The following is a 57,285-nucleotide window of genomic DNA, read 5'->3' as shown; positions in this document are numbered from 1 at the left end:
CAGCTCAGGTCGTCCACCCCAACCGACGCCGCGATCTTGGGCGCGGTGAACGGCAGGATCGGCGCGGCCAGACGCGCGAACAGGGCGACCAGATTCAGCCCCGTGCGCACCCCGACCGCCGCGCGGTCGCGATCGGTCTTCAGCGCCGTCCAGGGCGCCGCGACCTGCAGATACTCGTTGCCCAGCACCCAGGCGGCGCGGATGGCGACGGCGGCCTTTCTGAACTCCATCGCCTCCAGCTGTTCGGTCGCCTCGGCGACGGCGGCCTTGATGTCGGCCTCCAGCTGGATTTCGACCGGTCCGGCCTCGCCGCCCTCGGGCACCACGCCGTCGAACTTGGATTCCGCGAACTTGACGATGCGGTTGACGAAATTGCCCAGCACATCCGCCAGGTCTTTGTTAGTCGAGGCTTGGAAATCCTCCCAGGTGAAGGCCGAATCTGCGTGCTCCGGCCCATAGGCCGTCAGGCGCCAGCGCCAGTAGTCGGCCGGCAGCAGTTCCAGCGCCTGATCCATGAAGACGCCGCGCTTCTGGCTGGTGGAGAACTTGCCGCCGTACCAGTTCAGCCAGTTGAACGCCTTCAGCTGGTCCACCGTCTTCCACGGCTCGCCCGAGCCGATGATGGTCGCGGGGAAGCTGACGGTGTGGAAGGCGACGTTGTCCTTGCCCATGAACTGGACATAGCGAACGTCCTCTGCCCCCTCGTCCAGACGCCACCAGTCACGCCACGACCCGCCCGTCGCCTCGGCCCATTCCTCGGTCGCGGCGATGTATTCGATGGGGGCGTCGAACCAGACGTAGAAGACCTTGTCCTCCATGCCCGGGCGCGGAAAGCCGTCCTTGGTCACCGGCACGCCCCAGGCCAGGTCGCGGGTGATGCCCCGGTCGATCAGCCCCTCGTCCAGATGTTTGTACGCGATGGACTTGGCCAGTTGTTGCCAGCCGGTCTTGCCATCGACCCAGGCGCGGATTTCCGGCTCGATCTTGGTCTGGAGCAGATAGAGGTGACGCGTATCGCGCACCTCAAGGTTTTTGGAGCCCGACACCGACGAATAGGGATCGATCAGGTCGGTCGGGTCCAGCAGGCGTCCGCAGTTGTCGCACTGATCGCCGCGCGCGCCGACATGGCCGCAGTGCGGGCAGGTTCCCTCGACATAGCGGTCGGGCAGGAAGCGGGCGTCGTCGATCGAATAGATCATCCGATCCACCCGCTCCTCGATGAGGCCGTTCTTCTCCAGCGTCTCGGCAAAATGCTGGGTCAGCCGATGGTTCTGCGGGTTCGACGACCGGCCAAACCAGTCGTAGCTCAGGCCGAAGGCCTGACCGGCGGCCTTCTGAATCTCGTGTTGCTCGTCGCAATAGGTGCGCACATCCTGACCGGCCGCGGCGGCGGCCAGTTCGGCCGGGGTGCCGTGTTCGTCGGTGGCGCAGATATAGAGCACCTCATGCCCCTGAGCCCGCTTGAACCGGGCCCAGACGTCGGCCGGCAACATCGAGCCCGCCAGATTCCCCAGGTGCTTGATGCCGTTGATGTAGGGCAGCGCCGAGGTGATGAGGATGCGGGCCATGATCGTCCAGGTGTTCGGGGAAGCGCAGGGATATAGAGCGGTGGCGCGGTTTCCTCAAACGCCTTGCGGCAGACGGCGCGCAATACGGATGAAACGCCCGGTCAGCAGGGTCGAGGACGCCAGGCTGGCGATCACTACCGCCCACACCAGGCCGTTGACGCCCATCTGGTGCGCCAGCACCCAGCCCAGCGGCATCATCACCGCCCCATAGGCGGCGAAATGCATGATGGTGGGCCACCAGACGTCGCCTGCCGCGCGGTTGGCCTGGGCCGCCACGACCTGAATGCCGTCCGCCACAAAGAACAGCGTCGCCAGCACCAGGGCCGGCGCCGCGATGGCCAGCAGGGCCGGGTCGCGATTGTAGGCGCCGACGATCAGATGGGCGCTGGGCCAGACCAGCAGGGCGACCACCAAGGTCAGGGCCGTCACGACGCCCAGCCCGACCAGCCCGGCGCGCATCACCCCTCGCCCGTCGCCGGCGCCATAGCTGCGGCCCACCAGCACCGCCGTCGCCGACGACAGCCCCATCGGCAGCATGAAGACGATGGCCGAGACGTTGAGCACAACCGCCCAGGCCGCCGTCTCCGCCGTACCGATCTGACCGGCGAAGAAGGTGAAGCCCGAGAAGGCCCCGACCTCGATGAAGTAGGAGGCCCCGGCGCCCAGGCCGACCTTGACCTGTTCGCGCGCGGCCTTGGGATCGCGCTCGGGCTTGTCGAAGATGCCCAGCGCCCGCGCCTCGGGCAGACGCAGGATGTAGATCACCAGAAAGATCGCCAGCGCCGCCCGCGCCCCGAACGTCGCCCAGGCCGAGGCGAAGGCGCCGTCGAAGCCGAAGCCGAGCAGGTCCGGGACCAGCACGATGTTCAGCACCAGATTGACCCCGTTCGCCACCCACATGGCCACCATGCCGGGCTTGGGCCGGCCCAGAGCCTCCAGGAAGAACTGGCCCGTCACCGAGATCAGATAGAAGGGCATGGACAGGGCGAACACCACCAGGGCAGGCCCCGCGCCCTCCGCCAGACCGTCCTCCAGCCCCAGCTTGGCCAGTCCCCACGGGCCAATGGCGATCAGGGCGATCATCGACACGACGCCGATCTGCAACGAATAGGTCAGGCCGCGACGCAGCACCGAGCCGACCGCGTGCCGACGCCCCTCGCCCAGCATCCGCGCCGTCATCACCTGCACGCCCAGCATCAGGCCCACCGCCGTCGTCACCACGATCGACGTCGGCGCCCAGGCCAGAGAATGGAACGCCAGTTCCTGGCTGGAATAGTTGCCCACCACGATGGCGTCGGTCAGCCCCATGGTCATGATGCCGATGCGCGCCAGGATCACCGGCCATGCCAGGTTCAGCAGGTCGCGGAAGGCGGTACGGGTCTGGGGGCTGAGCGCGATCATCGGACGCGGCACAGGCCACGCCGACTCGCCGGGGTCAACTCCCAAAAACTTTGAGGGCTTGGCCTACCAGGCGCCCAGTTCGCGCAGCTGACGCACCAGTTCTTCCGGAGCCTCGCCAGCGTCGAGGTCGGTCAGATCGACCGGCGCATCTTTTGGCTCGAAATATCGCCAACCCTGGAAGGGACGCCGAGCCATGGGCGCGGTGCGGATGACCTTGGGTTCGAGCGTGATCTCGCATCGGCTCTGCTTGCCCTCGCCCAAGGTTGTGATGTCCAGCACCGGCTGTCGACAGACGATCGTTCCCTTCACCACCCAGTAAAGCGAGCCGCCGTCCTCGATCTCGGTCGCCCGTTTCGGTGTCATTCGCGTATGAACCACCAGCGGCCCGCCCTTGGCGGCGCGGGTTTCCAGCCATTCGACGTCCGGCACCCCGACGCCCAGCTTGATCATGTGAAGCGGCATGGCGACCACGTAGTGCCCCTTAAACGCATTGGCCAGATTCTTAATCTTAGAGGGCTAACCATCGGCTCGCGCCGCTCAGTTCGCCCAGCGCCTTTAGGACCAGTATGTACGGATTGATTACCCGCCTGACGGCCCATCCCGGCCGCCGCGACGAACTGGGCCTCTGCCTGCTGGATCCCAATGTGAAGCGACCGGGCTGCCACAGCTACGTCGTGGCGCACGATGTGAATGACGCCGACGCCCTGTGGGTCACCGAGGTGTGGATGAGCAAGGCGACGCACGACGCCTGGTCGGCCAGCATCCGCGAGACAGGCGTCATGCGACCCGCCCTGGCTCTCATCGCCACCTTTGGCGACACCGTCTTCACCCGCCCCATCGGCGGCGTGGGGCTTTAGTTCGCCTTCACCACCGCCAGCACGGCCGCCTCGACGACCTGCTCGCCAAGAGACGCGACGCTTTCCACCACGCCGTCGAACGGCGCGGTCAGGGCGTGTTCCATCTTCATGGCTTCCAGCACCACGACCGGCTGGCCCTTCGTCACCGCATCGCCGGCCTTGACCGGCGTAGCCACGATCTTGCCCGGCATGGGCGCGCGCAGCGAACCATCCGACACCGCGCCCGCGCCTGAACCCACGGCGGCGCGATAGGGCGTGACGCGACGCGCCTCGCCATCGACGAACAGGACGAACCCGTCATCGACGGCCTGATAGCCGAACAGGCGATCCCCCGCCTGAACCTGGTCGAACCCGACGTGGGCCAGTTCTCCTTGAGAACCGCGCCAGCCCGTTTCGACCGGCGTCACCGCAGCGGACACGCCCTGACCGTCGACATGGGCCCAGACGGTCGTCTGCGCCGGCGCATTCAGACGCACGCCATAGGACAGGCCTGGCTGGCCGCCCCAAGGGCTGAACCGGTCCGAACGCGCCTCGACCGCATCCGCCGCTGCTTCCGCAATCAGGGTCAGAGCCGCCAGCGTCGCTTCGTCGGAAGGCTGCGGCTGCAAAGCCTCCTCCGCCGCGATGAAGCCAGTGTCCACGTCGCCTGCGACGAAGCGCGGATGCTCCAGGCAGCGTTTCAGGAAGCCGGCGTTGGCCTTGACCGGCCAGACCTCGACCTCGCCCGCCGCCTCGGCCAGACGCGCCGCCGCCGCCTCGCGCGTGTCTTCATGCACGATCAGCTTGGCGATCATCGGGTCGTAGAACTGGCTGACCTCGCCGCCCTGCTCCACGCCGGTATCGACGCGGATGCCTTCAGGCATGACGAAATGCTCCAGCTTGCCGATGGAAGGCAGGAAGCCGTTGACGGGATCCTCGGCATACAGCCGCGCCTCCATGGCCCAGCCGTTCAGCTGGATCTCGGCCTGCTTCAGGGGGACCGGCTCGCCCGCTGCGACGCGGAACTGCCATTCGACCAGATCGACGCCCGTCACGCTTTCGGTCACGGGATGCTCGACCTGCAGCCGGGTGTTCATCTCCATGAACCAGACGCCGTCCGCCTTCAGCCCGTCCGAGGCGTCGGCGATGAACTCGATCGTCCCGGCCCCGACGTAGTTCACGGCCTTGGCCGCCTTGATCGCGGCCCCGGTCACGGCGGCGCGCACGGCATCGCTCATGCCCGGCGCCGGCGCCTCCTCGATCACCTTCTGGTGGCGGCGTTGCAGCGAACAGTCGCGCTCATACAAGTGGACGACCTCGCCGTGCCTGTCGCCAAACACCTGCACCTCGATATGGCGCGGACGGGTAATATAGCGTTCGATCAGCACCCGGTCGTCGCCGAACGCCGCAGCCCCCTCGCGCTTGGCGCTGGCCAGACCGGCGGCGAAATCGGCCGGATCATCGACCCGTTTCATACCCTTGCCGCCGCCGCCCGCGACCGCCTTGATCAGCACCGGATAGCCGATCCGCGCCGCCTCGGCCGTCAGGGTCTCTTCCGATTGGTCCGCGCCCTGATAGCCGGGCGTCACCGGCACCCCGGCCTGGATCATCAGCTCCTTGGCCGCGTCCTTCAGACCCATGGCGCGAATCGAGGACGGGTCCGGCCCGATCCAGATCAGGCCCGCCGCCGCGACCGCCTCGGCGAAGTCGGCGTTCTCGCTCAGGAAGCCATATCCGGGGTGGATCGCCTCTGCGCCGGTCGCCTTGGCCGCCGCCAACACCTTGGCGCCGTCCAGATAGGATTCGCGCGCCGCCGCCGGTCCGATCAGCACCGCCTCGTCGGCCTCGCGCACATGCAGGGCGTTGGCGTCCGCCTCGGAATAGACGGCGATGGTGCGAATCCCCATCCGCTTGGCGGTGCGGAAGACACGGCAGGCGATTTCGCCGCGATTGGCGACAAGGACGGACTTGAACATGAAGCGGTCTTAGCCGGATCGTGCGCATCAGGCGAGAGGCAGAGCACGACCCTTCTCACGCGACGCGGCAGGCGTTAAGCCCCTCCGATGTCCCTGCGCCCCCTCTTCGTCACCCAGGTCTATGAAGCCTCCCTCGCCGAAGGGCGTGGCTGGTCCGACTTCAACGCACAGCTGATCGACGTCATCCGGATGATGGCCGAGGAGGATGAGGCCGGCCGCCGGTGGTGCAAGGCCAACGCCTATCGCGGCTATACCTCCTACGGATCGCTGAACGACCTGCCCAAGCGATTCCCCGAGTTCGCCGAGCTGAAGCGCCATCTGGATCGTCATGCCGTCGCCTACGCCAAGGCGCTGAACTTCGACCTGGCCCGCAAACCCCGCCTCGACAATCTGTGGGTCAACATCCTGAAGCCGGGCGGCGGCCATACGGGTCACATCCACCCGCACGCCTTCCTGTCGGGCACCGTCTATATCGACGTGCCAGACGGCGCCTCATCGCTAAAGCTGGAAGATCCCCGCCTGCCCTTCATGATGGCCCGACCGTCGGTGACGGATGAGGCGAGCGAGGCCGAGCGGCCGTTCGTCTATCTGCAGCCTCAGGCAGGCACGGTGCTGATGTGGGAAAGCTGGCTGCGGCACGAGGTGCCGACCAATCTGGCCAAGGCCGACCGGATTTCGATCAGCTTCAACTACGCGTGAAATCGGCCGCCGTTTCCGGCGGCCGATCAGTGCAATCAGACCGTCCAGCTGGCCTTGCGCTTTTCCAAGAAGGCGGCGACGCCCTCGCGGCCTTCGTCCGATACGCGGGCGCGGGCGATGCGTTTGGCGGTTTCATCCATCAGACCGTTATCGATCTTGTGGTGCGCGATGTCGTTGACCAGTCGCTTGGCCTCGCCCATCGCGCCCGGCGCATTGTTGGTCAGGCTGTCGCTCAGCATCGAGATGAACTCGTCCACCGATCCTTCGGGCAGCACGAGGTCGATCAGGCCGGCATGGGCGGCGTAGTCGGCGTCGAAGGCGTTGGCGGTCAGGAACAACTGGCGGGCGCGGCGCGCGCCGACAGCCTCGATCACATAGGGAGCGATGGTCGCCGGGATCAGACCCAGCTTGACCTCGGAGAAGGCAAAGCGTGCCCCCTCGACCGCCACCGCCATGTCGCAGGCGGCGACGATGCCCGCTCCGCCGCCCATGGCGTTGCCTTCGACCACCGCCACCGTCAGGGCGGGAATGTCGTGCAGGGCCTTCAGCATTTTCGCCAGGCCCATGGCGTCGTCGCGGTTGTCGCTCTCGGACCAGCCGGCGGCGTCGCGCATCCAGTTCAGATCGGCCCCGGCGCTGAAGGTGCCGCCCGCCCCCCGAATGAAGACGGCCCGCACCCGGTCCGCGCCGTGCAGCGTTTCGAACGCCTCGTGCAGGGCCGAGATGGTCGCCGCGTCGAAGGCGTTCTTCTTCTGCGGACGGTTGATGGTGACGAAGACGACGCCGTCGGTGGTCGAATCGATCTGCACCAGATCATCGTCGGCGTCCGGCGCCGCATCGGGCACCAGCGGCTGGGCGATGCTGTTGATCTCGGCCGCCTCTGCGTCGGTGACGTCCAGGGCGTTGAGGTCGGCTTCGGTCGGTTGATCGGCCATGGGGGTCTCCAAACTGCGTGTCCGCTCACAACGAGGCGCGGACCAATAGGTTACATCCGGAACAGGCCGAACGTCGTCTCCGGGATGGGGGCGTTCAGGCTGGCGCTGATGGCCAGGCCCAGCACATCACGGGTCTGGGCCGGATCGATGACGCCGTCGTCCCACAGGCGGGCGGTGGCGTAATAGGGATTGCCCTCGTCCTCATACTTCTGGCGGATCGGCGCCTTGAAGGCCTCGGCGTCGTCAGGGGACCAAGTCTCGGCGTCGCGGTGCACGGTGGCCAGCACACTGGCGGCCTGCTCGCCGCCCATGACCCCGATCCGGCTGTTGGGCCAGGTGAACAGGAAGCGCGGCGAATAGGCCCGGCCGCACATGCCGTAGTTTCCGGCTCCGAAGCTCCCGCCGATCAGGACGGTGAACTTGGGCACTTCGGCCGAGGCCACGGCCGTCACCAGTTTGGCGCCGTCCTTGGCGATGCCGCCCGCTTCGTATTTCCCGCCGACCATGAAGCCACTGATGTTTTGCAGGAACAGCAGCGGAATCTTGCGCTTGCAGGCCAGTTCGATGAAGTGCGCGCCCTTCTGGGCGCTTTCGGAAAAGATGACGCCGTTGTTGGCCAGGATGGCGACCGGATAGCCCCAGATGCGCGCGAACCCGCACACCAGGGTCGAGCCGTACAGGCTCTTGAACTCGTCGAACTCCGACCCGTCCACCAGCCGGGCGATGACCTCGCGCACATCATAGGGGGCGCGCACGTCGTCGGGGATAAGGCCGTACAGCTCCTCCGCGTCGAAGGCCGGCGCGCGCGGTTCGCGCACATCCATCTCGACGGCCTTGGTCGTGTTCAGATTGGCGACGATGGAGCGCACGATCTCCAGCGCGTGCTCATCGTTCTCGGCCACATGATCGACCACGCCCGAGCGACGACCGTGGGTCTCCGCCCCGCCCAGTTCCTCCGCCGAGATGACCTCGCCCGTGGCCGCCTTCACCAGCGGCGGGCCGGCCAGGAAGATGGCGCCCTGGTTCCTGACGATGATCGTCTCGTCCGACATGGCCGGCACATAGGCCCCGCCGGCGGTGGACAGGCCCATGACGCAGGCGATCTGGGCGATGCCCTTGGCGCTCATCCGGGCCTGATTGAAGAAGATGCGGCCGAAATGATCGCGGTCGGGAAACACCTCGGCCTGGTGCGGCAGATTGGCCCCGCCGCTATCGACCAGATAGACGCACGGCAGGCGGTTCTGCTCGGCGACTTCTTGGGCGCGCAAGTGCTTTTTGACCGTCATGGGGAAGTAGGCGCCGCCCTTAACCGTCGGGTCGTTGCAGACGATCATGACCTCGCGGCCCGAAACCCGGCCTATGCCCGCGATGACGCCCGCCGCCGGGGCCTCGCCGTCATACATGTCGTGTGCAGCCAGTTGCCCGATCTCCAGGAAGGGCGAGCCGGGATCCAGCAGGCGCTCGACGCGGTCGCGCGGCAACAGCTTGCCGCGAGCGACGTGACGCTCGCGCGATTTGTCCGAGCCGCCGCGCGCGGCCTTGGCCACATGGTTACGCAACTCGGCGACCAGGGCGCTGTTGTGCGCGTGCAGGGACTTGTATTTTTGGCTTTGCGGATCGACCGCGGACGTCAGCTTCGGCATGGGGCTGGTTTAGGCGGGGTCGAGGGGAGCCACAAGCGTCTGCCGCCATCCTTGCTTCCTCGCCCCTTTTCGCCTATAGGCCCCGCCTTTCCAGGGCTTCGGTCCTGTCGCGGAGCACCAAAGGGTTGGACGTTCGGTCCGGCCGCCGCGCCAGGAGCCATCGTGGAGACCGACTTACCCGGTCGTTTCCGCGCCGACGCCCACAAGGGAGACTACCGCATGGCTCTTTACGAGCACACGGTCATGACGCGCCAGGATATCTCGGCGCAACAGGCCGAAGCGCTGAATGACACCATCAAGGATCTGATCGTCGCCGGTGGCGGCTCGGTCGCCAAGATCGAATACTGGGGTCTGCGCAACCTGACCTACCGCGTGAAGAAGAACCGCAAGGCTCACTATTCGCTGCTTGCCGTCGACGCCCCTCCGGCCGCCATGGCCGAAGTCGAGCGTCAGCTGTCGATCAACGAAGACGTGCTGCGCTGGCTGACCGTCCGCGTCGAGGAACTCGACCTGGAACTGTCGCCGCTGCTGGCCCGCCGCGAGCGTGAGCGCGAGCGTGAGCGCGAGCGCACCCCGCGCGACGACGCCGCCGCCGACGCCGAATAAGGAACCCGGAACATGACCGATACCACCGCCCCGACCCCGGGCGCACCGGCGGGCTCCGGCGCCGCCGGCCGCCGCCCCTTCTATCGTCGCCGCAAGGTCTGCCCGTTCTCGGGCGCCAATGCGCCGAAGATCGATTACAAGGACGTCAAGCTGCTGCAGCGTTACGTCTCCGAACGCGGCAAGATCGTGCCTTCGCGCATCACCGCCGTCTCCCAGAAGAAGCAGCGTGAACTGGCCAAGGCCATCAAGCGCGCTCGCTATCTGGCCCTCCTGCCTTACGTGGTGAAGTGAGATGAAGGTCGTTCTGCTTGAACGCGTCGAGAATCTCGGCGCCATCGGCGACGTCGTGTCCGTCAAGGACGGCTTCGCCCGTAACTTCCTTCTGCCGCGCGACAAAGCCCGCCGGGCCACCGCCGCCAACCTGAAGGCGTTCGAACTCGACCGCGCCGCCATCGAGCAGCGCAACGAGAAGAACAAGGCCGACGCACAGAAGGTCGCCGACAAGATCGACGGCCAGACCTACGTCATGATCCGTCAGGCCGGTGAAACCGGTCACCTGTACGGTTCGGTCGCCGGGCGCGACGTCGCCGAGGCCATCCAGGCCGAAGGCGGCAAGGTCGAGCGCTCGCAGGTCGTCCTGAATACGGCGATCAAGAGCCTGGGCGTCCACGAAGTGCCGGTTCGCCTGCACGCCGAGGTCCGCGCCACGGTCAAGATCAACATCGCCCGCTCGATGGACGAGGCCGAGCGCCAAGCCAAGGGCGAGGACGTGATCCGCAGCCAGTTCGACGATGAGCGCCAGGCCGCCGAGCAATCGGCCCAGGAACTGATCGAAGGTGGCGCCGGTCAACAAGAAGGCTTCGGCGACGAAGCCTGATCCGACCGGATCCCAAACGACATCAAGGGCGCGTCTCGCAAGGGACGCGCCCTTTTTGCTGCGCGTGAACGGCATCCACCGCACGGCCGATCGTCACCGTGACCTATGACAAGATTACAACAAAGCCAGATCATTGATCTCTCAAATGGATGTCTAGACATTAAGCTTGCTTGACGTCGTCACATTGCGGTCACAGCCTGCAATTGAGGCCTGCGTTTCGATTATACGCGCAAGATTATTGCGCTTTTCGAGACGCCGACCGAGGGCGACGGCATGACGGCCTGCCGAGCGCCGACACAGAGGGCTGTCGTGCATCGTCGGGGACTATCAATGAAAATCGGATACGGTCGTCAGGCCCTATTGGCCTTTGCCTCCACCAGCGCGCTCTTCATCGCCTCATCGGCGTTCGCCCAGACAACCCCTCCGCCAAGTGAAGCCACCGATGTCGATGAGATCGTCGTCACCGGCACGCGCACCGTTGGGCGCAGCCGGCTCGACAGCGTCGCGCCCGTCGATGTCATCACCGGCGAAACTCTGGCGAAACAGGGCACTGGCACAGAGCTGGCCGCCGCCCTCGCCGCCACCGCCCCGTCCATCAACTTCCCTCGTCCCGCCATTTCCGACGGCTCGGATCACGTTCGTCCGGCAACCCTGCGCGGTCTTGCTCCTGACCAGACCCTTGTCCTGATCAACGGTCAGCGCGGCCATGTCGGCGCCCTGGTCAACGTCAACGGCGCGCTTGGCCGTGGCTCCACAGCCTTCGATCTGAATACGATTCCTTCGATCAGCCTTGGCTCGGTCGAAGTCCTGCGTGACGGCGCTTCGGCGCAGTACGGCGCCGACGCCATCGCCGGCGTCATCAATCTGCGTCTGCGCCAGGCGTCGACCGGCGGCGGCATCACCGCCAACTACGGTATCTACGACACCGACTTCACGACCGCGCGCGGCGAGCACAGCCGCCGCGACGGCGAACAGACCTCGCTCGCCGGCTGGGTCGGCCTGCCCCTGTTTGGCGACGGCTTCCTGACCCTTTCGGGCGAAGTCCAGAAACGCCAGCCCACCAATCGCTCCGACTACGCGGCGACCACTGCGGTCAACGGAGGCAGTGCGACCACCGTCATTGGTCGCTTCGGCGATCCCTATACAGAAGCCTACACCGGCTATTTCAACGCCGGAAAACCGCTTGGCGGCGAATGGGAAGCCTACGCCTTCGGCGGCTATCAAAAGCGCAAGTCCGAGGCTGCGGCGACAGCCCGCGCCTTCAACAACTCCAACAACGTCACCGCCATCTATCCCAATGGCTTCCTGCCGATCATCGCCGCCGACATCGACGACTACAATATATACGGCGGCCTGAAAGGCCCCGCCGCCGGCTTCGACTGGGATATCTCGGTCGGGTACGGCCGAAACGAGTTGGACTATCGCGTCCTGAACTCCCTGAACGCCTCCTATGGCGCCGCGTCTCAGACCCAGTTCGACGCCGGCGGCCTCAGCTACGGTCAACTGACCATCGGCGTGGATGCGGTGAAACAGATCGAAGCGAACCTGTATGAACCGCTCAACGTCGCCTTCGGAGTCGAATACCGACGCGAGGACTTCAGCGTCTCGGAGGGCGAACCGACGTCCTACAACAAGGGGCCGGTCACGGCGGGCGGCGCCGGATCACAGGGCTTCCCCGGCTTTGCGCCATCCAACGCCGTTGATGTCGATCGCAACAACGTCAGCGCCTACATCGATCTGGAAGGCAAGTTCTCGGAGCAGTTCACCGTCGGCGTCGCTGGTCGCTACGAGGACTATTCCGATTTCGGGGATCGGTTCACCGGCAAGATGTCCGCCCGCTACGATTTCACCGACGCCTTCGCCCTGCGCGGCGCGATCTCGACAGGCTTCAAATCGCCGGCCCTGCAGCAACAATACTTCAGCTACGTCGCCACGAACCTGGTGGCGACGGGCGCCGGCGTCGTGCTGCAGCAGAATGGCTCTTATCGGGTCAATGACCCCATCGCCATCGCGCTGGGCGCCAAGCCCCTGGAACCGGAAACCTCGACGAACTATTCGGCGGGCGCGGTCTTCCGCAGCGGCGGTTTCGAACTGACGGTTGATGCCTACCGGATCGAGGTTGATGACCGGATCATCTATTCCGAAACCCTAGGCGTTTCGCGTCCCAGCCAACCTGCCGCATCCACCGCCGCCATCCAGGCGCTGCTCGCGCCGTACGGCGTGACCGGCGCAAGGTTCTTCCTGAACGGCGTCAACACCACGACCAGCGGCGTGGATGTCGTCGGTCGTTATCGTACGACCCAGGATTTCGGCCGGTTCGACTTCACCCTGGCCGGCAACTTCAACAACACCGAGGTCACGCGCACCCCGCCCGTGCCCAGCAATCTGGCCATCGCCCCGGCTGGCGACTTCCTCTTCGACCGCTCTTCCAAACTCTCGTTTGAGCAAGGCACGCCGGAACAGAAGATCGTCGCCAGCGTGGACTGGTCGCTGGGCGACTTCGGTGCGACCTTGAAGGGCACCAGCTACGACAGCGTTCTGGTCGCCAACAACAACGCCACCCTGGACTACGAAACGGGCGACGCGCTGCTGGTGGATCTGGAGGGCCGCTACACCCTACCGTTCGGCGTGTCGCTCGCTGTCGGCGTGAACAACCTGACCGATGAATATCCAACCGCCACGCCGACCAACATCAACGGCGCGACCGGTTCGGTGGGCTACCCAAGCTACTCGCCTTACGGCTTCAACGGCCGCTTCTTCTACGGCCGTCTGAGCTACAACTTCTAAGCCAACTGATATCCCACTCGAATGGGGCGTTCTTCGGAGCGCCCCATTTTGCGTGGCAATAGATTTCCTACTGACTGCCGCAACAAAACATGGCCGCCTGCGTCGATTGACCCGCCGCACCTTCGCCCTGATATGGCCATGACCGCCGGGACCTCCCCGACCTTGCGGTTGGAGAGGCCATGAAGATCACCCCCCGTTTTACGGCTACGCCGCCCGCCATCGCGCGATGTTGCGGCTGAGACCGCACGCCATACCCAATCCCAAGCCGATCATAAAAAGCCCGTCGCGGTTAGCGGCGGCGATGCGCGGTCGCGCCAAAAAACAAACTTTAGGAAATCTCTCAATGCGCTCTCTTTCTCAACGGGCCGCCGCACCGGCCCTGCTCGCCACCGTCTCGACCTTCGCCCTGCTGACCGCCGCCCCGGCCTTTGCTCAAAGCGCCGAACCCGTCGCCGATGAGGCGGCGCAGGTGGACGATATCGTCGTGACCGGCACGCGGGTCCAGAACCGGTCGCGCCTCGACACCCTGGCGCCCGTCGATGTCGTGACGTCCGAGGCGTTGCAGACGCGCGGCACGACCGAGTTCGCCACGGCCCTGGCCCAGGCCGTGCCGTCGCTGACCTTCCAGCGGCCGTCCGCCAACGATGGCTCGGACTCGATCCGCCCGATCACCTTGCGCGGCCTGTCGCCGGACCAGACGCTGGTGCTGGTCAACGGCACGCGTCGCCATGCGTCGGCCCTGGTCAACGTCAACGGCGTGGTGGGGCGCGGGTCGGCCGCCGTCGATCTGAACACCATTCCGACCGGCGCTCTGGACCGGGTTGAGGTGCTGCGCGATGGCGCCTCGGCGCAATACGGCTCGGACGCCATCGCCGGGGTGGTGAACCTGCGCCTGAAGGAGGCCTCCAGCGGCGGCGGCGCCAGCGTGACCTACGGCCAGTATTTCACCACGGTGAAGACCGCGCGCGGAGAACGCGACGAGACCGACGGCGGCACCGTCACGGCCTCGGCCTGGCAAGGGTTCTCACTGGGCGACGACGGCTTTCTGACCCTGTCGGCGGAGTATCTGAACCGCGAGTCGACCAACCGTTCGGACTATGACCCCCGCGCGGCGGCGAACGGCGCGATCACCGCCCGGTTCGGCGACCCGGATGTGGAGCAGTGGACCGTCTTCGCCAACGCCGGCAAGGGCCTGGGCAACGGCTGGGAGGCCTATGGCTGGGCCGGCTATCAGGACCGTGACAGCGAAGGCGCCGCCTTCCCTCGCCTGTCCGACAACGTCAACAATGTCGCCTCGATCTACCCGAACGGCTTCCTGCCGAAGGTCGCCATCAATTCGAAAGACGCCTCGCTGGCCGGCGGCCTGCGCGGCGAACTGGCGGGCTGGAACACAGACATCAGCCTGACCTATGGCCGCAACGCCCTGGACTTCCGCACCGAGGATTCGCTGAACTCCACCTACGGCGCGACTTCGCCGACCAGCTTCGATTCCGGCAGCCTGATCTATGACCAACTGGTGCTGGGCGCCGACTTCAGCCGTGAGTTCGAGGTCGGTCTGTCCGGCGGCCCGCTGAACTTCGCCTGGGGCCTGGAGCAGCGCTGGGAAAACTACAAGATCGAGGCCGGTCAGCCCGAGAGCTACAACCGCGGCCCCCTGGGCGCCAACACGGCCCTGACCGGCGGCGCCCAGGGCTTCGTCGGCTTCCAGCCCTCGAACGCCGTCGATGTTGATCGCGACAACTTCGCCGCCTATGCCGACATTGAAATCCCCCTGACTGACAAGCTGCGTGTCGAGGGCGCCGTTCGGTTCGAGGACTACTCCGATTTCGGCGACACCCAGACGGGCAAGCTGTCGGCCCGCTATGACTTCACACCCAGCTTCGCCCTGCGCGGTTCGGTCTCGACCGCCTTCCGCGCGCCGTCGTTGCAGCAGTCGTATTTCACCTCCACCGCCTCGGTGATCCAGAACGGCGCCGTCGTCGAAACCGGCACATTCCCGGCCACCAGCGCGGTCGCGACGGCTCTTGGCGCGCGTCCGCTGAAGGCTGAGACCTCGACCAACTATTCGGTGGGCGCCGTGGTGCGTCTGGGCCGGTTCGACCTGACGGTCGACGCATACAAGATCGACATCGAAGACCAGATCGTGCTGTCGGAGCTGATCAACCGGACGTTCTCGGGCCAGGTCGCCAGCCTGCTGGATCCGCAAGGCGTCCAGGCCGCGCGCTTCTTCCTGAACGGGGTCTCGACCTCGACCGAAGGCGTGGACATCGTTGGACGCTATCGCCTTCCGACCGATACGCTCGGCGATTTCGACTTCACCGTCGCGGCGAACTTCAACGATGTGTCTGTCAACCGCGTGCCGACGTCCTCCTCGGTTCTGAACCCGGTCCCGACCCTGTTCGCGCGCCAACGCATCCTGACCATCGAAGACGGCACGCCCGACACCAAGGTCTCGGCGTCGGCGGACTGGAGCCGGGACAGGTGGGGCGCCACGGTTCGCGCCACCTACTATGGAGACGTGCTGCAACCCGGCTCGACGGCGGCGAACGACTACAGCACCGGGGCCAAGACGGTCGTGGATCTGGAAGGCCGGTTCCAATTGACCGAGCGCGTGGGCGTGGCGATCGGCGTGGACAATGTGTTCGATGAATATCCGGACTTCGTCCCGGCGTCGCTGAACTCCAACGGCGTTCTGGGCTTCCCCTACTATTCGCCCTTCGGTTTCAACGGCCGCTACGGCTATGCGCGCCTCAGCCTGAAATGGTGAGGTCGGGCTGAACGCCAGCCGGGCAAGGGCGCTCCTCAGAGCGCCCTTTTCCTTGTTCGCATTACGAAATCTTCAGCTTGACCGTTCCGCTTCGCCCCAGTTGCGACACATATCGCCGTTCAACCTGCGCGCTGCCAGAGGGGGCTTTGGAGGGGACCAGATGAAGACCAGATCGATCGCAGCCGGCGTCTTGGCGCTGACGCTTTTCGCCGGCGCGGCCAACGCCATGACGGTTCAGGAATTCCTGACCACCGCCAACGCCATTCCTCAGAACCCCACCGCCCTGCTGCGCTCGGACACCCGGCGCCTGATGGCCGAGTTCCGGGGCGCCGTTCGCACCGTCCGCGCCGAACAGACCCAGGCCAAGGCGGCCGGCCGCCAGCCTGCGACCTGCATGCCCGACAAGGTCAGCGTCTCGCCCAACGCCATCCTGAGCCGTTTCAACGCCATTCCGCAGAGCCGTCGCAACATCAGCGTGACACAGGCCTTCCGCGAATGGATGGCGCACGACTATCCGTGCGCCTGACCACCGATGGTCCGACCCAATGGTATCGGCCGCTCGGTGGCGATATTCGCGTGCGGCAGCCTGCTATTGATCTGCGGGGTCGTCGGGCTTGGCCTATTGGCTCCGGGCGACGGCGTCGTTCCTGCCGCAATGGATCGCCTTTCCCCGCTCGTCCTGGCGGCGATTGGGTTAGCCCTGATGGCTGTTGAAGCGGCCGTCTTCACACTGCTTCCGGCCGAACTTTCTCGGCGGTTCTTCAAGTCAGTCTGGCCCGGTCTGGTGCTCGGAGGCGGCGCCTATATCGTCGGCGTCCATTGGGACAACGGCTGGCTTGGCTTAGCGACGTCGGCCTGGATATGGCTTATCGTGACGGCGGCCTATCTGCTGGATCGGCGGCGATCCCTGCTTCGTGCGGGCATTCAAGCCGTCGGGTTGAAATGGGTCTTCTGGAGCTTTGCGCTGACCAGTCTTGTGTCGGCCTCCTGACGCGCGCCGATTGAGGAATTCCGGTTCGTCCCCAAGGCACCGCGATCTGTCCACGGTCCAGGCGGCGTCCGCGTCTGACGCAGGGGCGTGAGAGGGCTAAAGCGTTAATCGATGAACGCCTTCGCCCCCATGCCCTTCTCGTCGTCTCCGCTGGACTCCGGCGGCGTCAGTTCGATGCCGCACAATCTGGAGGCCGAGCAGGCGCTGCTGGGCTCGCTGATGTTCGACAACGCCGTGTTCGAGCGGTTGAACGACCGGCTGCGCGGCTCGCACTTCTACGAACCCTTCCATCAACGGCTGTTCGACGCGATCGAGGACCATATCCGCCAGGGGCTGCTGGCCGAGCCCACCATCCTGATGGAGCGGTTCAAGCAGGATCCGGCGTTCCAGGAGTTCGGCGGCCTGCGCTATCTCGCCGACCTGGTCGACCGCGCGCCGCCCGCCGCCAACGCCCCCGACTACGCCCGCGTCGTCTATGACCTGGCCCTGCGCCGCGACCTGATCCGCATCGGCGGCGACATGATCAAGGAGGCGCCCAATCCGGAGACGCCCGCTGACGAGCAGATCGAACAGGCCGAACAGACCCTGTATTCGCTGGCCGAGACCGGCAAGCCCTCATCCGGTTTCGTCAGCTTCTCCAACGCCTTGTCCGGCGCCGTTCAGATGGCGGCCGAAGCCTATCAGCGCGAAGGCAAGCTGGCCGGCCTCGCCACCGGCTTGAACGATCTGGACCGCAAACTGGGCGGCCTGCACCCGTCCGACCTGTTGATCCTCGCCGGCCGTCCGTCGATGGGCAAGACGGCGCTCGCGACCAACATGGCCTTCAACGTGGCGCGCGCCTATCAGTGGGAGCCGACACCGGAGGGCCGCAAGACGGTCAACGGCGGCGTGGTCGCCTTCTATTCGCTGGAAATGAGCGCCGAACAGCTGGCGATGCGTATTCTCGCCGATGCGTCCGGCGTGTCGTCGGACAAGCTGCGCAAGGGCGAGATCGACGCTACCGACTTCGGCAAGTTGCGCGACGCCGCGGTCGAGATTGGCGAAAGCCCCCTCTACATCGACGCCACCGGCGGCCTGTCCATCTCCAAGCTGGCGGCCCGCGCGCGCCGCCTGAAGCGCATGGAACATGGGCTGGACCTGATCATCGTCGACTATCTGCAACTGGTCACGACCGGCAACAGCGGCGGCCAGAAGAACCGCGTGCAGGAAGTGTCCGAGATCACCGGCGGCCTGAAGGCCCTGGCCAAGGAACTGTCGGTGCCGATCATCGCCCTGTCGCAGCTGTCGCGTCAGGTGGAACAGCGCGATGACAAACGCCCGCAACTGTCGGACCTTCGTGAATCCGGCTCGATCGAGCAGGACGCCGACTGCGTGATGTTCGTCTATCGCGAAAGCTACTACCTGGGCCGGGCCGAGCCGCGCGAGGGGACCGAGGAACACCTGCAATGGCAGCAGGACATGGACCGCCTGCAAGGCCAGGCCGAGGTCGTCATCGGCAAGCAGCGCCACGGCCCGATCGGCATCGTCAAACTGGCCTTCGACGCCGACACCGTCCGCTTCGGCAACCTGGCGCACGGCTATGAAGAGGTCAGCTACGAGTAGCCTCTTCCATCGGCGCGGTGTTGGCGCATAAGGACGCCATGACCGCATCGACCCCCGCCGTCCTCTCCGTCGATCTGAACGCCCTGGCGCGCAACTATCACACGCTGGAGGCCGTCAGCGGCCAGCCGGTGCATCCGGTGGTCAAGGCGGACGGCTATGGGCTGGGGGCGCAGGCGGTGGCGACACGGCTCATGGCCGAGGGGGCGCGGACCTTCTTCGTGGCGCGGGCGGCGGAGGGCGTGCGGCTGCGGGCGGCCTTGGGCGCCGACGGTCCTGTGATCTATGTGCTCGACGGCTGCCACGGCGACGATGCGGCGATGCTGAAGGCGTCGGACCTGCGGCCCGTGCTGAACCATCCGGCGCAGATCCAGGCCTGGAGGGCGGCGGGCGGTGGGACTTGCGGCCTGCAGATCGACACCGGCATGAACCGGTTGGGTATTCGGCCCGAGGACGCGCCTGACGCTTTCGACGGCCTGGCCCTGGTCCTGACCCACCTCGCCTGCGCCGACGAACCGGCCAATCCGATGAACCGGCGCCAGCGTGACGCCTTTGCGGGCGTGCTGGATCGCTATCCGGGCGTGATCCGGTCGTTCGCCAACTCCAGCGGCTGTTTCCTGGGCCCGGACTTCGCCTTCGACACGGTGCGGCCGGGCATCTGTCTTTACGGCGGCGGCCCAGAGGGGCGCCCCGATCCCCGCATCGCACCCGTGGCCACCTTGACGGCCGAGGTGCTTCAGGTTCGCGACGTGCCGGCGGGCGAGAGCATCGGCTATTCGCGCGGTTACATCGCCGAGCGGCCGATCAAGGTCGCCACCGTAGCGGCCGGCTATGCGGATGGATTGCTGCGCGCCTATTCGCCCAAGGGCGTCGTCTGGATCGCCAACGAGACCCGGCCGCTGCTGGGTCGGGTCTCGATGGATGTCTGCGCGGTGGACATCACCGGCCTGGATGTCGCGGTCGGAGATCCGGTCGAACTGTTTGGCCCGAACCGCCTGTTGGACGACGCCGCGGCCGCGGCGGGGACCATCAGCTACGAGTTGCTGACCTCGATCACCCTCCGCGTGCCGCGCGCCTATTCTCAGTAGCCGGCGCCCATTCCGGCGAGACCGGCCATGCCGACCGACGCGGCGACGAAGCTCATCGAAATGGCTCCAACAATCGCCGAGATGATGAAATACATCACGACGCCGGCGATCACCGTCACGATGAAATAGCCGACCTTCTTGTCTTCCGGCACCTTCATCAAGATCGGCAGGCCGACGAACAGCAGATAGAAGCTGTACAGGCCCAGGATGGCCAGGATGCCCAGCATCGGGATCAGGCCGAACACGCCCGCCAGCCAGGCGGCGGTCCAAGAATAAACGGCCAGCTTCATGGCCTGAACCTTATTGGCCGTCCCGCCGAAGTTCGGCGCCAGCGCATTGATGATCAGTCCCAGCAGGAAGACCCCCAGCAAGGACATGCCGTAGCTGACGAGCGCCACGACGATCGCGCCGACGATCGACAGCTTCATGCCCATGATCGGCATCAACTGACCGCCGAGCAGTGAACAGACCGGGCCGATCGCCGCCAAGATCATCGCATAGCGGGTGAACAGGCTTTTGGTCGTGGCGAACTCGCCGTCGATCTTGAGCCATTCAGACTTGGGCTGCAGCAGTATGCCCTTGACCCGCGCGACCAGGGCCGGATCGACAGCGGGTTGGGAGTGGGTCGTCGGATCGGTCATGACAGGCCTCGGCGAGAGAAGATGGGCGGATGTTGACGTTGCGTCGCTTCGAGAAGCAAGGGTGTGCGACACATTCTCAATCCTTCAGTATGGCAAAGGTTGCGCCTGCGACCGAAACTGTCGTGAGCCGAGGCCATGTCCGGCGCGACCGTTCGATCTGCTAAGGAAGCCCATGGCTCGCGATTCCGCCCTCTACGTCTGTCAGTCCTGCGGCTCGGTCCACAGCAAGTGGTCGGGCCAATGCGGCTCCTGCGGTCAGTGGAACACCTTGAGCGAGGAAAGCCGCTCGGCTCCGCCGGGCGCGATCAAGCCGTCGGCGGCGGCTTCGGCCCGCACGCGCGGCATCCAGTTCGAAACGCTTCAGTCCGACACGCCCGAGCCGCCGCGCATCACGACGGGCGTCGCCGAGTTCGACCGGGTCTGCGGCGGCGGCGTCGTGCCCGGCTCGGCCATCCTGCTCAGCGGCGATCCGGGCGTCGGCAAATCGACCCTGTTGCTGGAGGTCGCGGCCAAAGCGGCGCTGCGCGGATCGCGCGTGGCCTATATCTCGGGCGAAGAAGCCGTCGAGCAGATCCGCGCCCGCGCCAAACGGATGGGCCTGGCTGACGCGCCGGTCAATCTGGCGGCCGCGACGGCGCTGCGTGAGATTCTGGGCACGCTGAAGCGCGAACAGTTCGACATCGTCATCGTCGATTCGATCCAGACCCTGTGGTCCGACGTGCACGAGAGCGGCCCCGGCTCGATCACCCAGGTCCGCGCCTGCGCCGGCGAAATGGTGCGACTGGCCAAGTCGCAGGGCGTTGCGGTGGTCCTGGTCGGCCACGTCACCAAGGACGGCCAGGTCGCCGGCCCTCGCGTGGTCGAACACCTGGTCGACGCCGTCATGACCTTCGAGGGCGAGCGCGGCTATCCGTTCCGCATCCTGCGCGCCGGCAAGAACCGCTTCGGCGCCACCGACGAGATCGGCGTGTTCGAAATGGGCGACGCCGGTCTGCGCGAGGTCGCCAACCCCTCCGCCCTCTTCCTAGGCGAGGGCAAGGAGCGCGCGCCGGGCGCCGCCGTCTTCGCCGGGATCGAAGGTTCGCGCCCCGTCCTGGTCGAAATGCAGGCCTTGGTGTCCAAGTCCGCCTACGGCACCCCGCGCCGCGCCGTAATCGGCTGGGAGACGGGACGTCTGGCCATGGTGCTGGCCGTGCTGGAGGCCCGCTGCGGCTTCGGCTTCGGCGATCAGGACGTCTATCTGAATGTCGCGGGCGGCTTGCGCATCAACGAACCGGCGGCCGATCTCGCAGCGGCGGCGGCGCTGATCAGTTCGGCGACCGGCGTGTCCCTGCCCCAGGGCTGCGTCGTCTTCGGCGAAATCGGCCTGTCGGGCGAGGTCCGGAGCGTCGGCCGCGCCGAGGCCCGGCTGCGCGAAGCGCAAAAACTGGGCTTCGATCAGGTGCTCAGCCCGACTTTGACCGCCAAGACCAAGGGGGTGAAGGTGACATCCGTCACGCGCCTGACGGATGTGGTCGAACGAATCTCGCAGAACCGCTATTAGACCCTGGTAGCAACCGCAGGATCCCGCACGCGTGACCGGATACGACGTCTTCGCCATCGTGGTGATCCTGTTTTCTGTCGCCGCCGGCTGGGTGCGCGGCGGGGTGCGCGAGGTCATTACGCTGCTCAGCGCGACCCTGGCGGCTTTGGTCGCCCTGATCGCCCTGCCCTGGACCGCCGGCGTCACGCGCGCCTTCGTCGATCCCGAGTGGGCCGGGTCGATCCTGGCCGCCGTCCTGACCTTCTTCGTCGTCTATTTCGGCCTGCGCCTGGTCGGCTCGATGATGTCCAAGAGCGCCAAGGACCATCCGCACCTCGGCGTCATCGACCGCATCTTCGGCCTGTTCATCGGCGGCATCCGTGCGCTGGTCCTGATCGGCGCGGTGCATCTGGTCATCGTCGCAGCCCTGCCAGGCGAGCGCACCCCGCTCTGGCTCGGAAAGGCGGCCCTCTATCCGGTCAGCGCCATGGGCGCGCGGATGATCCAGATCGTCCTGCCCAGCATCGGACGCGGCGCCGACGCCATCACTCCCGTCGTGGATTCGTCCGTACGCCGGGGCTTTTCGGACGACGAAGCCTTGCCCCCGACGCAATCAGAGCCTAACTCGCGCCGCGAAGCCGCCCGTTAAGTTCCCCCCGGTCATCGGAGCCCCACGATGCGCCACCATATCGCCGATCCCGTCGTTCACCGCGAGCACTGGCGCGAGCCGGAGGAAGACCAGCTCCGTCTGGAATGCGGCGTCTGCGGCGTCTGGGGCGCGGACGAGGACGAAGGCTCTTCCGTCGTCGCCCTGGGCCTTCACGCCCTTCAGCATCGCGGCCAGGAAGCCTGCGGCATCGCCAGCGTCAAGGACGAGCGCTTCTACACCGAACGCCACCAGGGCCTGGTCGGCGAGGCCTTCGGCGGCGCCGACCTGATGACGCGGATGCCCGGCCGCGCGGCCGTGGGCCACACCCGCTACTCCACCGCCGGCGGCAGCTTCCTGCGCAACATCCAGCCGATGTTCGCCGATCTCGACCAGGGCGGCATCGCCATCGCCCACAACGGCAACCTGACCAACTTTAAATTCCTGCACGCCCAGCTGGTCAGCGAGGGCGCCATCTTCCAGTCGACCTCGGATTCCGAAGTCATCCTCCACCTGATCGCACGCAGCCGCAAAGCCAAGATCGTCGATCGCTTCACTGACGCCCTGGCCCGGATCGAGGGCGGTTACGCCCTGGTGGCCCAGACCCGCACCAAGATGATCGGCGCCCGCGACCCGTTGGGCATCCGCCCGCTGGTGCTGGGCCAGTTGGGCGACGGTTGGGTTTTGGCGTCCGAGACCTGCGCCCTGGACATGATGGGCGCCACGTTCGTGCGTGACGTCGAACACGGCGAGATCGTCGTCATCGACGACAGCGGCCTGCGCTCGCTCAAGCCCTTCCCCGCCCGCGCGGCGCGTCCCTGCCTGTTCGAGTACGTCTATTTCTCACGCCCGGATTCGGTCGTGAACGGCCGCTCCGTCTATGAGGTGCGCAAGGAAATGGGTCGCGGCCTGGCTCGCGAACTGGGCGTCGAGGCCGACATCGTCGTGCCGGTGCCCGATTCCGGCGTACCCGCCGCCCTCGGCTACGCCCAGGAAAGCGGCATTCCCTACGAAATGGGCATCATCCGTAGCCACTATCTGGGCCGCACCTTCATCCAGCCCAGCCAGGGCGCCCGCCAGAAGGGCGTGCGCATGAAGCACAGCCCCAACAAGTCGGCCCTGGCCGGCAAACGCGTTGTCCTGATCGACGATTCTATCGTGCGCGGCACGACCTCGCTGAAACTGGTCCGCGCCGTGCGCGCTGCCGGCGCCACCGAAGTTCACCTGCGCTCGGCCAGCCCGCAGATCCTCTTCCCCGACTTCTACGGCATCGACATGCCCGAGCGCGCGCAGCTGCTGGCCGCCAACAAGACGCTGGAAGAAATGCGCGATATGCTGGAGGTCGATTCACTGGGCTTCCTGTCCATCGACGGCCTGTATCGTGCAATGGGCGAGACCGGCCGCAACCCCGCCGCCCCGCAGTTCACCGACCACTATTTCACTGGCGACTACCCCACCCGCCTCTTGGATCGCGAGATCGAGGAAGGCGGACGCGAGTTCGGCGCCAAACAGCTGTCCTTGCTGGTCAGCGCCTAGGGCAAAACCTGAGCGCGCGGGCCTTGGCTTGAGGGCCGAGGCCGCGCTATCAGCGGCCATGTCCGAACTTCCCCTGAACGACCGTATCGCCCTCGTCGTCGGCGCCTCGCGCGGCATCGGTTATGAGAGCGCCTTCGCCCTGGCCAAGGCCGGCGCCCACGTCATTGCGACGGCGCGCACGCAAGGCGGTCTGGAAGAGCTGGACGACGCCATCTTCGCCGCCACCGGGCGCCATGCGACCCTGATCCCGTTCGATCTGGTGGACGGCGGGGCCATCGACCGGCTGGGCGGCGCCATCTTCGAACGGTTCAGGAAGCTGGACATCTGGGTCCACTGCGCCGCCACCATGGGCCCTTCGGGCCTGACGCCGGTGTCGCACGCCGACCCGCGCGAGTTCGCCAAGGTCGAAAAGACCAACTTCACCGCCGTCTATCGCCTGATCCGCTCGCTGGAGCCGCTGCTGCGCGCCTCCGACGCCGGCCGCGCCATCCACTTCACCACCAGCGTCGCCAGCGCGCCCAAGGCCTTCTGGGGCATGTACGCCGCGACCAAGGCGGGCGCCGAGGCTCTGGTGAAGGCCTGGGCCGATGAGATCGAGAGCACGCCCGTCCGCGTCAGCATCGTCGATCCCGGCCGCATGCGCACCGCCATGCGCGCCCAGGCCTATCCGGGCGAAGACCCGTCCGTCCTGCCCCACCCCTCCGAGATCGGCCCCCTGGTGGTCGATCTGGCCCGCCCCGACACCACGCCCCCGCTGACGATCCGCTTCCGCGATTGGGCGGCCGGACCGACGACGGAAGCGCTGGTCTAGGCTGGGATCAGCCCCAGGCGCCGCCTAGCCTTGGCTCTTCGCGGAAGGTGAAATCGCCGTCGGTTGAGGCTGAAAGATCGCGCCAGGCCTCCAGTTCGGCCCTCAGGCTGTCCGCCTTCATCTCGACCACGCCGATGGCGTCCGTGCCCGCTGACCATCGCACCGGCGGGTGTTCCGCATTCGCCAAGACGACCAGGGCCTGACCCAATTTCGCAGGATCGCCCGCCTGATTATGGCTGCGCGCGTCATAGAAGGCGCGGATGGCGCGCGATGCTTCGGCATAGTCGGCGATGGGATTATCGCCGTATCGGATCGACGAGGCGTCGAGGAAGTCGGTGCGGAAGAAGCCCGGCTCGACGATGGTCAGATGTATGCCGAACGGACGCACCTCTTGCGCGACGGACTCGCTGAAGCCTTCGACCGCGAACTTGGACGCGCAATAGATCGCGCCGCTCTCACCGCCCATCAAGCCGCCGATCGACGAGATGTTGAAGACATGACCCGACCTCTGCGCGCGCATGATCGGCAGCACCGCGCGCGTCATGTCGAATAGACCAAAGACATTGGTGTCAAACTGGGTGCGCGCATCCTGGGCGTTGGTCTCCTCGAAGATGCCGAGGTGGCCATAGCCGGCGTTGTTCACCAGAACGTCGATGCGGCCGAAGCGCGCCATGACGGCCTCGACCGCGGCGGCGATGGCGATCGTGTGGGTGACGTCCAACGTCAGGCTCAGCACCGTGTCGCTATCCGGTCCGAAGGCCTTGATCAGGGCGTCGTGGTTTCGACCTGCGACGACGACGCGGTCGCCCGCGTCCAGCGCCGCGCGTGCGATCCCGGCGCCAAGGCCGCGCGCCGCTCCGGTGATGAGCCAGGTCTTTTGGTTGGTTGTTGTCATGGGAAATCTCCTCTGCCTGACCGGATGCAGAAGACGCGGTTTCAGATCGACGGCGTTAGGGCGATCCGGGCGAAGGCTTGCACGATCCTGTCAAACCGCTCTCGCCCGCTTGCGAATAGCCTGTGGCCGGCGCTGAATGCCGTCATGAGTTTCTTGCCCGAAATGAGCGACATCGTTGCCCGTCACGCGCCGCCTGATCTGACGCGATCGGCCGTGCCGCGGCTGCGCCTGTATGGCAGCAACGCGCAGACCCGGCTGGTCCCCGTCGCCTATGACCCCATGCTGTGCCTGGTTGTGTGCGGCGCCAAACAGACGATCCTGGGCGAGACCGTCTATTCCTATCAGGCCGGCGATTGCCTGGTGGTATCGGCCGAACTGCCGGTGTGTGGCAGCATCATCGAGGCGCCGTATCGCGCCCTCAGCTTCGACCTCGACCCCGCCACCATCGCCGGCCTGATGCTGGAGATCGACGTGCCAGCCCCCTCGGATCAGCCGCCGCCGACCGGCATCCATGTGACTCCGCTGGAGGACGAACTGTTGGAGCCCATGGCCCGCCTGCTGCGCCTCCTGGACCGGCCCGAGGAAATCGCCGTCATGACGCCGATGATCGAACGCGAGTTGATCTGGCGCCTGCTCCACAGCCGGCACGCCGCGACCGTGCGCCAGATCGGCTCGGCCGAAAGCCGCCTTTCAGGCGTCAGTCGTGCCATCAACTGGCTCCGCGCCCATTACGCCGAACCGGTCAGGCTAGAGACTCTGGCGGACATGGCGGGCATGAGCCTGTCGACGTTCCACCGACATTTCCGCACCGTGACGACCATGAGCCCCTTGCAGTTCCACAAGCAGTTGCGGCTGCGCGAAGCCCGCGCCCGGCTGTTGACGGGCGTCGAGGGCGCAGCCGAGACCGGCTTCGCCGTCGGCTATGACAGCCCGTCCCAGTTCAGTCGCGAATACGCCCGTCAGTTCGGCCTTCCGCCCGGCCGCGACGCGGCCCGCATGCGCGAAAGCCTGATGATGGGCTGAGCCTCAGAGCGTATCGAGGATATCCGCCAGTTCCGCCGGCCAGATCGTCTCGGCCGAGCCGCGAATGTCGTCGAGGCTCCACCAGCGGTGATCGACCAGAACTCCCTGTTCTTCCACGGTCCAGCCTGCGGAAGACAGGTCGAACGCCTCGGTACGCAGCAGGAAGAACCTCTGATCCACATCCGCCATCCGGCCGTCAGGCAGGCGGAAGCTGACGCGGACCTGAGCGACCTGCGGGCCGGGATCTTCGACGACCAGGCCCGTCTCTTCGAACAGTTCGCGGCGCGCGGCGTCTTCAAAAGTCTCGCCGGCCTCGCACCCGCCGCCGGGCGTCGCCCAGAAGGCCGTGCCGGCAAGCGGTCCTTCGGAAAACACGAAGTGGAACAGCAGCACCCGCCCCTGCCCGTCCAGGATCAGCCAACGCGAGGTGGGCCGGGCGGGAAGCGCGCTCTCGGCCTCGCTCACGCCGTCACTTCTTGGCGCCGCCCTTTTGGCCCGTGCGGATCCGGCCCGAACGCGACACCTGGCGAGCGCCGCCGCGCGCGCCCTTCTGAACCGCCACGGACGAACCGGCCTTCTTCGACGCGCTGGACTTCAACCCGCCCAGAATCTTGGGCTGGGCCTTGCGGGTCTTCTTCTGCTCCAGCGCCTTGCCGGGCAGTTTGGACAGGGCCTCTTCCTTCTCGGCCTTCTTGACGCGGCGCGGCGCGGTCTTGGCGTCGCCCTTGTAGCGTTCCGGCCCGGACTTGGCGCCGCCTTCGGCATAGGGGTTCACACCGCTGGACTTGACGTTCAGACGGATCGGCGTGCCCGGCAGGTCGAAGCTCTCGCGGATCGAGTTGACCAGATAGCGCTTGTAATGCTCCGGCATCGACTCGGCGCGGTTGGCCATCAGCACGAAGGTCGGCGGGCGGGCCTTGGTCTGGGCGATGTATTTCGGCTTGATCCGCTTGCCGTCCACGGCGGGGGGCGGGTGCCGCTGGGTCGCCATGGACAGCCAGGTGTTCAGGTCCTTGGTCTTCACCTTGACCGACCAGGTGTCATAGGCCTGAAGCACCGCCGGCATCAGCCGTTCGACTCCGCGCCCGCTGTGCGACGACAGGGCCACGAAGGGCGAACCCTTCAGTTGCGGCAGCTTGTCCTCGGCCATGCCCTTCAGCTTGGCCATACGGGACTGGGGCTCGTCTTCCAGGTCCCACTTCGACGCGACATAGACCAGGGCGCGGCCTTCGCGCTCGACCAGATCGGCCAATTGCAGGTCCTGGGTGTCGAAGGCGTCGTCCTTGTCCATCATCAGGATGACGACTTCGGCGAATGTGATGGCCCGGATCGTGTCGGCGACCGACAGCTTCTCCAGCTTCTCCTGCACCCGCGCCTTGCGACGCATGCCGGCCGTATCGACCAGACGGATGTTCTTGCCCTCGAACTGCCAGTCGACCGAAATTGAATCGCGGGTGATGCCCGCTTCCGGCCCGGTCAACAAGCGGTCGTCGCCGATCAGGCGGTTGATCAGGGTCGACTTGCCGGCGTTGGGCCGGCCGATGACGGCGATGCGGATCGGCTTATCCGGCTCGTCGATCTCCTCGACGAAGATGTCCTGCGAGGCCGCGACGATGGCGGCGTACAGATCGGCCATCCCCTCGCCGTGCTCGGCCGAGATGGCGACGGGTTCGCCGAAGCCTAGGGCGTGCGCCTCGCCGACGCCGCCGCCGCTTTCGCGGCTCTCGGACTTGTTGGCCAACAGGATGATCGGCTTGTGCACTCGGCGCAGGCGCTCGGCGAATATCCGGTCCAGCGACGTCACGCCCTCGCGGGCGTCCATCATGAACATGACCAGTTCGGCGTCGTCCAGCGCGGCCTCGGTCTGCTCGCGCATCCGAGCTTCCAGGCTGTCGTCGGTGACGTCCTCGTATCCCGCCGTGTCGATGAGCGTCAGGTCCATGTCGCCGATGTTGCCGTCGGCGTATCGCCGGTCGCGGGTCACGCCGGGGCGATCGTCGACGAGCGCCAGGCGCTTTCCGACGAGGCGGTTGAACAGTGTCGATTTGCCCACATTGGGGCGGCCGACGATGGCGACCTTCAGAGCCATGTCGGCCTTCTAGCTTAGTTTGGGCTGAAAATCAGCGGATGCAGATCAGTTGGCCGTTGTCGGTCAGCACATAGAGCGCGCCGTTATAGGCGGCCGGCGCGATATAGGCCGGCGCGCCCAGCTTCAGCGTCGTCTGCGCTACGCCGGTCTTCGGATCGAAGGCGACGGCTTCGCCGAACGAATTGACCATCACCAGACGGTTGGAGGCCAGCAGCGGCCCCGACCATTGCGGGCGGATGGTGCGACGACCGAAGGTCAGGAAACCGCCCTCGCGGCGCTCGCGGCCCTCGTTCAGTTCGCGCGTCCAGTAGATCTGGCCCGTGTCACGGTTGGCCGTGATCAGCTGACCCGACTTGGACACCACGAAGACGGCGTCGCCGACCGGCAGAGGCGCGTTCACCCCCGTCACCGGCAGTTGCCACTTGGGCTGGCCCGAACGCAGGTCCAGCGCCGACATCACGCCCGAATGGCTGACGCCATAGACCATGCCGCGGCTGATGACCGGACGGCCCGCCACGTCGCGAACCTCAGACAGGGCGCTGGTGCGGCTGGTGCGCGACAGGGTCTCTTCCCACACCGCCTGGCCGTTCAGGGCGCTCAGCGCGACCAGCTGGCCCGAGGCGAACGGGGCGACGACGGTCGTGCCGCTGACGGCGGGGCTGGAGGCGCGCATGACGCGCGCCGGCTCGGCGATGCCGCGATAGGTCCAGTCCTGGGCGCCGGTGTTGGCGTCAAAGGCGAACAGCTGGCTGTCCACGTCCACGACGAAGACCCGGTTGCCCGAGACGGTCGGGGCGCCGTGGATCGGGGCGTCCACCTGTTGGGTCCAGACCACCGCGCCGGTGTTGGCGTCCAGCGCCGTCATCGAACGATAGCCGGACGAGACGAAGACCTTGCCGCCGCCCACGGCGACGCCGCCGCCGAAGCCGCCGTTGCGGTCACGATCGGCGTTCTTGACGTTGGCCTTCCACAGGATCGCGCCGGTGTCGGCCGAAACCGCCGAAACGGTCGATTCGCCGTCCAGCACGAAGATCTTGCCGTCGGCGGCCACGATCGGGGCCATGACGTTGCCGACGTGAGCCGATCCCGAGCCGACGCCCCGCTTCCACGCGATCTGGAAGTTCGGCGCCGCAATGACGTGCTCGACCAGGTTCTCGGACGTGCCGCCCGGCTGCGTCCAGGCCGTCACGGCCTGCGGACCCGGCAAGAAGAAGTCGCGGCCCGACAGGGCGGCCGACGGCGACAGGCTCTGTTCGAACTCCAGCACCGAGATGCGTTGCCCGGCCGAGGCGGTCGCGCCGGCGTCTTCCTTGCCGCCGCCCAGACCGAACGGCAGGTTGCGGCGCACGGTGCCGCAGGACGCCATTGTCGCGGCGACGCCGCAGATCAGCGCGACTTTCAGAACTCGGTTCATCGGGGGCGTCCTGTAAGGGGTCGTCACTATTGGGCGGCCGGCGCGGCGGCGGGAGCCGCCTGAGCGGGTGCGGCCTGAGCCGGGGCAGCTTGGGCCGGAGCAGCCTGAGCCGGGGCAGCTTGGGCGGCCGAGGGCGTCATCGCGTTCGCAGCGCCGGCGGCCGGCGGCGTCGCCTGGGCGGCGGCGTCGATGATGGGCTTGATGGCGGCTGCGGTGCCGGCGTCGATGGATTCCACGGCGATCTGGGCGCGCTGACGGATCGAGTCCGGCACGTCCTGACCTAGTTGCAGCAGCACGAAGGCCTCGCGCGCTTCCTTGGTCTTGCCGTGTTGCAGGCGCGCCAGGGCCAGGGCCTCCTGGGCGAAGGCGTGCAGCGGGCGCTTGTCTTCGGCCAGCGGCGTCAGACGCTTTTCGATCTCGGCCAGCGGCGCGGTGTCCATGATCAGGAAGGCGGCCTTCAGGGCGGGCGGGTCCGACAAGATCGGATCGCTGGACGCCTTGGCGGCTTCATCGAACAGGCGAACCGCGTCCTGGAACTTGTTGGCGCTGACGGCCAGGCCGGCCTGCTGCTGCAGGGCCAGGACCTTGTAGGCGCCGTTGCCTTCCTTGATCGCTTCCTCGAAGGCGGCGCGGGCGTCCATCGGCTTGTCGGCGCGCAGGGCCTCCATGCCGCGATCATAGGCCTCGGCGGCCTTGGCGGCCTTGTTGGAGTTCAGGCTGTCCCAGCCCCACCAGCCCAGGGCGCCGATCAGGGCGACGACCAGCACCACGCCGAAAACGGGCAGCCAGGTCTTGGCCAGGCGCTTCAACTTGTCGGAGCGAAGCTCCTCCTCGACCTGCTCGAAGACATCAACCACTGAAACGTCGCCCCAAAATCGCGAAATGCAAACCGGCGCGGACCCTAGAAGGTCGGCTCCCCGCCCGCAACGTCGTCCGTTACTGCGAAGCCGGCTTTTTCGAGAAGTAGGTCTCGACTTCGGCAGGAAAACGGCGGGTTTTCACATCGCTGGCGAAAGCGGCCGCCGCGCGGTCGATCTCGGTGCGCAGATCGGCGTATTTGCGCACGAACTTCGGGGTCCAGTCGAACATGCCCAGCATGTCATTGACCACCAGCACCTGACCGTCGCAGGCGGCCGAGGCGCCGATGCCGATGGTGGGCGCGTCGATCGTCTCGGTGATCTCGCGCGCCAGCGATTCGGCGACGCCCTCAATGACGATGCAGAAGGCGCCGGCCTCGGCGACGGCCTTGGCCTCGGCCAGCACCCGATCACGCTCGCTCTCGGTCCGGCCCTTGGCCTTGAACCCGCCTTCGGCCAGGATCGCCTGCGGGCGCAGGCCGACATGGCCCATGACAGGAATGCCGCGCTTGACCAGGAAGGCGACGATCTCGGCCATTTCGATGCTGGTCTCCAGCTTCACCGCCTGGGCGCCCGTCTCCTTCATCACCCGCACGCAGTTGGCGTAGGCGACCTCCTTGCCGCCCTCGTAGGAGCCGAACGGCATGTCCACGACCACCATGGCCCGTTTGGCGCCGCGCACGACGGCCTGCCCGTGCAGGATCATCATCTCCAGCGTCACGCCCACGGTATTGGGCAGGCCGTGAACCGCCATCCCCAGGCTGTCGCCGACCAGCAGCACATCGCAGTGCGGGTCCAGCAGGGCCGCCATCGGCGCGTCATAGGCCGTCAGGCAGACGATCGGCTCGCCGCCCTTGCGCCCCGCGATATCGGGCACGGTGATGCGTTTGACGCTCTCTTGGGTGTGGACGGACATCGCCGGGCCTCCTGACGTGAAGGGGTCAGATAGGCCCCTGCCCCGCCGGTGTCACCCTTGCAGCCGCGCTCACACGTCCTGCGATAGCTTCGCCACGCCCGCCGCCATCAGGGCGACCAGGGCCCCGGCGACGATCCAGAAGGCCATCATGCCCGAGCCGTTCATCACATCCAGCGACCCGACGCCCAGACCTTGCAGGCCCAATCCGTCCAGGCCTGATTGCGCCGCACCCTGCGCCGTGGCGGCTGCGGCCCTGAGGCCTTGCGCCAGGGTCGTATCGCCGTCGGCGGTGAAGTTGATGTTCACCCCCTCGCGCACCGCCAGCACGCCGCCGATCAATCCCGCCGCCGTCAGGGTCAGGGCGCGCCAGCGCGACCGCGTCTCCATGCGCGCCTGGACCGTCGCCAGGAACAGGGCCTCGTCCGGCAGGCTCGGCGCCTGGGCGAACAGCCTTTCGATCATCGGATCGAATTCGTCAGCCGACATGGACCGACCTCCCGCCTGAGCCGTGCGCCGGTTGTAGCCGCGCACGGAGTTTATCCAGACCACGTTTGACATGCGATTTCACCGTGCCAAGCGGCAAATTCATGGCTGCCGCGATTTCCGGATGCGACATCCCCGCGCCGTGGCACAGGGAGACGCAGACACGCTCGGTCTCGCTGAGCGTCTTCAGCGCCTCGTCCAGGTCCATCAGACCGCCGCGGTCGACGACCACATCCGCCTGATCGGCCTCGATCTCGGCGACGTAGCGCGCCTCCTTGGCCACCCGCTTCAGATAGAGTCGTGCGGCGATCTTCTTGATCCAGCCCGCAAACGTCCCCTGCCCGCGAAACTCCGCGCACCGCTGAAACCCTTGCAGAAAGGCGTCCTGCGCCACGTCGTCGGACAGGGACGGCGTCGCCCCCATCCGGCGCAGCAGCCCCCGCACCGCCGACCCGTGCCGACGCACCAGCTCGCCATACTCCCGCCGACCGCCGGCCGCCGCCTGGGCGGCCAGCTCCACATCGTGGAAGTCTCTCAATGATTTGACCATGACGTTTCCCCCTTCCGGCGGACGTCAGTCTTTGTTCGGGTTGAAGAAGCCCAGGATGATGAAGGCGACGCCGATGGCTGCGGGAATACAGGCGATGCCCAGCAACGCGCCCTGGCCATTGCCGCCCCAGACGTGGGTCGTGCCCTGAACGACGATGCCGAACCCGGCGATGCCGATGCCGCTCGCCAGGCTGAGCACGCCCTTGCGAATGTCCTTGCTGCGCGACGGCAGCCCCTTCTGCACATCCTTGGTCATCACATCGAGCAGTTCGGGCGGCAGTTCCTGACCCTTGTCGACGGCGAGACGCACGGTCTCCTGCATGTCGCGCTTTTCGCGGTACTTCAGGAAGGTGGGGCCGAAGACGATGGCCGTAATCGTGCCGAAGACGGCGAAGATGGCGAAGATCGGAATGAAGTCTTCCATGTCGAGTATCCCTTGAACCGTTGCAGCAGCCTGATGCGGCGCCCTTCTGATCACAAGAGGCTGGCCGACGCCTCAACGGATGCGCGGCGCTAGGTGAAATCTTCGTAAGGTCGCCGTTTCGGCCGCCGCCGGTTCGGTCTAGGGTCCGGTTTCATCAATCTCAGGAGCGCGTCCCATGGCCCATGTCACCTATCGCATCGTCGAGCATGACGGCGGCTGGGCCTACAAGTCCGGCGACACCTATTCCGAGACCTTCGCCACCCACGACGACGCCAAGGCCGCCGCCGTGCGCGTCGCGCGCGAGCAGCGCGTGCCGGACCAGACCGCCGCCATCGAATACGAGACCGCCGCCGGCGAATGGGTCACCGAAAGCGCCGACGGCCACGACCGCCCCTCGACGGACGTCGAGGGCTGAGGCCGAGATGATCCACCGTCGCACCCTGCTGGCCGCCGCAGCTCTCGCGCCGCTGGCAGGCTGCGCCACGGCCCCAAACGCTAAGACGCCCACCGAACTGAAGCTCGTCACCTTCAACATCTGGCACAACATGGGCGACTGGGCCGCCCGCCGTCCGCTGCTGGTCGCTGCGCTGAAGGCCCAGGACGCCGACGTCATCGCCCTTCAGGAGGTGCTGGAGGACGCCAATGTCGGGCTGGAGAACCAGGCCCGGATGCTGGCGCGCGAGCTGGGCGGCTATCACGTCGCCTTCGTCTCAACCGACGCCGAGGGCGCCCCGCGCCGCTATGGCAACGCCCTGCTGACCCGCCTGCCGGTTCTGGCCGAGGCCTCGACCAAGCTTGAGCCGCTCGACGATTTCCGGACTGCGCTCCGTCTTCGCGTCTCGGTTCAGGGACGCCCAGTCGATGTGGTCGTCACCCATCTGGCCTGGCAGCCCGACGCCGGCCCGGTGCGCGCGCGTCAGATCGCATCCCTGCTCGGCTGGCTGGCGCAGGACGGCACGCCCCTGATCGTCATGGGCGACTTCAATGCGACCCAGGAAGACTCCGGCCTGGCGACCCTGACCGGCCCCCGCTTCTTCAGCGCCCTGCCCCGCGGCGCGGTCACGACCACCCTGAACCCGGCCAAGGGTCACCCTGAGCGCGTCATCGACCACATCTTCGTCGAACAGGCCGCCTTCATGCCCGGCGAGGCCCGCCGCTTCGGCGATACGCCCACAAACGGCGAATATCCGTCCGACCACTTCGGCGTCGTCGCGACCGTCCGTCTCAGGTAAGCGCTGAGGCGTAGGTCTCGGGCTTGAACCCCACCAACCGCCGATCCCCCAGATCCAGCACCGGCCGTTTGATCATCGACGGCTGGGCCGTCATCAGCGCGATCGCCTTCGACCTGTCGATGTCCGCCTTGTCGGCTTCCGGCAGTTTCTTGAAGGTCGTCCCGGCCCGGTTCAACACCGTCTCCCAACCGTGCTCGTCGACCCACTGGCCCAGCCGCCCCGCATCCACTCCAGCCTTCTTGTAGTCGTGGAAGACGTAGTCGACCCCCTGCTGCTTTAGCCAGACCCGGGCCTTCTTCACCGTGTCGCAGTTGGGAATGCCGTAGAGGGTGTAGGTCATGGGTTTCTCGGAGGTCGGGGATCAAGCGGATGCAGCCGCTTTCGCCCCCTCGCAGGGCATCGTCAACTGTCGGTCAGACGCGATGCCGGCGCTATGAACGTCGCCGAGAACCCCTCTACGCCGTAGCGAAGATCCGCGCCGCCGCACCCCAGCAGGCCTCTCGCGAGCAGTTTGACGCCAAAGCCGGTCTTGAGCGGCGGATGGGCCGGCGCGCCCCCGCCTTCGATCCACGTCAGGACAAGTTCACCCTCATCCAGCCGCCAATCGACCGAGACGCGGCCGCCGGGCTTGGCGAGGGCGCCATGCTTGAACGCGTTTGTCGTCAGTTCGTGTATGATCAGGGCGACCGTCTGCGCCACACGCGGCGACAGGTGCACCGACGGCCCCGAGATGGAAACCGGCCTGCGCACCAGATTACCCACCGCTTCTCGAACGATCTCACCGAGGTCGCCGCCATTCCAAGCCTTTTCGTCCAGCGTCTGCTGGGTCTTGGCGATGGCGTTCAGTCGCTCGTCGAAACGCTCCAGCACATCGCGATCGACGCCCGACAAGGTGCTGCGGGCGACCGCTTGAACCAGGGCCAGCGTGTTCTTCACCCGGTGGCCGCATTCGTCGACCAACATCTGCCGGTGTTGCTCGCCCCGCACCCGCTCGGTCGTTTCGATGGCGATATTGAGAATGCCGACGATCGCGTCGCCGTCCCGCACGGGGCTGTAGGACAGCACCCAGCAAGTGTCTTCCGAATAGCCGTTTCGAACCATCGTCAGCGGCAGGTCTTCCAGAAAAACGGTTTCGCCTGCCAGCGCGCGCTCCGTCAGCGGGCGCAAATCGTCCCACACCTCATGCCAGACTTGGTCCAGCGGACGGCCCAGGGCGTTCGGATGCTTTTGTCCGAGCAGCGGAATGTAGGCGCCGTTGTAGAGCAAGGTGCGCTCCGGGCCCCACATGACGCTGGCCGCGAAACCCATTCCCATCATCATGTCATAGGTAATGCTAAGCGCGGGCGACCAATCGCGCTTTGGCCCCAGGGGCGTCGTCGCCCAGTCGAACGCATCAATAAGGGCTGGCATCGGTGCGGCCCCTGTTGACGACGGCATTCAACGCGCAACCGACGAATGCAGCCCCAGCATCAATCTGTGATGCGAACCTCATCATCGTCGTTCAGAACAATCGAATGGTTTCGCTTGGCCGATCGACGATCACGCCCGCGACATAGAGTTTGCGCACCAGTTGCTGCGTGCCGAGGATCGTCCGGCGTTGGAAATCGAGCCAGTTCGCGACCAGGGTCTGATCCGGCAGATTGATGTCTCTCTTGCCCGCGACCCGGATGACCAAGCCTGCCTTTTCAAGCTGACCCAGGTGCCTGCGAACCGTTTCGTCGTCCATTCTGGCGGCCTTGGCGACCTCGATCACGCTCACCGGCCCGAACGGCGGGTTCAGCGGGGCAAGACGGCCGGCGTCCGGCTCGTCCTGAACGACGCGCAAGGCGCTTCCGGTGAGATGCGACAGCCAAAGCAGGACGTAGTGCGTCGTCAGGCTGATTTCGGGCTTCAGCGATCGGGCGTGCTGGATACCTTTCAGGACATGCGCCGTCATCAGCCGCGTCGCCAGGCCTGCGACAGGCCAGGCTGGCGTGACGACCCGGTCGCCGTCGCGGGCGCCGCATGCGTTCAGCATCGCCAGCCCATCGACGAACTCCACCGTGGCCAGCAGAAAGGCTTCCATCGCGGACTTGAACGGTTTCGACTGCGACACCTCGGCGCGCAAGACGAAGCCGCCGTCGGTCCGCACCAGCACGCCCCGCTCCACCAATCCCGCCAGTTTGGTGCGTGCGCTCTCGCGCGGCACGCCCAGGGACATGGCGATGCTGATGGCATTCACCGGCCGCCGCAGGGCGTTCGGCAAAATGCAGGCTCCAATGGAAGAGTCGCGTGCCGCACCTTCGTCGTCGGCGCCTCTTACGTTCGCATCCACCACGCCTGCGGTCAGCAGCGCTGATATCAGATCCTCGTCGATCCAGGTGCGGGATGCGGCGATGAAATCGAGGGTCAGCTTCGTATTCAGCCAAGCGACCTGAGCGGCCTGTAAACGCAGAGACATTGGCGGACCGTTTGAGGCTTCGACGAACACTGTCGCCCTCGTTCGCGCCCCTGTCGACAAGGCAACTACCGAAAATGAGGTTTCTGGACAGATGCCGGCCGACGACCGATCCACGCACAAAGGTGCAGCCTTGCCGTCATTGTTCGCCGGCAAATCCCCTTTAGTGCCGGGCGCTTAGAGACGGCCTTCGTCAATCGACCTTACGTGCCCCCGAATGGGACTATAATGTCGACGGGTCTTTGAAAACAGCAGCGCTCACGAACTGCACCACCTTGCACTTTGCACGCCTTTTTCCGGCGCCGTGCAATTTCGCTCGGTCGCTGATTTCAGACGAATTAGACGGTGTTTTTGTCAGGCGACCGTCTAGGCCGCAAACCCGGCGAAGACGCCGATAACCATCACGATGAAGGTCGCAACGACGCTGGACAGACCAATGGCCGTCATCACGATCAGGCCCTTGGCCAGGCCGGGGACCACGCCCCGATACCACCGTCCCCGCCCCATCCGCATGAAGGCCACGATGCCCAGCACCAGCATCAACAGGCTGCACGCCGCGGCCAGCGGGCCGGGGCTGAACATGAACCAGGCCAGCGGGAGCAACGGGACGGTCCAGGCGTTCAGATAGGCGAAGGCCGCGCGAAACCCGCATCTCAGGCCCAGGTCCTCGGCGTCCCACAGGCGAAACAGCGGCATGGCCGCCAGGGCGTAGAGCGGCGCCATGATCGGCACAGCCACCAGCGACATCCAACCGTCGGCGTCCGACATGAAGGCGTCGCGCGACTTGCCCGCTTCCTGAAGCAAAGGGTTCAGAACATCGGCCGGCATGCCTTCCAGATAGAGGCTCAAGCCCCCGCGCAGAAAGACGATCAGCATCAGGATCGCGTTCAGCGCCAGATACAGCTTCAACGGCTTGGCGTAACGCCCGCCCCCCGTCGGTCCCTCGATCATCCAGGCCTGAAGCACAAGTCGGGGCCGCACCAGCAGGTCGCGCGCGGTCCGCACCTCTGCGCCGCCAAAGCCCAGCGCGTCCTCGGACAGGTCCTTGAACGCCTGCTTGCGCGTCGTCTCGCCGTCGGTCATCGGATTCTCCCCTGGGGGATGCATACACCGCCCGGTTGACCGCGCAACCGCCGATCAGAACCGCTTGCTCAGAACCGCTTGCTCAGGCCGATGCTGACCACCCGCCCGCGCGGATCGGCTACGACCGGGTCATAGCCCAGGGCGAACTGCGCCAGCGGCGGCGCCTTGTCCGCGACATTGACCACCCCGACCGACAGATCCAGGTCGGCGCCGATCGTGCGGCTGTAGAGCAGATCGAGCGTCGTCTGGCTGGCGATGCTGGCGTCGGTGATGCCGCTGCGGTCGTTGGCGTATCCGTCGGTATAGTGGACCAGGGCCGTCACCGCGTTCGCCCCGCCGCTCCAGTCCAGGGCGAACTCCCCGCGATTGCGCGGCAGGGATCGGCCGATGTTGTTCAGGTTGGTCGACCCGACGCCCGACACCTTGGCGGCCGACGCGTCCAGCCGGATGTCATGGGCGTCCACATAGGTCCAGGTCGCCGAGCCCGTCGCCTCCCCGCCCCACAGACCGCGCCGATAGCGGGCCGACAGGTCGATCCCTTGGGTCTCGATGGACGAGGCGTTGACGAAATACAGCTGCACGAAGGTCAGGGCGCCGCTGGCCGAGCGGGTGATGCGGCTCTGGGCCTCCGTGCCGGTCCGCCCCGCCGCCGTATCGGCCGCCGCCTGGTTGATGATGGCCTGGGTCGACTCCTTGACCACCTGATCGGCATAGTCGAACCGCCAGGCGTCCACGCCCAGTTCCAGCCCTTCGATCGGCGTCCAGACTGCGCCCAGGTTCAGGCTCTCGGACTTCTCGGGCTTCAGGTCGGCCCGGCCCGAGGTCAGGGTGTTGACGAAGACGAACGCCCCCCGGTCGAACACCGACGGCTGCGATGCCTGCGCCCCAGACTGGGCATAGACCGACGGCGCCCGAAACCCCTGCCCCCACGACGCACGCAGGGCCAGGGCGTCGGTGACGTCCCACCGGATCGCGGCCTTGGGGCTGAACCGGCCCTCGTTTCCGTCATAGGATTCATAGCGCCCGGCCAGCTGCGCCTCGATCCGGTCGCCCAGATGGAGGCGGGCTTCGGCGAAGGCGGCCAGGGCTTCCTGATCGCCCTCGAAGTCCGGCGACACGCCCGCCGTCAGCAGATCGCCCCGGTTCACCAGATCGCTCCAGTCGTGACGGAAGCCGCTGCGGCGATATTGGGCGCCGACGGCGACATCCACCGACCCGCCGGCCCAGGCCAGGGCCTCGCCGCTGGTCGAGGCGTCCGCCGTCGTCAGGGTCGCCGCGCCCCGCAGGCCGGTCGAGCCGATCAGGCTGGCGATCAGGCCGGCGCTGTTCGCCGTCCCGGTCCCCAGATAGGCGCTGCCGAACGGGTTGAAATACTGGCAGGCGCCGACGCCGGGCGTCCCCGTCGCGGGATTGCAGCCTGCCCCGCCCAGGCCGTTCAGCGCATTCTGCAAGGCGCTGCCGATGGTGTCGGGCTTGTCATAGGCGACGTGCTGGCGGCTGCTGGTCGCCGACAGGTTCCAGGTCCAGCCATTGCCGAAGCGCCCATCCAGCCCGGCCGCCAGACGCCAGGTGCGATAGTCGAACTCCGCCTGCGACGCGCCGGCCTCCGCCCCCAGCAGCCGCCCCCGGAACAGCACCGCCTCGCCGAACGGATTGTCGGGATGGGTCGCCGGCACGGTCAGCGACCGCGCCAGGATCGGCAGCGACGGCGACTGGCGCGCAATGGTGTTCGTCGCCGACCACGCGCCTTGCAACGCCAGCGTCATGTCGCCCACGGGACGCCGGTAGTCCGCGAACAGCTGCGTGCGCGTCTCCTCCGGGACCAGATCGAAGAAGTCGGAATAGTCCAGCCGACAGAAGCTGTCGGTCGGCGTGTTCAGATAGGCGCTGCCGAACGCCGGATTGCCGCACGCCGGATCGGGCGAAAACCCATTGCGGCTGGGTCGGAAATAGGAGCCCGGCTGGCCATAGCTGGTCACGGCCGTCCAGCCGGCGCGGCCATAGCGTTCGGCTTGGGTGAAGTCTCGCTCGTCCGAACCAAGGGCCGAGCGATGGAAATGCGAGGCCGCCAGCGTCAGGTCTCCGCCCAGTAGGCCGAACCCGCCGAGCGCCTCGATCACGCTCTCTTCCGACCCGTCGGCGACGGCGTATTTGGCGCTGATCTCGGGGCGGTCCACGGCCCGCCGAGTGATGAAGTTGACCACGCCCGCCACCGCGTCCGAGCCATAGACCGCCGAGGCGCCGTCCTTGACCACCTCGACCCGCTGAAGCGCGATCATCGGAACCAGCGAGTTGATGTCGACGAAGCCCGAGCCGTCCGTCGCCACCACGGCGCTGTTGGTCCACCGCTGGCCGTCCACCAGAACCAGGGTCGAGCCGAGGCCGAGATTGCGCAGGTTGAACTGGGCCGTCCCCGAACTCTGCGGCTGGTTCAGCTGATCGACCTGGGCCTCCGAGCCCGAGTTCGCCGTGACCAGCCGGACCAACTGAGATGCATCGGCGATCCCGGCGGCGGCGATTGTTCCGCGGGCCACGGTCTCTACCGGGGCGATCCGCTCGCCGCCTGCGATGCGGGAGCCGGTGACGACCACATCGTCCACGCGCGACGCTTCCTGGGCCTGGGCGGCCGCAGCAATCGCCAACCAGGCGATCGAGGCTGTCGTCATCAAGAAGTTGCGCTGCGTCATTCGGATATTCCCCCGCGATTGGCAGCGGGCTTCTATCCAGCGCTTCGATTTTGCGAAAGCTTAATTTTGCAGTTTTGCAATTTCAATCGTCGGCGAGACATCGTGCGCCATTGATCCCGCCATGTAACCGGTTACGCTGCGGCAAAACAAAACGGGTCAGGAAAGCAGGAAGCATGGCGAACGTCCGTCTGGTCGACGTTAAGAAGGCGTTCGGCGCCGTCGAGGTGCTGAAGGGCGTCGATCTGGAGATCGCCGACGGCGAGTTCATCGTCTTCGTCGGGCCGTCGGGCTGCGGCAAGTCCACCCTGCTTCGCACCATCGCCGGTCTGGAAGAGGCGACAACGGGCCAGGTTCTGATCGGCGACCGCGTGGTCAATGACCTGTCGCCGTCGGACCGGGGCATCGCCATGGTTTTCCAGTCCTATGCGCTCTATCCGCACATGACCGCCTATGAGAACATGGCCTTTGGCCTGAAGCTGGCCAAGACGGACAAAGGCGAGATCGATCGCCGCGTCCGCGCCGCCGCCGAGGCGCTCAGCATCACTGACTATCTGGATCGCAAACCCAAGGCGATGTCGGGCGGCCAGCGCCAGCGCGTCGCCATCGGCCGCGCCATTGTGCGCGAGCCCGAGGTCTTCCTGTTCGACGAGCCCCTGTCCAACCTGGACGCCGCCCTGCGGGTGCGGATGCGCTATGAGTTCGCGCGGCTGCACGCCGAGCTGAAAACCACCATGATCTACGTCACCCACGACCAGGTCGAGGCCATGACCCTGGCCGACCGGATCGTGGTGCTGAACAGCGGCAGGATCGAACAGGTCGGCGCGCCCATGGACCTGTACGAACACCCCGCCAATCTGTTCGTCGCCGGCTTCATCGGCAGCCCCAAGATGAACCTGCTGGCCGCCGAGATCGTCGAGGCCTCAGCGACCGGCGCCACGGTGAAGACCTCCGCAGGCGAGACGATCCGGGTGTCGGTTGACGCCGCCTCGGCCAAGCCGGGCGATGCCGTGACCCTGGGCGTCCGTCCCGAGCATCTGACCACGACCGGCGACGGCGATGCGCTGACCGCCGAGGTCATGTTCGTGGAAACCCTGGGTGCGACGACCATGGCGCACCTGAAGCATCCAGCGTCCGAAGACACGCTGACGGTTCAGCTGGCGGGTGAACTCCGCGCCAAGGCGGGCGAGCGCCTGACGCTGCACGTCCCCGCGAAACAAGCGCATCTGTTCGACGCGGCCGGTAAGGCGTTCCAGAGGCTCTGACCCCTCTCCCATTGGGAGAGGGGTCGAGCGCACGAGAGCGTTAGCGATCGTCCTTCGCGCGAAAGGGTGAGGGTCGGATGGTGCGACCTAGCCTACCGGCCGCGCCTCATCCGGCCCTTCGGGCTACCTTCTCCCAATGGGAGAAGGGACGCAGGTGGTCAGCGCAGTTCCACCCGCCGCGCCCCTGCCGGAATGAGCAACTCGTCGCCCGACCACGTCGCCGCACGGCCGTCGATCCGAACGCGCTCCGGCCGCCCCTGCCCCTCCGGCCATTGCAGAACGAAGCCGCCCGGCGGCGTCGCGCCGTCACCCAGGGTGAGCACATAGCCCTGCCGTCCCTTGCGGTAGGCGTAGGTCAGCGGCCCATAGGCGGTGCGCAGATCCCGCACACCAACCCCCTCGGCGGTGTCCAGCCACGCCTCCGGCACGCCAGCCGCCAGCACCAGGGCGTGATCGCGGTCCCGCTCATAGGCGAACAGATCGAGCGCCGACCGGATATAGTCCGAGCTGATCCAGGCGTGCGGCATGTCTCCAATGAAGCGCGGCTCGCGCTTTTCGCGGCCCACCACCTCGGCCCATCCGTTCCAGGCCTCGGGCCGGCGGTCGGCCATCAGGAAGTCCAGCACATCCAGCGCCCGGTCCTTCTGACCCAGCCGCACATAGGCGCCGACCAGCCGCCATTCGTAGGGGGTGTAGTCCTTCCACGCCGTGCGGTTGGTCAGACGGTTCTGGAAGTTTTCCCAGTAGCGATCAAAGGTTCGCGCCAGAAGCTCGGGCGGCAGATTATCCTGTTCGCCCGCTGGAGACAGGGCGATGGTGGTCGAGGTGGCGTCGAAATCGCCCCGGTCCGCAGCCCCAGCGATCCAGTCGATGCCATGATGGGCCGCCGTCGCCGTGATCGACGCGCGGATGTCGGCGGCGAACTGATCCCGCGCTGCCGCGTAGCGGGCCGCAGCCTCTACATCGCCCAGGGTCTCGGCGATGAAGACCGCGTCCTTGTAGCCCAGCAGGCCCCAGAAATCGTCCCAGTAGGAATAGGCCGGCTTGTCCGAATAGCCCTCGTGGCTGATCGTCGGGGGCAGCAGGCCGTACAGATGCCGCTGGTCCGACGTCTGGAAGGCCGCCGTTCTGGTCGAGGCGCGCAGCTCGTCCATATAGGCGATGGCCTTTTGCACCTGCGGCCAGACCTGGCGCAGCAGGGCCTCGTCCCTGGTGTAGCGATAGGTCTCGGCGGCCAGGAATACGAACTCGCCGTGGCTGTCGTTCTCGGGCACCGGATCGGCGCCGCGCGCATCGACGCAGCACGGCACCTTGCCGTTCTCGAACACATAGGGGGCGTACCAGCGCAGATAGTCGGCCGAATGCTCGGCCATGCCCAGCCGGTTCAAACCCTCGGCCATCATGGCCCCGTCGCGGATCCAGGAACGATTGTAGCTGCGTGTGCCCGGCTGAAGGATCGGCCCCTGACGCGACATCAGCATATGGGCCAGAGACGATTTCAGCGCGTCCTCGATCCGCTGGGCGGCTGGCGGCAGGGTCAGCTCCACCCGATCCAGCTTCGCGCGCCATTCAGCCGCCAGTCGGGCCTCAACCGTATCCAGAACCGCAGCCGCCTGCCCCACCGGCTCGGGCGCCAAGGCGTCGCCGGACAGTTGCGACACCCAGCCGACCGTGCGGGTCTCGGCGGGCTGCAGCGTCATCTCGTAGGTCTGGGCGCCGGCGGCCAGCCCCGTGCCGTCCGTAGTGGTCGCCGCCTCGCCCGCCGGTCGGCGCGCGGACGGCAGGATCAGGGACTGCGGATCGCTGCCCGCGTCGAAGGTCGCCAGCGCGACCTGATCCGGGGCCGCCAACGGCTGCACACGCACCGTGTCGTTCAGCTTCAGTTCGGCGCCGTCCCAGCCGATCGTCTCCACCGGGCTGACGCCGCCGGGAATGGCCAGGAACTGACGCGGCGCATTCACCTGCATCGGGCGCGCCGCCAAGGCCAGCGTCAGGGTGCGCGGCCGGCTGGAGGTGTTGGTCAGGTCGTAACGGCCCCAGAGCTGCGCCTGATTGGCCGGTCCGTCGGCGAAGCTGGTGATCTTCAGCGTCCAGTCGTCGGCGGTCCAGGTCACGGACGGGATCGGCAGGTCGCCGTCCTTCAGCCCCTGCTCGATATTGACGTCGGCCCAAGTGATGAGTCGGCCGTTATCGACCACGAAGGGTTCGATACTGGGCCCGGCGCGACGGAGCTCGATGGCCCCGTCCTCGCCTATCAGGCCGCTCTCCCCGCCCCCATCGACACCGACCAGGGTCCAGTAGGACTGCTCGCCGGAAAAGCCGCGCGGATAAAGACCGCGCCGGTTTTCCTTGGCCACGGCTTCCAGAAACACGGTGCGGTCCGCGCCAAACGTCAGCGGTTCGACCTCGATCTCGTTCAGCGCATAGGTCGTGGCCTGAGCCGCGCCCAGCCGCTGGCCCGCGCCGGACGAGCCGACCACATCGGAGGCAGGAATGGTTTTCAGCGGCTCAAGTCTCAGCCAGCGCGCCGTCGCCTCGGGCGTCCTCAGCCAGTCGACGCCGCCGTTGCCGCTCGTGACCGTCGCCAGTTCGCGCCAGTCGCGCCCGTCGTTCGAGGCCGAAACGCGATAGTCGCTCGCCGCGCCCCGCTCGCCCCAGCGCAGGGTCAGGCCGCCGAACTCGCGCTCGTAGCCCAGGTCCAATGTCAGGGCCGACGCCCCGCCCACCGGCGAGGTCCAAGCGGTTTTCGGGTCGAGATCGACGGCGTTGGCGGCGGTCGAGTTCGTCTGCCCATCGCTGGCGACCGGTTGAGGCGGGACAGGCGGATCGACCGGAAGGGCGCGCAGTGTCAGTTCATCGATCTCGACCGATCCCTTGCCGCCCTCGGCCGCGACCACGACGAACTCGACCCGCTCGGCGCGACGCAGGATGGTTTCAGGGCTTGGTCCCCAAGCTTTGGAGACCTGACGGCGTTTGATGACGAACCGGGTCCAGCCGTCGGGAAAGTCGTAGCGCGCCGTCTGCTTCCACCAGACATTCTCGGCCGAGGCGTCTGTCAGCTTGACCTCGAAGGTATTGGTCGGCCCGGCGCCACGCACCCAGAAGCTAATTTCGTAGTTGTCGGGCAGGTCGAACGGCAGCGGGCGGCTGAGCACCGCATAGCCCGCCTTGCCGTCGAAATCGTAATCGAGCCGCACCGCTTTCCCGTCATGGCCGGCGACGGCGGAGACGGCGGAGACGGCGGCGTGAACGTCGGTCGAGGCGCTGGCCTCCCACCGCGTCGCATCGTCCATGCTGTCGAGAACGCGCGTTTCCTGGGCGACGGCGGGCGCGGCCAGAGCGAGGGTCAGGACCGAGGCGGCGGCCAGCAGGAGGTTACGCATCGAAACTCGCAGTTCTGGTCAGCCCTTCACGCTGCCCGCGAGCATGCCGCGGATGTAGTAGCGTTGCAGGGCGAGGAAGAGGATCAGCACGGGCGCGACCGTGACGACGGCGCCGGCCATCATCAGTTCGATGTCCTGCACATGCTCGCGCGACAGGGCCGCCAAGGCGACCGGCAGGGTGTAGTTCGACTGGTCCGTCAGGATGATCAGCGGCCACAGGAAATCGTTCCAGCTGCCCAGGAAGACGAACAGACCCAGGGTCACGATGATCGGCTGCAATGTCGGCAGGACGACGCGACGGAAGATCTGGCCCTCGCTGGCCCCGTCGATCCGCGCGGCCTCCAACATCTCATCAGGAATGCTCAGCGCATACTGGCGCACCAGGAACAGGCCGAAGATGGACGCCAGCCAAGGCACCAGCGCCCCGGCGTAGGTGTTCACCAGGCCCACCGATTTCAGCATCAGGAACAGCGGCAGGGTGCCGATCTGGGCCGGCACCACCAGGGCGGCGACCAGGAACTGAAACAGCCGCTCGCGCCCCGCGAACTTCAGCTTGGCGAAGGCGTAGCCGGCCGGGACGGTGAAGCTGAGCGCCAGGATGGTCGCCAAGGTCGCCAGGGCGAAGCTGTTCCACAGATACCGCCCCATGCCCTGGTTCAGGAACAGATCGCGGTAATGCTCCAGCGTCCAGTGCGAGGGCAGCAGCGGCGGCGGGAAGACCGCCGCCTCGCCGGTCGCCATGAAGCTGACCGACACCATCCAGACAAGCGGAAACAGCACGATCAGGGCGATGAGGCCGACGGCCAGATTGAGCAGGATGGCGCGGATTTTCATTGATACGCCCCCACCCGCTTGGCGACCGCCAGCTGGACCAGGGTGATCGCCAGGATGCACAGGAACAGGACGAAGGCGACGGCGCTGGCGGAGCCCAGGTTCCACCATTTGAAGCCCTCTTCGTACATGAAGTAGAGCACCGTCACCGTACTCTGGGCCGGCCCCCCTTGCGTCATCACATAAGGTTCGGCGAACAGCTGGAAGAAGCTGGCGACCGAGATAATCGAGACCAGCAGCATGGTCGGCGCGATGGCCGGCAGCGTCACATGGCGGAACTGCTTCCACGGCCCGGCGCCGTCGATGCGGGCGGCCTCGTACAGATCGTCCGGCACGGTCTGAAGAACCGCCAAGAAGATCAACATATTGTAGCCGAAGATCTTCCAGACCACGAACATCAGGATGGCGGGGATGGAGGTTGATGGGTCGCCTAGCCAGTCCACGGCGGGCAGGCCGATGCTCTCCAGACCCCAGTTGATGACGCCGTATCGGGTGTGCAGCAGATAGCGCCACACCACCGCCGTCGCGACCAGGGTGGTGACATAGGGGGCGAAGAACATGACCCGCCAGATCGGCCGCCACTTCACGACCCGCGCATTCAGGATCACCGCCGCCGCCAGGGACGCGGCGATGGACAGGGGCACGCCCAGCACCGCAAACGTCAGGGTGTTCTTCATCGCCCCCCAGAACAGGGGATTGGTCAGAAGCCGCTCATAGTTCTGCAAGCCGACGAACCGCAGATTGTCCAGGTTCGCCAAGGCATAGATGTCGAAGTCGGTCAGGCTGAGCAGCAGGGCCGAGATCACCGGAATGGCGAAGAACAGGCCGATGGCGAGCATGGCCGGGGCGACGAAGGCCCAGGCCGCCCGTTCGCGCGCGCCGCGTCCGCGTGACGGCCTGACCTTCGTTTCCGCCTTGGTCAAAGTGGGATCGACGACGGTCATACGGCCCTGCCCTGTTCCATCATCCAGCGACGCTTTTCCAGCAGGCGGTCGGCGCGGCGGTCGATCTCGGCGGCGGCGGCCTCTGGCGTGTATTCGCCACGCACCATCCGTTCGGCGACGATCTGCATCTCCGTGACGATCCGCTCCCATTCCGGCACCTTGGGCACGGCCTTGGCGCGCGCCAGTTGCCCCCGGAACGGCGCCAGCATCGGATCACGCTCCACGCCCGCTATGTCCCAGGCGCTCTGGCGCGCGGGCAGGTCGCCGACGATGGTGTTGAACCGGGCCTGCACAGCCGGCTCGGAGAGATAACGGACCAGGGCCCAGGCCGCCTCCTGATGCGGGGAGGATTTGAATACCGCCAGGCTAGACCCGCCCGGCGCCGAGGCGCCCAGGCCATTCGGTCCCGGCACGCCCGCCGTGGCCCAGTTCGGCTGGAACGACGCGGGCAGTTTGCTGCGGAAATCGCCCACGCTCCACGGGCCGGAGAAATAGAAGCTGAAATAGCCCCTGGCGAACTCGGTCCAGACGTTGGAGATCTGCGTTGACGAGGCCAGCGGCGCCAACTGCTCGGCGAACAGACTGCGATAGAAGGCCAGGGCTGCGACGAAGCCGGTGTTGGAGAAGTTTCCGCGCGTATCCCGATCCCGCAGCAGCGGCTCATTAATCTGAAGCCCGAAGGTCAGAAGCTGCTCGAACTCGTTCAACGGCAGCAGGATGGCGTAGTTGTCGCCGCCGGCCCCACGCTTGATCGCGTGCATGGCCCGCTTCCATTCGGCCCAGTCTTCGGGCGGGGCGTCGAAGCCGGCCCGCGCCAGCAGATCCTTGCGATAGAACAGCAGCCGTGTGTCGACATACCAGGGCGTGGTCATGGCGCGGCCGGCGATCTCGTTGGTTTCCAGCACCGCCGGAAACTGATCGGTCAACAGGTTCGCGGCTTCGGGCGGGGTCGGAGACAGGGCGCCGATGGCCGTCAGTTCCGCCACCCAGGTATTGCCGATCTGGCTGACGTCCGGCAACGAGGCCCCGGCATAGGCGGTCAGCAGCTTTTCATGCGCCGCCGTCCACGGCAGGGGCTGGACCGAGACCCGGACGCCGGGATTGCGCCGCTCGAACTCGGGCATCAGCTGGCCCACCGTCCCGCCCTCATTGCCCATGGCCCAGAAACGCAGCACGGTCTCGCCATCACGGCGCGGGGTGCAGGCTGCAGCCGCCCCGCCCGCCAGCAGGGCCAAGGCTCCCCTTCTGTGCGGGCCTGAACTCATCCGTTCATCCAGCCGCCGGTGAAGCCCGCGATGTCGAGCGCGCGGCGAATATTGGGCTCGCCGCGCATATAGCGCCAGACGAACTCGGACCTGTGATTCTCGGTCATGATGACGATCGGCCCCTGGTCGATGCCCAGATAGTCGCCGTCCACCCAACCCACGCCGTCCACGATCTTGCCGTGCTGCAGCGGCCCTTCGCGCACTGTCAGTGTCGGGTTGAAGCTGTCGAGGAAGCCCCACTCGGTATAGATGCCTGAACCGTATTTCTGCTTCATCGCCTTGACGCAGGGCACGACGATCTCGGGCGCGAAGGCGATGGAGCTGGCCGCCGCCGTCGGCGCGATGGTGCCGTCGTCGCGCTCGCCCGGACCGCGCGCGGAATAGCTGAAGAACTCGCGCTCCTTGCCGTCGATGACTTGTTTGAAATCGCCCGGCCCGTCGCAGGCCGTCAGGCCCCAGACCTCAGATGAATAGCCCGCCCAGCCGCCAGGGTTGTCGTGGGCGTATTTCTGCTGGGCGTAGACGGCGCGGCGACTGTTTTCGAAATAGTCGAGGTATTCGCCCAACTGGGCCGACTGCCCGCGCATCCAAGCGTCCTGAATGCCGCGGAAGTCGATGAACATGTGGCTGTACTGGTGCCCGAAGATGGGCGCAAAGTTCAGGTGCCAGCTGCCCCAGCGATCGGTCCAGCTCTCGTCATAGCTGGCCGCCCATTCGTGCCAGACATTGACTGACACCGGATGGGTCGGGCTGCCGATGGCCAGCAGCAGCACCAGCATGCCCTCGTTATAGACGTGCCAGTCGGACGGTATGAAGCCGCTCTCGGGGTGCCAGCCCATGGTGATGCGGTTGTCGCGGATAACGGCCCACGGCCATTCGATCCGTTCGTAGATCGCCTGGGCCTTCTGACGGATTTCCGCCTCGTCCGCATGCCGGCTGTCGAAGTAGCGGGCGGCGAACAACATGCCGCCGATCAGCAGGGCCGTATCGACCGTCGAAAGTTCGTTGGTCCGGTAGCGAAGCCCCGTCTCCATATCCAGGAAGTGGTAGAAGAAGCCCTTGTATCCCGCCGTGCCGCTGGCCTCCGGACCTTGCGGCAGATCATGGAAGAAGCGCAGCGTCGTCAGGGTCCGCTCACGCGCCTCGGCACGGCTCATCCAGCCGCGCTCGACGCCCACCGGCCAGCAGGTCAGGGCGAACCCGACAGCCGCCACCGAACAGAAGGACGGCGTCGGCCAGCGATCCGGCGTCAGGCCGGTCTTGCGATCCGTGACCTTCTCGAACCACCGGAACGTCCGCTCCTGAAGCTCCTCGATCTCCTGATCCAGCCGCATCGGCCGTCTCTGCGTCCCATTGACCGCCCCCGTCGCCGCCGCCTGCTGCGCCGCCGCCATCACCGGAAATCCAACGGCCAGAGCCGCCGCGCCTGTGGTGGTCCGCATTAGGAAGTTTCGACGATTCATGGGCACGCTCACTGGGTCTCAATCGAAAAAGAAAGGCCGCCTCGCAACAAGCACGAGGCGGCCCAGGCTCAGGATTTAGAAGGAGTAACGCAGGCCGACCTGGAAGCTGCGGGTCGGCAGATACTGTTCCGTGCCCATGCCGAAGCGCGGGCTGTTGAAGCCCTGATCGAAGGACTTGTAGTTGGTGAAGTTGAAGATGTTGATCGCATCCACGATGAACTCCACCTTCTGACCGCCATAGACTTCGAAGCCCTTCGTCAGACGCAAATCGATCTGGCGATAGGCGAAGTTCAGACCGGGCAAGAAGGCGCGCTTGTCAGGACGACCGCCGTTCCAGCAGATATTCGGGCCGCCGGCGGGAGCATTCGGGCAGTCGAACACGGTGTAGGGCAAGCCCGAACCCAAGGTCACGATGCCAGACAGCAGGAAGTCGGCCGGCAGACCGATGGTGCCGGACGCCACGATACGATGCGTCTCGTCGGTGTTCGACGGGAACTCAGGCGACTGTCCGGGCACATTGTAATCGAAGTCGAAGGCGCCGTAGCCGGAGTCGCGGCTGCCGTTCTGGGTGGCGTCCATATAGGTATAGGCGATGTTCACGCCCCAACGATCGTCGGCGTTATAGGGCTTGTCGGCCGTGAAATAGATCGCCTTGTAGTCGCGCTCCTTGTCCGTGTTCTGGAAGAAGATCAGGTTGCGGAACTGCGGGAAGCCTACCGATCCCGGCGTCGGACCGTTGAACCGTCCGCCCGTTTCCGTGAGTGCATTGGCGATGTACCAGCTGGATTCGCCTCTCGTCTTGCCGGCTGCAAGCGTTAGCGCCGTCTGGAACATGCCGATCTTCTGGCGCACGCCCAAGCTGAACTGATCGGTGCGCGGCGGCTCGAAGTCGTTTTGAACCAGGAAGACTTCGCCGGCGCCCGGGCTGGCCGCCAGCAAGGGATCAAGGCCCTGCGGCGTCAGGTAGATCGGGTTCCAGGCGATCGTCTGGACACCGCCACGAGGCCCGCCGGTGTTCGAGAAGTAGATGCTCTTGTTGAATTGGAACGGCTTGAACCGCTCGTCAAACGCGAAGTTGAAGCCGATACGATCGTAATAACGGCCCGCGCCGCCGAAGATGACCGTCCGCTCGTCGTCGAAGACGTCGTAGGAGAAGCCGAAGCGCGGTTGGAACGCACCTTTGAAGGCCTTGCGATCACCATCGGAGATATAATCCGCGGGATTGAAATACGACGGGAAGTCGTAGTTCGGCAGGTTCTGGATCGCGGCCAGCATGTTGCGAATGGAATCGGGCGTGCGGTAGTCGTTGTTGACCGCATTGTCCTCGTAATCCCAACGAATGCCAAGGTTCAGCTCCAGCTTGGAGGTGATCTGCCAGTCGTCCTGAATGTAGAGGCCCAGAACGTTGTTATCGACGTCTGCAGGCGGAACGGCGACGCCCAAGTCAACCGAGACAGGGATATCGCGGCTGCCGTTGATCTCGGGACGGGCTTCGATGTCGTAGGTAAAGGTGGGGTTACGCCCGAAATCCTTCTGCACGAAATAGTTCTGCATCGAGTATTTCGCACCGATCTTGATCGTGTGCGTACCCATCCATTCCAGATCCGGAATGGTCAGATCATTACGGATCGTGGTGCTTTTCTGCTCGAGGAACTGAGCATCAGCCCGCCCGCCGGCTGTGAACACGGTGGAGTCGCGGTTATTGAAGTTATACTGGAAGCCGGGCGTTGATGCACTGTCGTCGCGGAAAATGACGTACTGGCGTCCATAGTCGGATCCGTTGATCACCGACTGTTCATAGCTGGACGTGAAGTAATCAATCGCGAACTCGTTCAGGAAGCGATCGCCCTGATACTGGTGGCGCAGGTTGAAGGCGATATTCTCGCCGTTGTTACGCGCCGCGCGGCTGGGCGCATTCTGGCCGCTGGCTCCGCGGATATCTTCTTCCGTCTTGTACTCGCTGCTCAACTCCAGGCGCTGACGGTCGTTGATCTGCCAGGACAGCTTGCCGAAGAAGACGTCCTGCTCATATGGCGTCGAGGTCGTGCCGAGGTCGTTGGCGAAGAAGCTGGTGTATTCGGTGCGGTTTAGGAAGGACTGCGAAATCCGCTCTTCGTCCTTGCGCTCATAGGCGCCGAAGAAGTGCAGCCGGTCCTGGATGATCGGTCCGCCCAGGCTGGCGCCATACTGGATACGCTTCAGAGGCGCCTTGGCGTCGCCGCGGCGCTCCGAAATCACGTCCTGAGCGATCCAGCCGGGATCCTGATAGAAGGCGAAGACGTCACCGTGGAACTCGTTCGTGCCGGAGCGCGTGACGGCGGTGATGATGGCCGATCCAGCCTGCTCGTACTCAGCCTTGAAGTTCTGGCTGATGACGCGGAACTCTTGGACAGCGCCTTGAGGGAAAGGCGTGCCGCGACTGTCGTCCTGACCGGCGACACCACCGTCGTTGATCAGCGACTTGCGGTTCTGGCCGTCGATGAAGACGTTGATCGCTTGGGCGGTCTGACCGCCGGCCGAAATCGTCCGCTCGGTGTCGTCCTCGGTCACGCGAAGACCGGGCGCCAGGGCGGCGAAGTTCAGGAAGTTCCGGCTGATCTGCGGCAGGTTGTTGATCTGCTGCTGGGTCACATTGGTGGCGACTTCGGGCGTGCGCACCTCGAAGACGCGGCGGCCGGTGACGACGATGTCGCCCAACTCGGTCGCGCCGTCGGTGGCAGCCGTCGTCGTCGTCGCTCCGGCGACATCCAGGTTCAACGTGCCGACCTGACCCAAGGACAGGGTCACGGTTTCTTCCGCCATCTGGCCGTCCGCACTGGTGACCTGCACGCGATAGGTGCCAGGGCGAAGGCCGGACAGAACATAGCGACCATCGGCGCCCACGCGCGCGCGTGTCGCATATCCGGTAGAGACTTCGGTCGCGACGACCGTCGCACCCGTCTCGACGGTCTGGCCGTCATAGACGGCGCCGCGCAGGGTCGTCGTTGCATTCTGCGCCTGCGCGCCGCCGACGACCGCCATGCTGATGGCAAGCGCCGATGCGGCGGCCAAGGCGACCTGACGTGTCGCGGCCTTACGCGTATTGAACTGAGTCATCCTGAGCTCTCCCCTCCTGATGGGATCGGTTTTCAGCAACATGGCTGGCCTACCCTTTGTTGAACCTGGCGGACGAGGCCGCCGCGGTGGACTGGCGTTCGACCAGGATCGGCCGAACGATTTCGCAAGCGGTGTCCGTGGCGTCGGCGGTCGCGCCGACCTGGACCAGGCCGATCAGGCGTTCGACGCCCCTTCGGCCGATTTCCGCGATGTTGACGCGCATGGTGGTCAGCGCAGGCCGCATCAGGGCGGCGATAGGCACGTCATCGAAGCCGACGACGGCGATGTCTTCAGGACAGCGCACGCCGGCCTCCTGGAAGGCCAACAGGGCGCCGACGGCCATCATGTCATTGGCGGCGAAAACGGCGTCGGGCCGCTCTGTCATGGCCAGAAGCTGGGTCGCCGCGCGATGGCCCGAGGCCTGAGAGAAGTCGCCCTCGACGACGATCGGGTCATGGCCCTCGAGCGCCGCCGTGTATCCGGCCGCACGCGTGTCCGCCTCGATGTTGCCGGCGGCGCCGCGAATGTGAGCGATGCGCTTGCGGCCGGTGGACCGCAGATGCTGGACCGCGCCGACGGCGCCGCCATGGTTGTCGATCATGATGGACGCCCGGCCCGGCTCGGCCGCGCCGCCGTTCATCAGAAGGACCGGCATCCGACCGGCGAACTCTGACGACAGGTTCGCCGCGCCCAGGTGAGGCGACAGCACGATCATGCCGTCCACGCGCCCGCGCATCGAACGCACGGCCGCCAAGGTGTCTTCCGCGCCGTCATGCGAACTGGAGACGATCAGATGCTTGCCGTGGGCGCGGGCGGCCAGGTCCATGCCCCGGATCAGCTCGGAGAAGAACTCGCCGAACAGGTCGGGCAGGATGACGCCGATCGTGTCGTTCTTGCTGGTCGACAGGCTGCGGGCGCCGAAGTGCGGGACATAGCGAAGGTCCTCGACCGCATCGAGCACCCGCTGGCGCGTCGCGTCCGAGGTCACGCCCAAGCCGTTCAACACACGAGAGACAGAAGCAACCGACACATTGGCGCGTTCAGCCACGTCGCGCATGGTGGCGGCCTTGGCGAAGGGCTGGCCCTCCTGCCGTGCAGACGCAGCGCTAGGCGCGGCCATGTCCAATCGAATTCTCCCTGCTCCCTATCGTCCCGGCCCCTTTTCGAAGATCCGTCGATAAGCGATGTAAGCGGTTACATGACACAGGAGCAATGTGCGCTGCAAGCACCGTTCAGCCGCATTTCAGGCGATTTTCGATCTCTGCTAGGGCCGCTTTAACGGTCAACGAGAGCTAAGTTGCTGCTTTGACTTCGCTCTTCGCAGGCTCATTCCGGCGAACGGAATAAGGCGAACGCGGCAGGCGCGCGCCTTGGTCGCACCAGCCGTAGCGATCTGCGTCGCGGCCACCGTCTCATATGAAAAGGCCCGCGCCGCCGAAGCTGCACGGGCCGCAATCACAATGCGAAAGACGAATCTATGCCGGGTTAAGCTCATCCAGCTTGCCGCGCAGCATCTGCAGCATGGCGGAGAAATCGCGGCCGCCATGCCCGATGCCGTCGAACAGGGCGTAGAGCGCCTCGGCCTGTGCGCCCAACGGCGTCGAGGCGCCGGATTTCGCCGCAGCGTCCTGGGCCAGCTTCAGGTCCTTCAACATCATGGCCGTGGCGAACCCGCCCTGATAGTCGCGGTTCGACGGCGCAGTCGGCACCGGACCAGGCCAGGGATAGTAGCTGGTCACGCTCCAGCACTGACCCGAAGACTTGGACGCGATCTCGAAGAACCGTTCGGGGTCCAGCCCCAGTTTTTCGGCCAGGGCGACGGCCTCGCAGGTGCCCAGCATGGAGATGCCGAGCAGCATGTTGTTGCAGATCTTGGCCGCCTGCCCCGCGCCATGATCGCCGGCGCGGATGGTAATGCGGCTCATGGGCTCCAGCGCCGCCTCGACGCGGGCGAAGTCGCCCTCGTCGCAGCCGACCATGAAGGCCAGCGTGCCCGCATCCGCCGCTGCGGTGCCGCCTGACACGGGCGCGTCTGCAAAGGCGTAGCCGGCCGATTTGGCAAGACCGGCGACCTTGCGCGCGGTTTCAACATCGATGGTCGAACAGTCAAGCAGCAGGGCGGTCGACGGAGCCGCGCCGATGATCTGTTCGGAATAGACCTTCAGCACGTGCGGCCCGGCCGGCAGCATGGTGATGACCACCTCGGCGTTCTTGACCGCCTCGGCGACCGATCCGGTCGCTACGCAACCCGCCGCTCCCGCCCGTTCCAGCGCCTGCGCCGACAGATCGAAGGCGGCGACCGCATGGCCTGCCTTGGCCTGGTTCACGGCCATGCCGCCGCCCATATTACCCAGGCCAATGAAGGCGATCTTGGTCATGGTGTCTCTCCCTTTGTCGGCGCCGTGGTCAGGCCAGCGGCGTCCATTTTTCATTGTCCGGCGACGGCGCAAACAGCGCATCCAGCGTCTCGTCGGTAACGCCCGACAGGTCCGCCGGGGACCATTTCGGCGCATTGTCCTTGTCCACGATCACGGCCCGCACGCCTTCCTGGAAGTCGTGGGTGCGCACCACGCGGCCGCCCAGAACGTACTCCATCGTCATATTGTCGGCGAAGCTGTTCAGCGTTGCGCCCGTGCGAATCTGGCGCAGCGAGACCTTCAGCGACTGTGGCGACTTGGTCTTCAGTGTTTCCAGCTGCTTCAGCGCCCACTCCGACCCGTCCGCCTCAAGCGCCTGGAAAATCTCTTCAACCGTGTCGAAGGTGAACAGCCGGTCGATGGCCTCGCGGTGAGCCGACAGCGGCGCAGGCCCCGCGTCCCCGGCGTGGCGCGCCACGACCGACGATGGATCGGCGGCCTCGCCCATCAGATCGGCCTTCAGCGCCTCGACGCGATCTGCGGGCACGAAGTGCGTGTGGATGCCCAGGGCCACTGTATCCGCCGCTTTCAGCCGCGCGCCTGTCAGCGCCAGCCAGACGCCGGTCTGGCCCGGCAGGCGCGGCAGGAACCAGCCGCCGCCAACGTCGGGGAACAGGCCGATCCCGGTCTCGGGCATGGCGTAGGTGGTGCGCTCGGTCGCCACACGAATGTCGGCCGGCTCGGAAATGCCGACCCCGCCGCCCATGACGATGCCGTCCACGATGGCGATGATCGGGTTGGGATAGTCGAACATCAGGTGGTTCAACCGGTACTCGGACAGGAAGAAGGCCTTGGCCTCCGACGCATCGCCCGCACCGCTTTCGGCGATCATGCGAATGTCGCCGCCCGCGCAAAAACCCCGCTCGCCGGCGTGGTCGATCAGCACAGATTGGACGGCCGCGTCGCCGCGCCAGGCCAGCAGCGCCTCTGTCATCGCCTCGCACATCGGACGGTTCAGGGCATGAATCGCCTTGGGCCGGTTCAGGGTAATGCGGCCGACGCCGTTCTCGATGCGGGCGATGATTTCGGCGTCGCTCATCGCGTCATCTCCCGTGCAATGATCACCCGCATGATCTCGTTCGTCCCTTCCAGGATGCGGTGAACCCGCAGGTCGCGCACGATCCGTTCCAGCGGATAGTCCTTCAGATAGCCATAGCCGCCGTGCAGTTGCAGGGCCTCGTCGGCGATCTGGAAACAGGCGTCCGTGGCCAAGCGCTTCGCCATGGCGCACCACTTCGTCTTTTCCGGGTGGTCGGTGTCGATGGCCCAGGCGCCACGCAGCACCATCAGACGCGCCGCCTCCAGGTCCGTGGCCATGTCCGCCAGCCGGAACTGCAGCGCCTGGAACTCGCCGATCGGACGGCCGAACTGTTTGCGGGTGGCGACGTACTCCTGCGCCGTTTCCAGCGCCAGCCGCGCCCCGCCCAGCGAACAGGCGGCGATGTTCAGCCGACCGCCGTCCAGACCGGCCATGGCGTAGCGAAAACCCGCTCCCTCTTCGCCCAGAAGATTGGCGACCGGCACGCGACAGTCGTCAAACTGGACGATGGCGGTCGGCTGAGCGTTCCAGCCCATTTTCTTTTCCTGCGCGCCGAACGACAGGCCG

At 66.2% G+C, this 57,285-nt stretch carries 50 protein-coding genes (2 of these 50 cut by a window edge); 19 read left to right on the top strand and 31 right to left on the bottom strand.

Going from position 1 to position 57,285, the window contains the following annotated elements; all coding sequences use genetic code 11:
- The 3 genes in view from metG to GGC30_RS06525 are tightly spaced (at most 54 nt apart) and all read right to left on the bottom strand, a layout consistent with a single transcriptional unit that may run on beyond the window.
- Window positions 1–1,568 carry the 5' portion of a methionine--tRNA ligase gene (gene metG, locus GGC30_RS06535; protein WP_153923185.1) on the bottom strand. Its footprint begins 136 nt before the window's first position, so only the first 1,568 of its 1,704 coding nucleotides appear in the window; it begins with the start codon at window positions 1,566–1,568; the stop codon falls past the left edge of the window.
- A 54-nt stretch (window positions 1,569–1,622) separates the two neighbouring features.
- Complete coding sequence (locus GGC30_RS06530) at window positions 1,623–2,981, bottom strand: MATE family efflux transporter (protein ID WP_370451907.1); 1,359 nt, start codon at window positions 2,979–2,981, stop codon at window positions 1,623–1,625.
- A 51-nt stretch (window positions 2,982–3,032) separates the two neighbouring features.
- Window positions 3,033–3,431 (bottom strand): DUF1489 family protein, encoded by a 399-nt coding sequence (locus tag GGC30_RS06525; RefSeq protein ID WP_045810585.1) that lies wholly within the window; start codon window positions 3,429–3,431, stop codon window positions 3,033–3,035.
- A gap of 104 nt (window positions 3,432–3,535) precedes the next feature.
- Between GGC30_RS06525 and GGC30_RS06520 the strand changes: the two genes are divergently transcribed.
- The gene (locus GGC30_RS06520; protein ID WP_153923184.1) at window positions 3,536–3,826 is read left to right on the top strand and encodes a putative quinol monooxygenase; all 291 of its coding nucleotides are present in this window, start codon (window positions 3,536–3,538) and stop codon (window positions 3,824–3,826) included.
- Here GGC30_RS06520 and GGC30_RS06515 read toward each other — a convergent pair.
- The gene (locus tag GGC30_RS06515) at window positions 3,823–5,781 is read right to left on the bottom strand and encodes a biotin carboxylase N-terminal domain-containing protein (RefSeq protein ID WP_153923183.1); all 1,959 of its coding nucleotides are present in this window, start codon (window positions 5,779–5,781) and stop codon (window positions 3,823–3,825) included. The genes GGC30_RS06520 and GGC30_RS06515 overlap by 4 nt on opposite strands.
- A gap of 87 nt (window positions 5,782–5,868) precedes the next feature.
- On the opposite strand from GGC30_RS06515, the gene GGC30_RS06510 reads away from it, so the two are divergent.
- Window positions 5,869–6,480, top strand: a complete 612-nt coding sequence (locus tag GGC30_RS06510) for a TIGR02466 family protein (RefSeq protein WP_153923182.1) — start codon at window positions 5,869–5,871, stop codon at window positions 6,478–6,480.
- 35 nt (window positions 6,481–6,515) lie between these two features.
- On the opposite strand, the gene GGC30_RS06505 is transcribed toward GGC30_RS06510, so the two are convergent.
- Together GGC30_RS06505 and GGC30_RS06500 are read right to left on the bottom strand one after the other, a co-directional pair.
- A complete protein-coding gene (locus GGC30_RS06505; RefSeq protein ID WP_153923181.1) occupies window positions 6,516–7,415 on the bottom strand; it encodes an enoyl-CoA hydratase-related protein in 900 nt (299 codons plus the stop codon).
- 50 nt (window positions 7,416–7,465) lie between these two features.
- On the bottom strand, window positions 7,466–9,058 hold the full coding sequence (locus tag GGC30_RS06500) for a carboxyl transferase domain-containing protein (protein WP_153923180.1): 1,593 nt from the start codon (window positions 9,056–9,058) through the stop codon (window positions 7,466–7,468).
- A gap of 219 nt (window positions 9,059–9,277) precedes the next feature.
- Between GGC30_RS06500 and rpsF the strand changes: the two genes are divergently transcribed.
- The 9 genes from rpsF (at window position 9,278) to alr (ending at window position 19,773) form a co-directional block, all read left to right on the top strand.
- Window positions 9,278–9,664 carry a 30S ribosomal protein S6 gene (rpsF, locus tag GGC30_RS06495; RefSeq protein ID WP_026108635.1) on the top strand — a complete coding sequence of 129 codons (387 nt, stop codon included), beginning with the start codon at window positions 9,278–9,280 and terminating at the stop codon, window positions 9,662–9,664.
- A gap of 12 nt (window positions 9,665–9,676) precedes the next feature.
- Entirely contained in the window at window positions 9,677–9,955 is a 279-nt protein-coding gene (gene rpsR / locus GGC30_RS06490; RefSeq protein WP_008259463.1) for a 30S ribosomal protein S18, read from the top strand.
- A gap of 1 nt (window position 9,956) precedes the next feature.
- Window positions 9,957–10,541, top strand: coding sequence for a 50S ribosomal protein L9 (rplI, locus tag GGC30_RS06485; protein ID WP_055754943.1), 585 nt, complete (start codon window positions 9,957–9,959; stop codon window positions 10,539–10,541).
- A gap of 330 nt (window positions 10,542–10,871) precedes the next feature.
- On the top strand, window positions 10,872–13,328 hold the full coding sequence (locus GGC30_RS06480; protein WP_153923179.1) for a TonB-dependent siderophore receptor: 2,457 nt from the start codon (window positions 10,872–10,874) through the stop codon (window positions 13,326–13,328).
- A 343-nt stretch (window positions 13,329–13,671) separates the two neighbouring features.
- Window positions 13,672–16,095: a TonB-dependent siderophore receptor gene (locus GGC30_RS06475; protein WP_153923178.1), complete on the top strand. Its 2,424-nt coding sequence runs from the start codon at window positions 13,672–13,674 to the stop codon at window positions 16,093–16,095.
- A 160-nt stretch (window positions 16,096–16,255) separates the two neighbouring features.
- A complete protein-coding gene (locus GGC30_RS06470; protein ID WP_153923177.1) occupies window positions 16,256–16,621 on the top strand; it encodes a hypothetical protein in 366 nt (121 codons plus the stop codon).
- A 177-nt stretch (window positions 16,622–16,798) separates the two neighbouring features.
- Entirely contained in the window at window positions 16,799–17,086 is a 288-nt protein-coding gene (locus GGC30_RS06465) for a hypothetical protein (protein WP_153923176.1), read from the top strand.
- A gap of 111 nt (window positions 17,087–17,197) precedes the next feature.
- Entirely contained in the window at window positions 17,198–18,688 is a 1,491-nt protein-coding gene (locus GGC30_RS06460; RefSeq protein ID WP_055754947.1) for a replicative DNA helicase, read from the top strand.
- A 38-nt stretch (window positions 18,689–18,726) separates the two neighbouring features.
- Window positions 18,727–19,773: an alanine racemase gene (gene alr, locus GGC30_RS06455; RefSeq protein ID WP_153923175.1), complete on the top strand. Its 1,047-nt coding sequence runs from the start codon at window positions 18,727–18,729 to the stop codon at window positions 19,771–19,773.
- Here the strand turns inward: alr and GGC30_RS06450 are convergent.
- A complete protein-coding gene (locus tag GGC30_RS06450; protein WP_017506575.1) occupies window positions 19,767–20,414 on the bottom strand; it encodes a Yip1 family protein in 648 nt (215 codons plus the stop codon). The genes alr and GGC30_RS06450 overlap by 7 nt on opposite strands.
- A 172-nt stretch (window positions 20,415–20,586) precedes the next feature.
- Between GGC30_RS06450 and radA the strand changes: the two genes are divergently transcribed.
- Genes radA through GGC30_RS06430 form a run of 4 tightly spaced genes read left to right on the top strand, consistent with a single transcriptional unit; the run spans window position 20,587 to window position 24,929 of the window.
- On the top strand, window positions 20,587–21,957 hold the full coding sequence (radA, locus tag GGC30_RS06445; RefSeq protein ID WP_055754949.1) for a DNA repair protein RadA: 1,371 nt from the start codon (window positions 20,587–20,589) through the stop codon (window positions 21,955–21,957).
- Window positions 21,958–21,988: 31 nt separating this feature from the next.
- Window positions 21,989–22,585 (top strand): CvpA family protein, encoded by a 597-nt coding sequence (locus tag GGC30_RS06440; RefSeq protein ID WP_316407351.1) that lies wholly within the window; start codon window positions 21,989–21,991, stop codon window positions 22,583–22,585.
- Window positions 22,586–22,612: 27 nt separating this feature from the next.
- Window positions 22,613–24,118: an amidophosphoribosyltransferase gene (gene purF, locus GGC30_RS06435; protein ID WP_153923174.1), complete on the top strand. Its 1,506-nt coding sequence runs from the start codon at window positions 22,613–22,615 to the stop codon at window positions 24,116–24,118.
- A 58-nt stretch (window positions 24,119–24,176) separates the two neighbouring features.
- Complete coding sequence (locus GGC30_RS06430; RefSeq protein WP_153923173.1) at window positions 24,177–24,929, top strand: SDR family NAD(P)-dependent oxidoreductase; 753 nt, start codon at window positions 24,177–24,179, stop codon at window positions 24,927–24,929.
- Between the two features lie 7 nt (window positions 24,930–24,936).
- On the opposite strand, the gene GGC30_RS06425 is transcribed toward GGC30_RS06430, so the two are convergent.
- Entirely contained in the window at window positions 24,937–25,824 is an 888-nt protein-coding gene (locus GGC30_RS06425) for an oxidoreductase (protein ID WP_153923172.1), read from the bottom strand.
- 162 nt (window positions 25,825–25,986) lie between these two features.
- Here GGC30_RS06425 and GGC30_RS06420 point away from each other — a divergent pair, with 162 nt between their 5' ends.
- Window positions 25,987–26,847 carry an AraC family transcriptional regulator gene (locus tag GGC30_RS06420; protein WP_153923171.1) on the top strand — a complete coding sequence of 287 codons (861 nt, stop codon included), beginning with the start codon at window positions 25,987–25,989 and terminating at the stop codon, window positions 26,845–26,847.
- Between the two features lie 3 nt (window positions 26,848–26,850).
- Here GGC30_RS06420 and GGC30_RS06415 read toward each other — a convergent pair whose 3' ends face one another.
- From GGC30_RS06415 to GGC30_RS06380, 8 genes are all read right to left on the bottom strand, one after another.
- Window positions 26,851–27,312, bottom strand: coding sequence for an NUDIX hydrolase (locus tag GGC30_RS06415; protein ID WP_370451906.1), 462 nt, complete (start codon window positions 27,310–27,312; stop codon window positions 26,851–26,853).
- A 4-nt stretch (window positions 27,313–27,316) separates the two neighbouring features.
- A complete protein-coding gene (gene der, locus GGC30_RS06410) occupies window positions 27,317–28,936 on the bottom strand; it encodes a ribosome biogenesis GTPase Der (RefSeq protein ID WP_055754955.1) in 1,620 nt (539 codons plus the stop codon).
- 31 nt (window positions 28,937–28,967) lie between these two features.
- Window positions 28,968–30,350, bottom strand: coding sequence for a PQQ-binding-like beta-propeller repeat protein (locus GGC30_RS06405; RefSeq protein WP_088582173.1), 1,383 nt, complete (start codon window positions 30,348–30,350; stop codon window positions 28,968–28,970).
- A 26-nt stretch (window positions 30,351–30,376) separates the two neighbouring features.
- Window positions 30,377–31,207: a tetratricopeptide repeat protein gene (locus tag GGC30_RS06400; RefSeq protein ID WP_316407340.1), complete on the bottom strand. Its 831-nt coding sequence runs from the start codon at window positions 31,205–31,207 to the stop codon at window positions 30,377–30,379.
- Window positions 31,208–31,286: 79 nt separating this feature from the next.
- Window positions 31,287–32,123: a 3-methyl-2-oxobutanoate hydroxymethyltransferase gene (panB, locus tag GGC30_RS06395; RefSeq protein ID WP_153923170.1), complete on the bottom strand. Its 837-nt coding sequence runs from the start codon at window positions 32,121–32,123 to the stop codon at window positions 31,287–31,289.
- A 69-nt stretch (window positions 32,124–32,192) separates the two neighbouring features.
- Window positions 32,193–32,609 (bottom strand): hypothetical protein, encoded by a 417-nt coding sequence (locus GGC30_RS06390; RefSeq protein WP_017506107.1) that lies wholly within the window; start codon window positions 32,607–32,609, stop codon window positions 32,193–32,195.
- On the bottom strand, window positions 32,599–33,156 hold the full coding sequence (locus tag GGC30_RS06385; RefSeq protein WP_055808384.1) for an RNA polymerase sigma factor: 558 nt from the start codon (window positions 33,154–33,156) through the stop codon (window positions 32,599–32,601). Before GGC30_RS06385 ends, GGC30_RS06390 begins: the two co-directional genes overlap by 11 nt.
- Window positions 33,157–33,180: 24 nt before the next feature.
- Complete coding sequence (locus tag GGC30_RS06380) at window positions 33,181–33,579, bottom strand: DUF6249 domain-containing protein (RefSeq protein ID WP_055808381.1); 399 nt, start codon at window positions 33,577–33,579, stop codon at window positions 33,181–33,183.
- A gap of 175 nt (window positions 33,580–33,754) precedes the next feature.
- Between GGC30_RS06380 and GGC30_RS06375 the strand changes: the two genes are divergently transcribed.
- Both GGC30_RS06375 and GGC30_RS06370 read left to right on the top strand, forming a co-directional pair.
- Complete coding sequence (locus tag GGC30_RS06375; protein WP_055808379.1) at window positions 33,755–33,994, top strand: DUF2188 domain-containing protein; 240 nt, start codon at window positions 33,755–33,757, stop codon at window positions 33,992–33,994.
- Window positions 33,995–34,001: 7 nt separating this feature from the next.
- Window positions 34,002–34,811, top strand: coding sequence for an endonuclease/exonuclease/phosphatase family protein (locus GGC30_RS06370; RefSeq protein ID WP_153923169.1), 810 nt, complete (start codon window positions 34,002–34,004; stop codon window positions 34,809–34,811).
- On the opposite strand, the gene GGC30_RS06365 is transcribed toward GGC30_RS06370, so the two are convergent.
- From GGC30_RS06365 to GGC30_RS06345, 5 genes are all read right to left on the bottom strand, one after another.
- Window positions 34,804–35,151, bottom strand: a complete 348-nt coding sequence (locus GGC30_RS06365; protein ID WP_153923168.1) for an ArsC family reductase — start codon at window positions 35,149–35,151, stop codon at window positions 34,804–34,806. The genes GGC30_RS06370 and GGC30_RS06365 overlap by 8 nt on opposite strands.
- Window positions 35,152–35,213: 62 nt before the next feature.
- Window positions 35,214–36,221 carry a sensor histidine kinase gene (locus GGC30_RS06360; protein ID WP_194943539.1) on the bottom strand — a complete coding sequence of 336 codons (1,008 nt, stop codon included), beginning with the start codon at window positions 36,219–36,221 and terminating at the stop codon, window positions 35,214–35,216.
- A gap of 91 nt (window positions 36,222–36,312) precedes the next feature.
- A complete protein-coding gene (locus tag GGC30_RS06355) occupies window positions 36,313–37,251 on the bottom strand; it encodes a winged helix-turn-helix domain-containing protein (RefSeq protein WP_153923166.1) in 939 nt (312 codons plus the stop codon).
- Between the two features lie 363 nt (window positions 37,252–37,614).
- On the bottom strand, window positions 37,615–38,331 hold the full coding sequence (locus GGC30_RS06350) for a hypothetical protein (RefSeq protein WP_153923165.1): 717 nt from the start codon (window positions 38,329–38,331) through the stop codon (window positions 37,615–37,617).
- A 68-nt stretch (window positions 38,332–38,399) separates the two neighbouring features.
- A complete protein-coding gene (locus tag GGC30_RS06345; RefSeq protein ID WP_153923164.1) occupies window positions 38,400–41,018 on the bottom strand; it encodes a TonB-dependent receptor domain-containing protein in 2,619 nt (872 codons plus the stop codon).
- A 173-nt stretch (window positions 41,019–41,191) separates the two neighbouring features.
- On the opposite strand from GGC30_RS06345, the gene GGC30_RS06340 reads away from it, so the two are divergent.
- On the top strand, window positions 41,192–42,280 hold the full coding sequence (locus tag GGC30_RS06340) for an ABC transporter ATP-binding protein (RefSeq protein ID WP_153923163.1): 1,089 nt from the start codon (window positions 41,192–41,194) through the stop codon (window positions 42,278–42,280).
- Between the two features lie 158 nt (window positions 42,281–42,438).
- Here the strand turns inward: GGC30_RS06340 and GGC30_RS06335 are convergent, their stop codons facing one another.
- The 10 genes from GGC30_RS06335 to GGC30_RS06290 form a co-directional block, all read right to left on the bottom strand.
- Window positions 42,439–45,663 (bottom strand): discoidin domain-containing protein, encoded by a 3,225-nt coding sequence (locus GGC30_RS06335; RefSeq protein WP_153923162.1) that lies wholly within the window; start codon window positions 45,661–45,663, stop codon window positions 42,439–42,441.
- Between the two features lie 18 nt (window positions 45,664–45,681).
- Window positions 45,682–46,497, bottom strand: coding sequence for a carbohydrate ABC transporter permease (locus GGC30_RS06330; RefSeq protein ID WP_153923161.1), 816 nt, complete (start codon window positions 46,495–46,497; stop codon window positions 45,682–45,684).
- Entirely contained in the window at window positions 46,494–47,438 is a 945-nt protein-coding gene (locus tag GGC30_RS06325) for a carbohydrate ABC transporter permease (protein WP_194943538.1), read from the bottom strand. Before GGC30_RS06325 ends, GGC30_RS06330 begins: the two co-directional genes overlap by 4 nt.
- The gene (locus tag GGC30_RS06320) at window positions 47,435–48,673 is read right to left on the bottom strand and encodes an extracellular solute-binding protein (RefSeq protein ID WP_228763635.1); all 1,239 of its coding nucleotides are present in this window, start codon (window positions 48,671–48,673) and stop codon (window positions 47,435–47,437) included. Before GGC30_RS06320 ends, GGC30_RS06325 begins: the two co-directional genes overlap by 4 nt.
- Before the next feature lie 26 nt (window positions 48,674–48,699).
- Window positions 48,700–50,166 (bottom strand): glucoamylase family protein, encoded by a 1,467-nt coding sequence (locus GGC30_RS06315; protein WP_066551131.1) that lies wholly within the window; start codon window positions 50,164–50,166, stop codon window positions 48,700–48,702.
- A gap of 75 nt (window positions 50,167–50,241) precedes the next feature.
- Window positions 50,242–53,262, bottom strand: coding sequence for a TonB-dependent receptor (locus tag GGC30_RS06310; RefSeq protein WP_153923159.1), 3,021 nt, complete (start codon window positions 53,260–53,262; stop codon window positions 50,242–50,244).
- A gap of 49 nt (window positions 53,263–53,311) precedes the next feature.
- A complete protein-coding gene (locus GGC30_RS06305; RefSeq protein ID WP_197458450.1) occupies window positions 53,312–54,382 on the bottom strand; it encodes a LacI family DNA-binding transcriptional regulator in 1,071 nt (356 codons plus the stop codon).
- Window positions 54,383–54,737: 355 nt separating this feature from the next.
- On the bottom strand, window positions 54,738–55,694 hold the full coding sequence (gene mmsB / locus GGC30_RS06300) for a 3-hydroxyisobutyrate dehydrogenase (protein WP_228763634.1): 957 nt from the start codon (window positions 55,692–55,694) through the stop codon (window positions 54,738–54,740).
- Complete coding sequence (locus tag GGC30_RS06295; RefSeq protein ID WP_153923157.1) at window positions 55,669–56,718, bottom strand: enoyl-CoA hydratase/isomerase family protein; 1,050 nt, start codon at window positions 56,716–56,718, stop codon at window positions 55,669–55,671. The genes mmsB and GGC30_RS06295 overlap by 26 nt, the downstream gene beginning before the upstream one ends.
- Window positions 56,715–57,285, bottom strand: partial view of an isobutyryl-CoA dehydrogenase gene (locus tag GGC30_RS06290; protein ID WP_153923156.1) — the 3' portion only. Its footprint extends 566 nt past the window's final position; 571 of the gene's 1,137 nt are visible here — the last part of the coding sequence; the start codon falls outside the window, past its right edge; the stop codon is at window positions 56,715–56,717. The genes GGC30_RS06295 and GGC30_RS06290 overlap by 4 nt, the downstream gene beginning before the upstream one ends.

The sequence above is a fragment of the Brevundimonas sp. SPF441 genome (assembly GCF_009661015.1).
GTDB classification, from domain to species: Bacteria; Pseudomonadota; Alphaproteobacteria; order Caulobacterales; family Caulobacteraceae; genus Brevundimonas; species Brevundimonas vesicularis.
This window is presented reverse-complemented; position numbering and strand designations above follow the sequence as displayed.

Coding starts and splice junctions, on each gene's coding strand:
- purF (WP_153923174.1), top strand. CDS start 22,613: ATGCGCCACCATATCGCCGATCCCGTCGTTCACCGCGAGCACTGGCGC.
- der (WP_055754955.1), bottom strand. CDS start 28,936: ATGGCTCTGAAGGTCGCCATCGTCGGCCGCCCCAATGTGGGCAAATCG.
- GGC30_RS06355 (WP_153923166.1), bottom strand. CDS start 37,251: ATGTCTCTGCGTTTACAGGCCGCTCAGGTCGCTTGGCTGAATACGAAG.
- alr (WP_153923175.1), top strand. CDS start 18,727: ATGACCGCATCGACCCCCGCCGTCCTCTCCGTCGATCTGAACGCCCTG.
- GGC30_RS06515 (WP_153923183.1), bottom strand. CDS start 5,781: ATGTTCAAGTCCGTCCTTGTCGCCAATCGCGGCGAAATCGCCTGCCGT.
- GGC30_RS06310 (WP_153923159.1), bottom strand. CDS start 53,262: ATGACTCAGTTCAATACGCGTAAGGCCGCGACACGTCAGGTCGCCTTG.
- GGC30_RS06390 (WP_017506107.1), bottom strand. CDS start 32,609: ATGTCGGCTGACGAATTCGATCCGATGATCGAAAGGCTGTTCGCCCAG.
- radA (WP_055754949.1), top strand. CDS start 20,587: ATGGCTCGCGATTCCGCCCTCTACGTCTGTCAGTCCTGCGGCTCGGTC.
- GGC30_RS06405 (WP_088582173.1), bottom strand. CDS start 30,350: ATGAACCGAGTTCTGAAAGTCGCGCTGATCTGCGGCGTCGCCGCGACA.
- GGC30_RS06420 (WP_153923171.1), top strand. CDS start 25,987: ATGAGCGACATCGTTGCCCGTCACGCGCCGCCTGATCTGACGCGATCG.
- GGC30_RS06480 (WP_153923179.1), top strand. CDS start 10,872: ATGAAAATCGGATACGGTCGTCAGGCCCTATTGGCCTTTGCCTCCACC.
- GGC30_RS06385 (WP_055808384.1), bottom strand. CDS start 33,156: ATGGTCAAATCATTGAGAGACTTCCACGATGTGGAGCTGGCCGCCCAG.
- GGC30_RS06295 (WP_153923157.1), bottom strand. CDS start 56,718: ATGAGCGACGCCGAAATCATCGCCCGCATCGAGAACGGCGTCGGCCGC.
- GGC30_RS06500 (WP_153923180.1), bottom strand. CDS start 9,058: ATGCCGAAGCTGACGTCCGCGGTCGATCCGCAAAGCCAAAAATACAAG.
- rpsF (WP_026108635.1), top strand. CDS start 9,278: ATGGCTCTTTACGAGCACACGGTCATGACGCGCCAGGATATCTCGGCG.
- GGC30_RS06470 (WP_153923177.1), top strand. CDS start 16,256: ATGAAGACCAGATCGATCGCAGCCGGCGTCTTGGCGCTGACGCTTTTC.
- GGC30_RS06510 (WP_153923182.1), top strand. CDS start 5,869: ATGTCCCTGCGCCCCCTCTTCGTCACCCAGGTCTATGAAGCCTCCCTC.
- GGC30_RS06370 (WP_153923169.1), top strand. CDS start 34,002: ATGATCCACCGTCGCACCCTGCTGGCCGCCGCAGCTCTCGCGCCGCTG.
- GGC30_RS06325 (WP_194943538.1), bottom strand. CDS start 47,438: ATGACCGTCGTCGATCCCACTTTGACCAAGGCGGAAACGAAGGTCAGG.
- GGC30_RS06330 (WP_153923161.1), bottom strand. CDS start 46,497: ATGAAAATCCGCGCCATCCTGCTCAATCTGGCCGTCGGCCTCATCGCC.
- GGC30_RS06345 (WP_153923164.1), bottom strand. CDS start 41,018: ATGACGCAGCGCAACTTCTTGATGACGACAGCCTCGATCGCCTGGTTG.
- GGC30_RS06335 (WP_153923162.1), bottom strand. CDS start 45,663: ATGCGTAACCTCCTGCTGGCCGCCGCCTCGGTCCTGACCCTCGCTCTG.
- GGC30_RS06425 (WP_153923172.1), bottom strand. CDS start 25,824: ATGACAACAACCAACCAAAAGACCTGGCTCATCACCGGAGCGGCGCGC.
- GGC30_RS06450 (WP_017506575.1), bottom strand. CDS start 20,414: ATGACCGATCCGACGACCCACTCCCAACCCGCTGTCGATCCGGCCCTG.
- rpsR (WP_008259463.1), top strand. CDS start 9,677: ATGACCGATACCACCGCCCCGACCCCGGGCGCACCGGCGGGCTCCGGC.
- mmsB (WP_228763634.1), bottom strand. CDS start 55,694: ATGAAAAATGGACGCCGCTGGCCTGACCACGGCGCCGACAAAGGGAGA.
- GGC30_RS06430 (WP_153923173.1), top strand. CDS start 24,177: ATGTCCGAACTTCCCCTGAACGACCGTATCGCCCTCGTCGTCGGCGCC.
- GGC30_RS06350 (WP_153923165.1), bottom strand. CDS start 38,331: ATGACCGACGGCGAGACGACGCGCAAGCAGGCGTTCAAGGACCTGTCC.
- GGC30_RS06520 (WP_153923184.1), top strand. CDS start 3,536: ATGTACGGATTGATTACCCGCCTGACGGCCCATCCCGGCCGCCGCGAC.
- GGC30_RS06375 (WP_055808379.1), top strand. CDS start 33,755: ATGGCCCATGTCACCTATCGCATCGTCGAGCATGACGGCGGCTGGGCC.
- GGC30_RS06305 (WP_197458450.1), bottom strand. CDS start 54,382: ATGGCCGCGCCTAGCGCTGCGTCTGCACGGCAGGAGGGCCAGCCCTTC.
- GGC30_RS06365 (WP_153923168.1), bottom strand. CDS start 35,151: ATGACCTACACCCTCTACGGCATTCCCAACTGCGACACGGTGAAGAAG.
- panB (WP_153923170.1), bottom strand. CDS start 32,123: ATGTCCGTCCACACCCAAGAGAGCGTCAAACGCATCACCGTGCCCGAT.
- rplI (WP_055754943.1), top strand. CDS start 9,957: ATGAAGGTCGTTCTGCTTGAACGCGTCGAGAATCTCGGCGCCATCGGC.
- GGC30_RS06505 (WP_153923181.1), bottom strand. CDS start 7,415: ATGGCCGATCAACCGACCGAAGCCGACCTCAACGCCCTGGACGTCACC.
- GGC30_RS06525 (WP_045810585.1), bottom strand. CDS start 3,431: ATGCCGCTTCACATGATCAAGCTGGGCGTCGGGGTGCCGGACGTCGAA.
- GGC30_RS06465 (WP_153923176.1), top strand. CDS start 16,799: ATGGCTGTTGAAGCGGCCGTCTTCACACTGCTTCCGGCCGAACTTTCT.
- GGC30_RS06360 (WP_194943539.1), bottom strand. CDS start 36,221: ATGCCAGCCCTTATTGATGCGTTCGACTGGGCGACGACGCCCCTGGGG.
- GGC30_RS06315 (WP_066551131.1), bottom strand. CDS start 50,166: ATGAATCGTCGAAACTTCCTAATGCGGACCACCACAGGCGCGGCGGCT.
- GGC30_RS06460 (WP_055754947.1), top strand. CDS start 17,198: ATGAACGCCTTCGCCCCCATGCCCTTCTCGTCGTCTCCGCTGGACTCC.
- GGC30_RS06475 (WP_153923178.1), top strand. CDS start 13,672: ATGCGCTCTCTTTCTCAACGGGCCGCCGCACCGGCCCTGCTCGCCACC.
- GGC30_RS06340 (WP_153923163.1), top strand. CDS start 41,192: ATGGCGAACGTCCGTCTGGTCGACGTTAAGAAGGCGTTCGGCGCCGTC.
- GGC30_RS06380 (WP_055808381.1), bottom strand. CDS start 33,579: ATGGAAGACTTCATTCCGATCTTCGCCATCTTCGCCGTCTTCGGCACG.